Annotated in this window: 54 protein-coding genes (1 of these 54 cut by a window edge); 30 read left to right on the plus strand and 24 right to left on the minus strand. The window is 65.4% G+C overall.

Features of this window, described 5'->3' with window-relative positions; translation table 11 throughout:
- Positions 1–115 precede the first annotated feature (115 nt).
- The 4 genes from QX126_RS18365 to QX126_RS18380 all read right to left on the minus strand — a co-directional run bounded on the left by QX126_RS18365 (position 116) and on the right by QX126_RS18380 (position 3,110).
- The gene (locus tag QX126_RS18365) at positions 116–754 is read right to left on the minus strand and encodes a hypothetical protein (protein ID WP_315782762.1); all 639 of its coding nucleotides are present in this window, start codon (positions 752–754) and stop codon (positions 116–118) included.
- Positions 755–934: 180 nt separating this feature from the next.
- Positions 935–1,864: an aspartyl/asparaginyl beta-hydroxylase domain-containing protein gene (locus QX126_RS18370; protein WP_315782764.1), complete on the minus strand. Its 930-nt coding sequence runs from the start codon at positions 1,862–1,864 to the stop codon at positions 935–937.
- 222 nt (positions 1,865–2,086) lie between these two features.
- Positions 2,087–2,242: a hypothetical protein gene (locus QX126_RS18375; RefSeq protein ID WP_315738952.1), complete on the minus strand. Its 156-nt coding sequence runs from the start codon at positions 2,240–2,242 to the stop codon at positions 2,087–2,089.
- 175 nt (positions 2,243–2,417) lie between these two features.
- Complete coding sequence (locus tag QX126_RS18380; protein WP_315782766.1) at positions 2,418–3,110, minus strand: PilZ domain-containing protein; 693 nt, start codon at positions 3,108–3,110, stop codon at positions 2,418–2,420.
- A gap of 668 nt (positions 3,111–3,778) precedes the next feature.
- On the opposite strand from QX126_RS18380, the gene cpaB reads away from it, so the two are divergent.
- From cpaB to QX126_RS18400, 4 genes are read left to right on the plus strand one after another with little or no spacing between them, the layout of a single operon-like run.
- The gene (gene cpaB / locus QX126_RS18385) at positions 3,779–4,594 is read left to right on the plus strand and encodes a Flp pilus assembly protein CpaB (RefSeq protein ID WP_315771449.1); all 816 of its coding nucleotides are present in this window, start codon (positions 3,779–3,781) and stop codon (positions 4,592–4,594) included.
- Between the two features lie 17 nt (positions 4,595–4,611).
- The gene (locus QX126_RS18390; RefSeq protein ID WP_315738957.1) at positions 4,612–6,081 is read left to right on the plus strand and encodes a type II and III secretion system protein family protein; all 1,470 of its coding nucleotides are present in this window, start codon (positions 4,612–4,614) and stop codon (positions 6,079–6,081) included.
- A 33-nt stretch (positions 6,082–6,114) separates the two neighbouring features.
- Positions 6,115–6,852 carry a CpaD family pilus assembly protein gene (locus QX126_RS18395; protein ID WP_315782768.1) on the plus strand — a complete coding sequence of 246 codons (738 nt, stop codon included), beginning with the start codon at positions 6,115–6,117 and terminating at the stop codon, positions 6,850–6,852.
- On the plus strand, positions 6,849–8,117 hold the full coding sequence (locus tag QX126_RS18400; protein WP_315782769.1) for a CpaE family protein: 1,269 nt from the start codon (positions 6,849–6,851) through the stop codon (positions 8,115–8,117). The genes QX126_RS18395 and QX126_RS18400 overlap by 4 nt, the downstream gene beginning before the upstream one ends.
- 82 nt (positions 8,118–8,199) lie before the next feature.
- Here the strand turns inward: QX126_RS18400 and QX126_RS18405 are convergent, their stop codons facing one another.
- The 3 genes from QX126_RS18405 to QX126_RS18415 all read right to left on the minus strand — a co-directional run bounded on the left by QX126_RS18405 (position 8,200) and on the right by QX126_RS18415 (position 11,459).
- Positions 8,200–9,069: a tetratricopeptide repeat protein gene (locus tag QX126_RS18405; RefSeq protein WP_315738962.1), complete on the minus strand. Its 870-nt coding sequence runs from the start codon at positions 9,067–9,069 to the stop codon at positions 8,200–8,202.
- Positions 9,070–9,154: 85 nt separating this feature from the next.
- Positions 9,155–9,400 (minus strand): PilZ domain-containing protein, encoded by a 246-nt coding sequence (locus QX126_RS18410; protein WP_315712872.1) that lies wholly within the window; start codon positions 9,398–9,400, stop codon positions 9,155–9,157.
- A 136-nt stretch (positions 9,401–9,536) separates the two neighbouring features.
- The gene (locus tag QX126_RS18415) at positions 9,537–11,459 is read right to left on the minus strand and encodes an FAD-binding monooxygenase (protein ID WP_315782771.1); all 1,923 of its coding nucleotides are present in this window, start codon (positions 11,457–11,459) and stop codon (positions 9,537–9,539) included.
- Positions 11,460–11,560: 101 nt separating this feature from the next.
- On the opposite strand from QX126_RS18415, the gene QX126_RS18420 reads away from it, so the two are divergent.
- Positions 11,561–12,013, plus strand: coding sequence for a MarR family winged helix-turn-helix transcriptional regulator (locus QX126_RS18420; RefSeq protein WP_315782890.1), 453 nt, complete (start codon positions 11,561–11,563; stop codon positions 12,011–12,013).
- Between the two features lie 212 nt (positions 12,014–12,225).
- Here QX126_RS18420 and QX126_RS18425 read toward each other — a convergent pair whose 3' ends face one another.
- Positions 12,226–13,776, minus strand: a complete 1,551-nt coding sequence (locus tag QX126_RS18425; protein WP_409999108.1) for a flavin-containing monooxygenase — start codon at positions 13,774–13,776, stop codon at positions 12,226–12,228.
- 60 nt (positions 13,777–13,836) lie between these two features.
- Between QX126_RS18425 and QX126_RS18430 the strand changes: the two genes are divergently transcribed.
- Both QX126_RS18430 and QX126_RS18435 read left to right on the plus strand, forming a co-directional pair.
- Complete coding sequence (locus QX126_RS18430) at positions 13,837–14,562, plus strand: hypothetical protein (RefSeq protein ID WP_315777085.1); 726 nt, start codon at positions 13,837–13,839, stop codon at positions 14,560–14,562.
- 175 nt (positions 14,563–14,737) lie between these two features.
- Positions 14,738–15,469: an alanyl-tRNA editing protein gene (locus QX126_RS18435; RefSeq protein WP_315782773.1), complete on the plus strand. Its 732-nt coding sequence runs from the start codon at positions 14,738–14,740 to the stop codon at positions 15,467–15,469.
- Between the two features lie 147 nt (positions 15,470–15,616).
- Here the strand turns inward: QX126_RS18435 and QX126_RS18440 are convergent, their stop codons facing one another.
- Positions 15,617–16,108 (minus strand): ATP-binding protein, encoded by a 492-nt coding sequence (locus QX126_RS18440; RefSeq protein WP_315771462.1) that lies wholly within the window; start codon positions 16,106–16,108, stop codon positions 15,617–15,619.
- 466 nt (positions 16,109–16,574) lie between these two features.
- On the opposite strand from QX126_RS18440, the gene QX126_RS18445 reads away from it, so the two are divergent.
- The 5 genes from QX126_RS18445 to QX126_RS18465 all read left to right on the plus strand — a co-directional run bounded on the left by QX126_RS18445 (position 16,575) and on the right by QX126_RS18465 (position 22,091).
- On the plus strand, positions 16,575–16,952 hold the full coding sequence (locus QX126_RS18445) for a hypothetical protein (RefSeq protein WP_315782775.1): 378 nt from the start codon (positions 16,575–16,577) through the stop codon (positions 16,950–16,952).
- A 180-nt stretch (positions 16,953–17,132) separates the two neighbouring features.
- Positions 17,133–19,634 (plus strand): TonB-dependent receptor, encoded by a 2,502-nt coding sequence (locus QX126_RS18450; protein ID WP_315782777.1) that lies wholly within the window; start codon positions 17,133–17,135, stop codon positions 19,632–19,634.
- Positions 19,635–19,904: 270 nt separating this feature from the next.
- A complete protein-coding gene (locus QX126_RS18455; protein ID WP_315738971.1) occupies positions 19,905–20,177 on the plus strand; it encodes a PepSY domain-containing protein in 273 nt (90 codons plus the stop codon).
- 47 nt (positions 20,178–20,224) lie between these two features.
- A complete protein-coding gene (locus QX126_RS18460; RefSeq protein WP_315782779.1) occupies positions 20,225–20,806 on the plus strand; it encodes a cytochrome b/b6 domain-containing protein in 582 nt (193 codons plus the stop codon).
- A gap of 262 nt (positions 20,807–21,068) precedes the next feature.
- Positions 21,069–22,091 (plus strand): hypothetical protein, encoded by a 1,023-nt coding sequence (locus QX126_RS18465; protein ID WP_315782781.1) that lies wholly within the window; start codon positions 21,069–21,071, stop codon positions 22,089–22,091.
- 234 nt (positions 22,092–22,325) lie between these two features.
- Here QX126_RS18465 and ahcY read toward each other — a convergent pair whose 3' ends face one another.
- The 3 genes from ahcY to QX126_RS18480 all read right to left on the minus strand — a co-directional run bounded on the left by ahcY (position 22,326) and on the right by QX126_RS18480 (position 26,472).
- Positions 22,326–23,747, minus strand: coding sequence for an adenosylhomocysteinase (ahcY, locus tag QX126_RS18470; protein WP_315759149.1), 1,422 nt, complete (start codon positions 23,745–23,747; stop codon positions 22,326–22,328).
- A 121-nt stretch (positions 23,748–23,868) separates the two neighbouring features.
- Positions 23,869–25,065, minus strand: coding sequence for a methionine adenosyltransferase (gene metK / locus QX126_RS18475; protein ID WP_315738974.1), 1,197 nt, complete (start codon positions 25,063–25,065; stop codon positions 23,869–23,871).
- Between the two features lie 57 nt (positions 25,066–25,122).
- Positions 25,123–26,472 carry a hypothetical protein gene (locus tag QX126_RS18480; protein ID WP_315759151.1) on the minus strand — a complete coding sequence of 450 codons (1,350 nt, stop codon included), beginning with the start codon at positions 26,470–26,472 and terminating at the stop codon, positions 25,123–25,125.
- Between the two features lie 288 nt (positions 26,473–26,760).
- Here QX126_RS18480 and QX126_RS18485 point away from each other — a divergent pair, with 288 nt between their 5' ends.
- The 5 genes from QX126_RS18485 to QX126_RS18505 all read left to right on the plus strand — a co-directional run bounded on the left by QX126_RS18485 (position 26,761) and on the right by QX126_RS18505 (position 29,825).
- Positions 26,761–27,138, plus strand: coding sequence for a DUF2147 domain-containing protein (locus tag QX126_RS18485; protein ID WP_315738976.1), 378 nt, complete (start codon positions 26,761–26,763; stop codon positions 27,136–27,138).
- 57 nt (positions 27,139–27,195) lie between these two features.
- The gene (locus QX126_RS18490) at positions 27,196–27,888 is read left to right on the plus strand and encodes an SGNH/GDSL hydrolase family protein (protein WP_315782783.1); all 693 of its coding nucleotides are present in this window, start codon (positions 27,196–27,198) and stop codon (positions 27,886–27,888) included.
- Positions 27,889–27,974: 86 nt separating this feature from the next.
- Entirely contained in the window at positions 27,975–29,099 is a 1,125-nt protein-coding gene (locus QX126_RS18495; protein ID WP_315782785.1) for an acyltransferase, read from the plus strand.
- 108 nt (positions 29,100–29,207) lie between these two features.
- Entirely contained in the window at positions 29,208–29,492 is a 285-nt protein-coding gene (locus tag QX126_RS18500; protein WP_315782892.1) for a type II toxin-antitoxin system RelE/ParE family toxin, read from the plus strand.
- A gap of 3 nt (positions 29,493–29,495) precedes the next feature.
- Entirely contained in the window at positions 29,496–29,825 is a 330-nt protein-coding gene (locus QX126_RS18505) for an addiction module antidote protein (protein WP_315777077.1), read from the plus strand.
- Positions 29,826–30,125: 300 nt separating this feature from the next.
- Here QX126_RS18505 and QX126_RS18510 read toward each other — a convergent pair whose 3' ends face one another.
- The 6 genes from QX126_RS18510 to QX126_RS18535 form a co-directional block, all read right to left on the minus strand.
- On the minus strand, positions 30,126–31,244 hold the full coding sequence (locus QX126_RS18510) for a cobalamin-independent methionine synthase II family protein (protein ID WP_315782787.1): 1,119 nt from the start codon (positions 31,242–31,244) through the stop codon (positions 30,126–30,128).
- 423 nt (positions 31,245–31,667) lie between these two features.
- Positions 31,668–32,384, minus strand: a complete 717-nt coding sequence (locus QX126_RS18515; RefSeq protein ID WP_315782789.1) for an ABC transporter ATP-binding protein — start codon at positions 32,382–32,384, stop codon at positions 31,668–31,670.
- The gene (locus QX126_RS18520) at positions 32,384–33,130 is read right to left on the minus strand and encodes an ABC transporter ATP-binding protein (protein ID WP_315738986.1); all 747 of its coding nucleotides are present in this window, start codon (positions 33,128–33,130) and stop codon (positions 32,384–32,386) included. Before QX126_RS18520 ends, QX126_RS18515 begins: the two co-directional genes overlap by 1 nt.
- A complete protein-coding gene (locus QX126_RS18525) occupies positions 33,127–34,164 on the minus strand; it encodes a branched-chain amino acid ABC transporter permease (RefSeq protein WP_315738987.1) in 1,038 nt (345 codons plus the stop codon). Before QX126_RS18525 ends, QX126_RS18520 begins: the two co-directional genes overlap by 4 nt.
- Positions 34,165–34,171: 7 nt before the next feature.
- The gene (locus QX126_RS18530) at positions 34,172–35,041 is read right to left on the minus strand and encodes a branched-chain amino acid ABC transporter permease (RefSeq protein WP_315738988.1); all 870 of its coding nucleotides are present in this window, start codon (positions 35,039–35,041) and stop codon (positions 34,172–34,174) included.
- A gap of 239 nt (positions 35,042–35,280) precedes the next feature.
- Positions 35,281–36,459: an ABC transporter substrate-binding protein gene (locus tag QX126_RS18535; RefSeq protein WP_315782791.1), complete on the minus strand. Its 1,179-nt coding sequence runs from the start codon at positions 36,457–36,459 to the stop codon at positions 35,281–35,283.
- Between the two features lie 344 nt (positions 36,460–36,803).
- On the opposite strand from QX126_RS18535, the gene QX126_RS18540 reads away from it, so the two are divergent.
- Complete coding sequence (locus QX126_RS18540; RefSeq protein ID WP_409999109.1) at positions 36,804–37,043, plus strand: hypothetical protein; 240 nt, start codon at positions 36,804–36,806, stop codon at positions 37,041–37,043.
- A gap of 15 nt (positions 37,044–37,058) precedes the next feature.
- Here QX126_RS18540 and purU read toward each other — a convergent pair whose 3' ends face one another.
- Positions 37,059–37,922: a formyltetrahydrofolate deformylase gene (purU, locus tag QX126_RS18545; RefSeq protein ID WP_315738990.1), complete on the minus strand. Its 864-nt coding sequence runs from the start codon at positions 37,920–37,922 to the stop codon at positions 37,059–37,061.
- 156 nt (positions 37,923–38,078) lie between these two features.
- Between purU and QX126_RS18550 the strand changes: the two genes are divergently transcribed.
- A complete protein-coding gene (locus QX126_RS18550) occupies positions 38,079–38,921 on the plus strand; it encodes a uroporphyrinogen-III synthase (protein WP_315782795.1) in 843 nt (280 codons plus the stop codon).
- Positions 38,922–38,933: 12 nt separating this feature from the next.
- Here the strand turns inward: QX126_RS18550 and QX126_RS18555 are convergent, their stop codons facing one another.
- Together QX126_RS18555 and QX126_RS18560 are read right to left on the minus strand one after the other, a co-directional pair.
- Complete coding sequence (locus tag QX126_RS18555; RefSeq protein ID WP_315782797.1) at positions 38,934–39,728, minus strand: N-acyl homoserine lactonase family protein; 795 nt, start codon at positions 39,726–39,728, stop codon at positions 38,934–38,936.
- 25 nt (positions 39,729–39,753) lie between these two features.
- Positions 39,754–40,509 (minus strand): SDR family NAD(P)-dependent oxidoreductase, encoded by a 756-nt coding sequence (locus QX126_RS18560; RefSeq protein ID WP_315782799.1) that lies wholly within the window; start codon positions 40,507–40,509, stop codon positions 39,754–39,756.
- Positions 40,510–40,647: 138 nt separating this feature from the next.
- Here QX126_RS18560 and QX126_RS18565 point away from each other — a divergent pair, with 138 nt between their 5' ends.
- Positions 40,648–41,565, plus strand: a complete 918-nt coding sequence (locus QX126_RS18565; RefSeq protein WP_315782893.1) for an AraC family transcriptional regulator — start codon at positions 40,648–40,650, stop codon at positions 41,563–41,565.
- A gap of 80 nt (positions 41,566–41,645) precedes the next feature.
- Here QX126_RS18565 and QX126_RS18570 read toward each other — a convergent pair whose 3' ends face one another.
- The 3 genes from QX126_RS18570 to QX126_RS18580 all read right to left on the minus strand — a co-directional run bounded on the left by QX126_RS18570 (position 41,646) and on the right by QX126_RS18580 (position 44,472).
- Positions 41,646–42,599, minus strand: a complete 954-nt coding sequence (locus QX126_RS18570) for a GDP-L-fucose synthase (RefSeq protein WP_315782801.1) — start codon at positions 42,597–42,599, stop codon at positions 41,646–41,648.
- Complete coding sequence (gene gmd, locus QX126_RS18575; RefSeq protein ID WP_409997659.1) at positions 42,583–43,638, minus strand: GDP-mannose 4,6-dehydratase; 1,056 nt, start codon at positions 43,636–43,638, stop codon at positions 42,583–42,585. The genes QX126_RS18570 and gmd overlap by 17 nt, the downstream gene beginning before the upstream one ends.
- A 159-nt stretch (positions 43,639–43,797) precedes the next feature.
- Positions 43,798–44,472: a Crp/Fnr family transcriptional regulator gene (locus tag QX126_RS18580; protein ID WP_315782803.1), complete on the minus strand. Its 675-nt coding sequence runs from the start codon at positions 44,470–44,472 to the stop codon at positions 43,798–43,800.
- Positions 44,473–44,802: 330 nt separating this feature from the next.
- Here QX126_RS18580 and QX126_RS18585 point away from each other — a divergent pair, with 330 nt between their 5' ends.
- The 10 genes from QX126_RS18585 to QX126_RS18630 form a co-directional block, all read left to right on the plus strand.
- Complete coding sequence (locus QX126_RS18585; RefSeq protein ID WP_315712912.1) at positions 44,803–45,624, plus strand: ABC transporter ATP-binding protein; 822 nt, start codon at positions 44,803–44,805, stop codon at positions 45,622–45,624.
- Entirely contained in the window at positions 45,621–47,552 is a 1,932-nt protein-coding gene (locus QX126_RS18590) for a long-chain fatty acid--CoA ligase (protein WP_315782805.1), read from the plus strand. The genes QX126_RS18585 and QX126_RS18590 overlap by 4 nt, the downstream gene beginning before the upstream one ends.
- A gap of 121 nt (positions 47,553–47,673) precedes the next feature.
- Complete coding sequence (locus tag QX126_RS18595) at positions 47,674–48,567, plus strand: branched-chain amino acid ABC transporter permease (protein ID WP_315782807.1); 894 nt, start codon at positions 47,674–47,676, stop codon at positions 48,565–48,567.
- 109 nt (positions 48,568–48,676) lie between these two features.
- Entirely contained in the window at positions 48,677–49,750 is a 1,074-nt protein-coding gene (locus tag QX126_RS18600) for a branched-chain amino acid ABC transporter permease (protein ID WP_315782809.1), read from the plus strand.
- 58 nt (positions 49,751–49,808) lie between these two features.
- Positions 49,809–51,095 carry an ABC transporter substrate-binding protein gene (locus QX126_RS18605; RefSeq protein ID WP_315782811.1) on the plus strand — a complete coding sequence of 429 codons (1,287 nt, stop codon included), beginning with the start codon at positions 49,809–49,811 and terminating at the stop codon, positions 51,093–51,095.
- A gap of 135 nt (positions 51,096–51,230) precedes the next feature.
- Positions 51,231–52,070, plus strand: a complete 840-nt coding sequence (locus QX126_RS18610) for an ABC transporter ATP-binding protein (protein ID WP_315739004.1) — start codon at positions 51,231–51,233, stop codon at positions 52,068–52,070.
- 126 nt (positions 52,071–52,196) lie between these two features.
- Positions 52,197–53,417 (plus strand): phenylacetate--CoA ligase family protein, encoded by a 1,221-nt coding sequence (locus QX126_RS18615; protein ID WP_315782813.1) that lies wholly within the window; start codon positions 52,197–52,199, stop codon positions 53,415–53,417.
- 136 nt (positions 53,418–53,553) lie between these two features.
- Positions 53,554–54,744 carry a CoA transferase gene (locus QX126_RS18620; RefSeq protein WP_315759167.1) on the plus strand — a complete coding sequence of 397 codons (1,191 nt, stop codon included), beginning with the start codon at positions 53,554–53,556 and terminating at the stop codon, positions 54,742–54,744.
- 169 nt (positions 54,745–54,913) lie between these two features.
- On the plus strand, positions 54,914–55,075 hold the full coding sequence (locus QX126_RS18625; protein WP_315739007.1) for a hypothetical protein: 162 nt from the start codon (positions 54,914–54,916) through the stop codon (positions 55,073–55,075).
- Positions 55,076–55,961: 886 nt separating this feature from the next.
- A protein-coding gene (locus QX126_RS18630) for an autotransporter domain-containing protein (protein WP_315782815.1) crosses the window boundary here: on the plus strand, positions 55,962–57,059 show its 5' end (the start). 1,962 nt of this gene lie beyond the right edge of the window; 1,098 of the gene's 3,060 nt are visible here — the first part of the coding sequence; it begins with the start codon at positions 55,962–55,964; the stop codon falls past the right edge of the window.

Consider the following 57,059-nt stretch of genomic DNA (forward strand, 5'->3'; position numbering starts at 1 on the left):
TTTATCGGAACGACTTGACTCGATTCTGTAAAGACGAATTGATTTGCCCGTCGGGTCACCCCGCCGAATTCGCCGAGTTGGAAGACCGTAGCAGAGATGCTGATCGCGGCAAAATCTACGAATAGAGGCTTCCCGCAGCGGCCGTGCCTACTAACGCGCTCTGCGGCTCGTTCTCACCTTGAGTATCCGCGTCGCCTCCTTGGCCAAGGGTCGGCACGTGTAGAAACTCTTGCAGGGCATCATCGACGAGCGGCAGACGTGAGCGCGTCAGCGCATCGAGCAAGAGGCCCCTGCAATCGCCGAGGCTCGAATCGCGAACAAACGCGATCAGCTCCGGCATCACTTCATCGTCGGCGCTGTTCGCCAGCGCGACAGCAAGCCCCTGCTCTGTCCGGCTCCCTCGCGCGGCCTTCATGTAGTAATCGGCGAGGATGTGCCAGGCAAAGCGCAGCTCCGGATCGGCAAGCGCGCGGGCAATACCGTCGCGGATCGCATCGGGATAGGGACGGTCCAGATGGGCAAGCAGGATCGGAAAGGACCGCGGCCAACGCCGCCGATCGTTGACGAGGTCCCAGACCGACGAGACCGGGATGCCGGCCGATCTAAGATCGGCCACCAAGGGCGCTTCCGCCAGCGCATTCTGTGCCCGCTTCTCCGCGAACACGTGCTCGCGCTCCCGCTCTGCGGCCAGCCACGCGGGGTCGGCATGCAATCGCTTTAATAGCTCGTCGGCGGTGACTGGTTTGTCCTTCAAGAGACATCCACCTCGATAGGCCCGCCTGCCAGCAAACCTGGGCGCCCCAACGGCGGGGGCGTTTGTCTAGCCTGACTCGGAAGCAAGCGTAGGGCGGATTAGCCGAAGGCGTATCCGCCGTCCCTCCGCGGAGAAGAAGCGGCGGATTACGCTCCGCTAATCCGCCCTACTCTGTCCCCCTCACCGAAACGCCGACACCACGATCGCTCCCACGATCGCCACCGTCAGCGTGTACTTCGCGGCGTAGTACACCGTCCGGTTCCACGCCTTCACCTTGCGCGTCGCCAGATGAAACTCATACAGCTTGCCGAACACCTTGTTGAGCACGCCGACGTGCTCGCCCTCGACGTTCTGCGTCGCCGAGGCCTTGACGATGTGGTGGCTGACCCAGCGGTTGATGGCGGCGATGAAGCCGAGCTTCATCGGGCGCTCGACGTCGCAGAACAGGATGATGCGGTTGATTTCGGTTAAGTTCTCGGCGCTGTGGATGAAGGTCTCGTCGAACATGAAGGCCTCGCCGTCGCGCCAGACGCAGGGCACGCCGTCGACCAGGATACGGCACTTGTCGGAGTTCGGCGTGACGAGCCCTAAGTGATAGCGCAGCGAGCCGGCGAAGGGATCGCGGTGGGCGCCGAGCTTGCCGCCGGGCGGCAGCATCGCGAACATCGCGCCGTGGACGTTCGGAATCGAATTGAGCAGCTCCACCGTCTTCGGGCACAGCGTACGCGCCGACGGCAGGAAGTCGTCGTACCATTTCAGATAGAAGCGCTTCCAGCCACTCTTGAAGAACGAGTAGAAGCCCCAGTCGTTGTTGGCGGCGGCGGCGCGGATGAAGCCCTCGTCGAACAGCCGCACCGCCTCCTCGCGGATCTCCTGCCAATTGTCGGTGAGCGTCTTCAGCTCGGGAAACCGCTCGACCGGGATCACCGGCGTGTTGGGCACGGCCGAGCCCGCATACATCAGCACGTTATAGGGGGCGAGATAGGTCGAGTGGTCGCCGAGCTGGCGGGCGAAGCGCAGCCGCTGCTTGCCGCGGAAGTGGACGTAGAGGGTGGCCCCGATCAGGATGTAGAGGCCGATGAGCTGTGGCGCGAAGAGCTGTCTGAGCATGTCCGGTACCCATGATCCGGCCGCTCAGAGCGTGTTGCGCAGAACCGTGTCGCCTTCTGGGCGAGGATTCAGATGGTGCTCTGATGCCGGCCAAGCGCCTCAATTTAGCCGCAAGCGCGGCCGGCCGCATCCCTTCGCACATGGGTTGTGAACGGGAATCGGGGTTGAAAGTTCTGCGGCGTGACCCGGCTGCAACAGCCGCCGGCCCCGGCTGCAATCATGCTAAGCCCGCGTCAGCTCCTGCAGGCCCTTGAAGGTCAGCCGCTTGGGGTCCCGGACGCCGGCGAGATACATGCGGCGGATGAAGACGGCCACCGCGTCGCGGTCGCAGCCGGTGAGGACGACGATGGCATCCACCGCGGTCTTCTGGGCCTCCATGGGACTGGTCCTCCTGGCAATGCACCCGGCAACGCAAGCTTTCACGATGCCGATTAACATCGCGTTAACCGTGCGGACGGCCGCCAGTTCCCATGCCGCGATTCCCGCCTTCGCTCCATACGCGAAACCGCGCAGGCCGGAGCGGCCGCCGTCGAACGCCGCAGGAGCGCCGCCGTCACACCAGGAAGAAGTCCTCGGGCGCCCCGATCAGGCGGTCATCGCCGTGGGCCACGAGCTTCCGCCGCAACGGGCGCGCCGGCGGCGTGATCACCCGCCGCTCGAGCTCGTTGGCGCCTGGCAACTGGTCGACGAAGCGGACGGCGAAGCCACTGGGGAAATGCCTGATGACGCGGCCGATGCAACTGCCCACCGCCAGCGGCGTGCCGATCTCCGGCTGGATCTCCGCCGAGACCGCGGCGCCCGACATCGAGGCATCGATCACGAAGCACGGGATGCAGCTGCCGTCGGCGAGCGTCAGCGCCGAATGCGGCGAGTTCGGCACGAAGCGCGCATCGCGGCGGGAGTCGCGGATCGACGGATCCTTCTGCTTCTTCTCCAGCCAGACCAGCTTCTCGGCGAGCTTGGCGCGCTCGGCGCGCGTCATCTCTAGCTCGAGCAGAAAGCCGCCATGCACGGTGTCGCTGATCTCGCCTTCGAACTTGCCGAAGTCGCGGAAATACGAGGTCAGACGATCGCCGACCTTGCCGACCACGGGCACCTCGAGCAGCGCGCGAAACGGCGACACCCGCGTGGTGCGGCAGGCGAAGGATCGCAGCCGTCCTTCCGGGGAATACCAGTTCGAAAGCGTGTAGGACCCGACCGTCTGAATCCTGACCGCGCGCTGCTTCAGGAATCGAGCAACCGACATTGCACGTCTCCCCTCGAACCCATGATGTCCCCGATGGCCCGGCCCCCGCCGAGGCACGATATGCCTGTTACAATTTCTGCGTGCATTTTCGGTCGAACTAACTCGAAATAGGCAAAGCCGCCATGCCCCGGACCGTGCGCGCAAATTCTTGAGGAAATCTGAATCCGAAACGGAAATCCCGCTCAACGGAATCGTATGTCCAACCCGTTTCCGCTTTCTGAAAATGCCGGCCCGTCAGATTACGGTGGGGCGCGGCACGTGTTCGTCCCAGGCCGCGGCTGATCGCATCAGCCGCGGCGCGATCGCGTCACGACGCACACCGTCTCACGATGTGCGTGCGTTCGCGTTCAACGTGATTAGTCAATGATTCATCCTAACGCGCGGCCACCGAGGCGCGACTGCAACTCACAATTTCATTCAATCGGGTGAGCAACTATCAGCGCGCGCAACCGCGCTGCCAGCAAACAGCTAACACGTTCGTGTCGTTTCGCTATTTGCTCGCTAACAACCTGTTCACCACTTGCGCAATCGGTCCGCACGGCAGCGGCTGCCGCCTATGCTGTTCAATTTCGCATATACTATTGCCGCTTAGTCGTAAGTGAGGGGGACGGCTGTCAGTCGGCTCGCGCGTCGCCCCAGGCGTATGAGTAAGCAAAGTAGTCACGCGTATGATGACCGCACGCATCGTGGTGTTAACCATCGCTCTCGGCGCGGGCGGCGTTGCGGCCTATCTGGTCAGCAATTCCGACGGCCAGCGGCAGACGCCGGCGGCGCCGGTCGTGCAATTGCCGACGGTCGAGGTGCTGGTCGCCAAGAATGACATCGGGCTCGGTCAGGCGATCAAGCCCGGCGACCTGATCTGGCAGACCTGGCCCGAGGCCGCGAGCAACATCTTCATCCGGCGCGGCGACCGTCCCGAGGCGGCCAATCAGCTGGTCGGCACCATCGCCCGCTCGCCGTTCGTGATCGGCGAGCCGATCCGCGAGCAGAAGCTGGTGAAGGCGGACGGCTCCGGCTTCATGGCGGCGATCCTGCCTGCAGGCATGCGCGCGATCTCCACCGAGATCTCGCCCGAGACCGGCGCCGGCGGCTTCATCCTGCCGAACGACCGCGTCGACGTCATCCTGTCGAAGCGCGACAAGAATCCGGACAAGCCCGGTGCCGCCGACTTCGTCAGCTCCGAGATCATTCTCTCCAACGTCCGCGTGCTCGCGATCGACCAGGCGCCGAAGGAGAAGGAAGGCCAGAACACCGTCGTCGGCAAGACGGTGACGCTCGAGCTCAAGCCCGAGCAGGCCGAGACCCTGGCGCGCGCGCGACAGGCCGGCTCGCTGGCGCTGGCGCTGCGCAGCATCGCCGACGTGAACGCCGCCGACGGCAACAAGACCGAGATGCAGCAACAGCAGCAGCAGATGGCGCGACGGGGCAGCGCCATCGAGATCATTCGCTATGGGATCACGAGCTCGCTCACGGCGCAGAAGTGACCGAAAGGACGAGGAAGATGATGGGTGGGCATCAACGCGCAAAATTCGGGACGTGGGTCGTCCGCGCGCTATCGACATCGGCCGTGATCGGCCTCGCGCTCAATCCGGCACTGACGCCGGTGAAGGCGGCTGACGACAGGCTGGAGACACCTGTGGTGTCGGTCGGGTCATCGAAGGTTCGCTTCCTCTCGCTCGGCATCGGCAAGTCCGTGGTCGTCGACTTCCCGCAGGACGTCAAGGACGTGCTGGTCGCCGATCCCAAGGTCGCCAACGCCGTCGTCCGTTCGGCCCGGCGCGCCTACATCATCGGCGCGGCGGTCGGCCAGACCAACGTCGTGTTCTTCGACGGCGAGGGACAGCAGGTCGCGGCCTATGACATCGCGATCAAGCGCGATCTCAACGGCGTGCGCCAGGCGCTGAGCCAGAGCATTCCCGGCGTCAAGATCGACGGCGTCGGCGAAGGCGTGATCCTGACCGGATCGGTGTCGAGCCCGGTCGAGGCGCAGCAGGCCAGCGAGATCGCCGCTCGCCTCGTCGGCGGTGCCGACAAGGTGGTCAACTCGATCGTCGTGCGCGGCCGCGACCAGGTGATGCTGAAGGTCAACGTGTCGGAGGTCCGGCGCGAGATCGTCAAGCAGCTCGGCATCGATCTCAGCGCCAGCATGACCTACGGCACCGCTGTCGTGAACTTCAACAACACCAACCCGTTCACCGCCTATGGCAGGTCGCTGGTCGGCACCAACGGCCTCTCCGCCACCGGCGGCGGCTTGTCGTCGGTCTCGGCGACGATGCGCGCGATGGAGACGGCGGGCGTGACCAAGACGCTGGCCGAGCCCAATCTGACCGCGATCTCTGGCGAATCCGCGACCTTCATCGCCGGCGGCGAATTCCCGATTCCCGGCGGCTATTCCTGCGATCCCACCACGCGGGTCTGCAGCACCTCGATCACCTACAAGAAGTTCGGCATCTCGCTCAACTTCACGCCCGTCGTGCTCAGCGAAGGACGCATCAGCCTGCGGGTGATGACCGAGGTGTCGGAGCTGTCGAACGACAATGCGATCACGGTGTCGTATGCGCTGACCTCGGCCTCGACCTCGTCGGTGACGATCCCCGCGATCCGCACCCGCCGCGCCGAGACCACGGTCGAGATCCCCTCCGGCGGCTCGATGGCGATGGCCGGCCTGATCCAGAACCAGACCAAGCAGGCGATCAACGGCCTGCCCGGGCTCAATCAGCTGCCGGTGCTCGGCCAGCTGTTCCGCAGCCAGGACTACGTCAACAACGAGACCGAGCTGATGGTGCTGGTGACGCCCTATGTCGTGCGCGCCGTGGCGCAGAAGGAGCTGTCGCGTCCGGACGACGGCTTCGCGCCGGCCACCGACTCGGAGTCGGCGCTGCTCGGCCGCATGAACCGGCTGTACGGCATCGCGGCCAGGGTCGACGCGGCCACGGGGCAGCCGGCCGGCTTCGGCTTCATCATCGACTGAGATTGCGGGACGACGGGGCACGGGGGAACGATCATGTCGGCAACATCCACACCAGGCGGCGGACGCACGCTGCGCCGGATCGGCGCCATCGCGGGGCTGGCGCTCACGCTCGGCGCCTGCAACACCACCACCGGCGAGGTCGTCGCGACGATCCCGGACGACTACAAGATCCGCCATCCGATCGCGATCGAGGAAGGCCGGCAGTCGACCGTCGTCTTCATCGGCAGCGGCCGCGGCGGCCTGACCTACCAGCAGCGCGTGGACGTCGCGGGGCTCGCGCGCTCATGGCTGCGCGAAGGCACCGGCGGGATCATGGCGGAGGTGCCGGCAGGCACGTCGAATGCGCGCGCCGCGGCCGACGCCTATCGCGAGATCCGAGCCGTGCTGACTGCCGGCGGCGTGCCCTCGCACGCGATCTCGATGCGCAACACCATGCCCGACGATCCGCGGCAGCTCGCCGTCATCCGGCTGAGCTATCCGAAGATCGCCGCCGTCGCCGGTCCCTGCGGGCTGTGGCCGGACGATCTCGGGCCGAACATCAACAATCCCGGCTACAGCAGCAACCAGCACTATCAGAATTTCGGCTGCGCCACGCAGCGCAACCTCGCTGCGATGATCGACAACCCGGCCGATCTCGAGCAGCCGCGCTCGGAGATGGCCGCCTACACGCCGCGCCGCTCCGCGCTGTTCGAGAAGTACCGCAAGGGCGAGTCGACCGCGGTGGCGTATCCGGAGTCAGACAAGGCCAAGCTCAGCGATACAGGCAAATGATCAACGCGTCCCGTCAGAGCCAGGATGAGCAGCCCGGCCCCACCGGCCCGGCCCTCGACGATCACATCGCGCCGGTCCCGCGCGTCTCGGTGCAGGCATTCTGCGAAACCGACCAGACCTCGGCCGCGATCCTCGCGGCGAGCCAGGACCGAAGGCTCGGCAAGGCCCACATCACGATCAAGGCGGGCGGCATGCCGCGCGCGATCGAGACCTATCACTCGCAGCCGACGCCGAACGTCATCTTGATCGAGACCAGGCCCGGCGGCGACATTCTCGGCGGCCTCGACGACCTCGCCAGCGTCTGCGATCCCGGCACCCGCGTGGTGCTGATCGGCAGCCCGTCCGACGGCGTCGCCTATCGCGAGCTGGTCCGGCGCGGCGTCAACGACTATGTGATCGGCCCGGTCGAGACCATCGACGTGATCCGCTCGGTCTGCAGCCTGTTCTCGGCCTCGGAGGCCGTCATCACCGGCCGCATCATCGCCGTGGTCGGCGCCAAGGGCGGCGTCGGCGCCTCCACCGTCGCCCACAACGTCGCCTGGAGCATGGCGCGCGACCTGACGCTGGATTCCGTCGTCATCGATCTCGACATGGCGTTCGGCACCGCGGGACTGGACTACAACCAGGATCCGCTGCAGGGCATCGCCAACGCCGTGTTCCAGCCGGACCGGCCGGATACGGCGCTGATGGAGCGCCTGCTCGCCAAATGCACCGAAAATCTCAACCTGCTCGCCGCCCCCGCGACGCTCGACCGCGTCTATGATTTCGGCGCCGATGCGTTCGACGCGATCTTCGACACCCTGCGCATGACCCAGCAATGCATCGTGCTCGACGTGCCGCACCAATGGTCGGCCTGGACGCGGCATGCGCTGATCAATGCCGACGACATCCTGGTGGTCGCCGAGCCCGATCTGGCGAACCTGCGCAACGCCAAGAATCTCCTGAGCGTGCTCAAGGCCTCGCGCCCGAACGACCGGCCGCCGCTGTATTGCCTGAACCAGGTCGGCATGCCCAAGCGGCCGGAGATCGACCTGAAGCGCTTCGCCAAGACCGTCGAGGCCGAGCCGGTCGCGGTCATCCCGTTCGACTGCAAGCTGTTCGGCACCGCCGCCAACAACGGCCAGATGATCGCGGAGATATCGGGGCTGAGCCGCACGCCAAAGCTGTTCCAGGACGTCGCGAACCGGCTCACCGGGCGCATCGACCACAAGCCGCAGCGCGGCTCGCTGCTGGCGCCGATCGCGAAACTTCTCGGCGCCAAATAGCGTCTTAGATCATGATCTCCGCGCAAACGCCTTTGGCGTTTGTCGCGAGGGAAAACCGGTTTCCACTCTTCCGGATCATGCTCTAGTCGTCGGACCGGCTGAGCGCCCGCGCCAGCGCCTTGTCGGGCTCGCCGGCCACCGGACGGTCGCGGCGCGGCGACAGCTCGCGCTGCGCGATCTTGCGGCGCTCCAGGATGCGCTTCACATAGGCGACGCTGGCATTGGCCTGCTCCGGCGGCAGCCCCGACCGCGCGATGCTCTCGGCCTCGCTCATCCGGCCCTGCAGCCCGACGATGACGGCGAGATTGGTCCGGACCCGCGGGCTGGCATCCGGGTGTGCGCTGGCCTTGCGCAACTGCTCCTCGGCCTTGGGCAGTTCGTTGGAGAGCGCGTAGGACAGGCCAAGATTGGACAACACCGAGGGATCGTCAGGGGCGATCTTCAGCGCCGTCATGTAGTATTGCCGGGCCTCCTCGTTGCGCCCCATCTGGTCGAGCGTGGCGCCCTGCGCCGACAGGATGCGCCAGTCGGGATCCTCGGGCGAATGCGCGCGGCTGAGCACGTCGAACGCCTGCTGGAAATTGCCGTTGTCGGCGAGCGCACGGCCGTAGGCCGCCAGCAGCGCCTTGTTGCCGGGGCTGGCGATGCTCGCCTGCTCCAGCACGGCGACGGCCTGCGAGCGCTGGCCGGTGCCGCGCAGGGCGCTGCCATAGCGCAGCGCCACCTCGGGATCGTTGGGATTGGCGCGGAAGCGCTCGCGGAGCTGATCGATCTCGGCGCGCGGGTCGGCGGCGGCCGCGCGGCTCTTTTCGGGATTGCCGCCCAGTGCCCCCGTGACCTCGCTGAGATCGGTGGTCTGGCAGGCGCCGAGACCGAGCAGCACGGCCGTGAACGACAGCGCGAACGCGGCCGGCCGGAGCAGAGGGAGAGAGCGAAGGGGCCGCGTACGCATGCAACTGAACTACTTCGGGACCAGATGATCTGCACGCTGGCAGATTAACCCTAAGGTCCCGTTAAGCGGGCGCGGCCGGCCCGCCTCAATCGATGAATTCGGCGCCGAACTCGCAGCCGATGCGCCAGGCCAGCCGGCACTTGCGCTGGTGGTCGGGCGCGAAGACGATGGTGAACTGCGGGGGAATCTCGACGAATTCGGCGATCACCTTGACGCCGCCGTCGGAAATATCCGTGACCGTGCAGTCCCGCGGCAGGCTGCCGTTGCCATAGTGAATCTTCGCGATCCTCCTGCACAGCCGACGTTCACTCTTGCGACGGTTCGCCAACATCAACATTTCGACGTCTCACCCACTCAATCGTCCATTCCGGAGACCTCGTTTGTAGCAAGGAAACCTTGGGATCTGACTAGCGCAAAGCCTGGAAATCCGAGGGGCGGATTTGGGTTTCGTTTACCATCGGCCTGCCTCAGCGGACCGGCAGCAGCACGCCGTCGAAATACGCCGACAGTCTCCCGACGCCGTCGAGCGGCAGGACGTCGGCGACATACTGATCGGGCCGCACGATCACGATGCAGCCCGCCGCGCGATCGATGCCGCGCATCGCAAAGATGTCCTGGCCGCTCTTCAGATCGGCACAGAACATCTTCTCGTAGTCGATGAGGCCGTAACGCCCCTTCCGCGGCAGCAGCAGCTCCGGCATGTGTTCGATCGCGAGCTCGCGATGCCCCTGCTGGAACACCGCGCGCAGATCGATCACGGAATCGATGTCGGCGCCCGCTTGGGTGTGGCGGCGCACGGGTGATGCCGAATCCTCGCTGAGGAATTTGCACAGGCGGCGGATGGCGGACTCCGGCGCGGCTGGATCCTCCGCCGCCGCGAACGCAAAGATGCGGAAGCGGCCGTCGGCCTGGACGACATGGCCGAGCTGCACCGGCTTGGCATCGCCGAGCCGGATCACCGGCGCCGAGTGAAAGCGCTTGCCGATCACGAAGCCGGCGGCGAGCGGCTGGAAGGTGTCGTCGCCGGTGAGAACGGAGGGTCGATAGTGCGTGGCGGTGCCCGCCGTGTAGCGGCCGTGACGGACGAAATAGTCCTGGGTCTTGGCCGCGTCGGCGCCGCCCTGCTTGGCGGCGGAGGCAAGAATTCCTGCCCATTCGCGATCGAAATCGATCAGCTCCTGGGCGATGGCCCGCCGCTCCGCCGAATAGCTGTGCAAGAGCTGCGGCGCGCAACGCTTGCCCAGGACGGCGGCGAGCTTCCAGCCGAGATTGAACGTGTCCTGCATCGACACGTTCATGCCCTGCCCCGCCTTCGGGCTGTGGGTGTGGCAGGCGTCGCCGGCGATGAAGACGCGCGGCAGCCGCGTTGCGACCTCGGCCTCCGGCACGTCGTCGAACTTGTCGGTGATGCGCTGGCCGATCTCATAGACCGACCACCACGCGACCTCCTTCACCTCGAGCGCATATGGCGCGAGAATGCGCCGTGCCTTGGCGATCACTTCGTCGACGGTGATGTTGCGCCCCGCCACGCGCTCGCCGACCTCGAGCTTGGCAAGCTCGACATACAGCCGGACCAGATAGCCGCCCTCGCGCGGGATCACCAGCAGGCTGCCATCCTTGGCGGACTGGATCAGCGACTTGAAGCGGATGTCGGGAAAATCGGTCACGGCGAGCACGTCCATGACGCCCCAGGCATGATTGGCGGAATCCCCGTGCAGCTCGCGGCCGATCGCCTTGCGCACGACGCTGCGCGCGCCATCACAGCCGACGACGTAGCGCGCGCGCACCGTCTCCACCTGGCCTTCATGCTCCGGGTCGATGCGGTCGAAGCTGACGGTCACGCCGTGCGCATCGACGCCTACGGCCGGATCGATCCGCAGATCACGCAGCCGCCGCGCGTAATGCGGCTCGAGCTTCGCGGCCGACCGGCGCATCACGTCCAGGAAGAAATCGTGGACCCGAGCCTGGTTGAGCACGACATGCGGCATCTCCGACAGGCCGTCCTCGACGTCCTGCACGCGACCGCTGCGCGCGATATGCTTGCTGTCTTGGTCGCTCGGCTTCCAGAACGTGGTCTCGTTGATCCAGCACGCTTCCCTCAGCACTTTCTCGGCAAAACCATAGGCCTGGAACATCTCCATGGTGCGGCAGGCGATGCCGTCGGCCTGGCCGAGCAGCAGCCGGCCCGGCTTCTGCTCGACGATGCAGGTCCTGATGTCCGGAAAAGCGGAAAGCTGGGCAGCGAGGTTCAACCCGGCGGGGCCACAGCCGACGATGAGGACATCGGCCTCGGGCGGCAGCGGGCTGGTCGCGCCGGCGCTCGCGACACGTTCGGCCGCGTCGAAGATCTCGGGATCGCCCGGCTGGAAGCCATTGAGATGAAACTGCACGTGACCACCCTCCCTCGCTGTTCCTTATTGATCAGTATGCTGATCATCAGTATACTTGTCAAGCTGGTGACAGGAGATTCGAATTGACCGAGATGCGGGACATGCCGGGGCACCTGGCACGCCGGTTTCAGCAGATCGCCGTGGCGGTGTTCCTGGCGGAGGTGGAAGCGGCCGGCTTCGACCTCACGCCGGTGCAATACGCGGCGCTGGCCGCGATCGCGGCCAACCCGGCCATCGACCAGATCACGCTCGCTGGCCTGATCGCCTATGACCGCACCACGATCACCGGCGTGATCGACCGGCTCGCACAGAAGGGCCTCGTCGTCCGCCGTGCGAGCGCGCGCGACCGCCGGTCACGCGAGCTGTTGATCACCGATGAGGGGAGAAGGACGCTGGAGGCGATCACGCCGGCGGTCGAGGCAGCGCAGCGGCTGATGGTGCGCGGCCTCAGCGGGGCCGAGGCGAAGGAGTTGATCCGCCTCATGCAGAAGGCGATCGCCGCCGGCAACGATCTCAGCCGCGCGCCGCTGCGGGAGGGGGCGGCGGAGCGGTGATGGAGGGCATTGCATTCGGACGTGGGGGCGCAGGCCGAAAGTGCCTTTCCCCCCGGGCGAACTGCCACCTAGTTGCTCATGGCCGGGCTTGTCCCGGACATCCACGTCGTGCTTGCCGGGATGTCGGCATGGATGGGCGAGACAAGCCCGGCCATGACGCCGTGGAGAGATCTCGACGCAGACTCACACCACGTTGCCGATTCTCCCTGCCCTCACGAATACCGCATCACGCCGTCGTCGACCTTGCCGAAGCGCAGCGAGACGATGTCGAGGGCGTAGTTCTGGTACAGCCGCCACGGCCGCTTCGAGCCCTGCTTCGGCAGGTCGGCAACCGCGCGCTGCACATAGCCGGAGCTGAAGCTCAGCGACGGCAGCGGCGTAACGCTGGCATCGTCATTGTGCGGCACGCATTGGCGGTAGCCGTGCCGGTCCATGTAGTTGAGCAGCCGGCAGACATATTCGCAGGTGAGATCGCATTTCAGCGTCCAGGACGCGTTGGTGTAGCCGAGCGTCGCCGCCAGATTCGGCACGTCGGAATACATCATGCCCTTGTAGTTGAGCGTCTTCGCGAAATCGACGGTGCGGCCATCCACGACAACCTCGATGCCGCCGAGCACCTGCAGCACCAGCCCGGTCGCGGTGACCACGATATCGGCCTCGATTTCGCGGCCGTCGGCGAGGCGCAGGCCGCGCTCGGTGAAGGTCTCGATCCCGGCCGTCACCACCGAGGCGCGCTGCTCGCGAATGGTCTTGAACAGGTCGCCGTCCGGCACCAGGCACAGCCGCTGGTCCCACGGATTGTAGCGCGGCGTGAAATGGGTGGCGACGTCGTAATCGGGACCCAGCGCGGCGCGCACGCCGCCCAGGATCAGCTGCTTGACCCGCTGCGGCTTGCGCCGGCTGAGCTGGAAGAAATACATCCCGAACAGCACGTTGCGCCAGCGGATCAGGTGATAGGCGAGGCCAGCGGGCAGATGCCGGCGCAGCTTGTTGGCGAGCGCGTCCTGCGCCGGGCGCGACACCACATAGGTCGGTGAGCGCTGCAGCATCGTCACATGCGCGGCGGACTTCGCCATCGCCGGCACCAATGTGACCGCGGTCGCGCCGGAGCCGATCACGACGACGCGCTTGCCGGCATAGTCGAGATCCTCAGGCCAGGCCTGCGGATGCACGATGCGGCCCTTGAAATCGGCCATGCCCTTGAAGTCCGGCAGATAGCCCGACTCGTAGCGGTAGTAGCCGGAGCACATGAACAGAAAGCCGCAGGTCATCCGCACGGTCTCGACCGTGCCCTGCTCCGTCCGGCGCTCGGCCTCGACGGTCCAGCGTGCGTCCGCGCTCGACCACGACGCGCGCCGGACCCGATGGTTGAAGCGGATGTGGCGGTCGATGCCGTTATCGGTCGCGGTGTCCTGGACATATTTCAGGATCTGCGCCCCGTCGGCGATCGCCTTCGGATCGGTCCACGGCTTGAACGAATAGCCGAGCGTGTACATGTCGCTGTCGGAGCGGATGCCGGGATAGCGGAACAGGTCCCATGTGCCGCCGATCGCGCCCCGCCCCTCCAGGATCGCGAAGCGCTTGCCCGGGCACTTGTGCTGCAGATGATAGGCGGCGGCGATGCCGGACAGCCCGGCGCCGACGATCAGCACGTCGACATGCTCTGTTGACATGAGGTGTTCCTGGCGTTTCCTGGTGCGGCTTTCTTGCTCTGGCTGCGGACAGTCGCAACCCGGCTCGTCGCTGTCAAATCGCCGGCGCATTCGTCGTCGGTCAACCCTCCTTCGCTATCAGCGGGAAACACCCTCGATACGGATCTGGTGATGAACGCTCCCCACCCGCGCGACGACAGGCCCGGCGACAGCGACAGCCGGGACGGCAGTGGCGCGCCGTCGCAGCGCATCGCCCTGGGCTTTTCGCTGTTCGCAATCGGGCTCGCAGCCTGGTCGCTCTTCCCGAGCTTTCCGGCCGGCCAGCTGATCGCGGTCGTCACCGTCATCCCGCTGCTGGCGCTCGTCCTCACCTTGCGCTTTCCCGGCCGGTTCCGCATCGGCCTCGGCTCCGGCTACGGCGCCAATCTCGGCACCGGTTGCATCGTGGCGGCCGGCACGCTCGCCGCGCGCACGCTGTCGGACATCAACCTCGTCGACTGGCTGCCGCTGACGGCCTTCGCGACCGCGGTCGCGATCATTTTCCTCATCGTCGCCGCGCGGTTCGAAACCCAGTTCCGCCGCCGCGGCTGGCGACTGCTGCTCGCCGCTCTCTTCGTCGCCGCCTATGCGTTCGGGGCGCTTGGCCAGTTCAACACCGCGCTCGACCGCTCGGCGCCGGCGCTGCTGCGCAGCCGTGTGCTCGCCAAGCATCTCGGCCATAGCCGGCTCGCCACGCATCAGGTGACGCTCGAGCCGTGGGGCCCGTTCGCGAGAACCACCGATGCACATGTTGCGCAGGCGCTGTACGAAAGGTTGCAGCCGGGCGACACCGTGTGCCTGCGCCTGGGCGATGGCGCGTTTCGCATGGCGTGGTTCACGGTGGCGGCATGCCGCTGAGACCCGGCGCTGCGGCCGAGACAGGAACGGCCATTTGCGCAGCGCCGCGATGCTGCGTATCGTCGTAGCTTCGTGGCCCGCATGAGCGCAGCCATATGCGGGGCCTCACTCGCCGTCTCGATGAACCCGGATGTCGCTCCGCTCATCCGGGCTATGCGATTGCGAGCCGTTCTGCATGACCGACTTCCTGCCCCGCCCTTTCGCTGTCGATCGTCCCGACGTGCTGGATCTCGACATCACCGCGCTCGACGCGCGCCCCGGCGCGGTGCTGGTGGCGCGCTCGCCGTTCTATCCCGGCGGCGGCGGCCAGTTGCCGGACCGCGGCACGATCGCGTGGAACGGGATCGTCCGCGTCGTCACCGGGTTCGAGCCGACCGCCGACGGCATCTGGCACCTGATCGGTGATGACGCCATCCCGGACGGGGCGATCGAGCTGCGCGTCGATCCGGCGTTCCGGCAGCGCATGAGCGAGCAGCACACGGTGGCGCATCTCGTCAACAGTGCCGTCTACACGCTGTTCGACGGCGCGCTGCTGACCGGCGTCCGTATGACCGAGACCAACGAGTTCAGCGTCGACTTCGACCTGCCCAAGGTCGCACCGGAGCAGTTGCGCGCGGTGGAGGATGCGGTCAACGCCGCGATCGCCGACGACCGCCCGGTCCGCGCCTTCGACATGGGCTACGACGAGGCGCAGGCGACCGCTGGCCTGTTCCGCGCCAAATCCGTCGCCCCGCCACGCCAGGCCGACGGCCTGATCCGCATCGTCGACATCGACGGCCTCGACCGCCAAGCCTGCGGCGGCACGCATCTGGTCTCGACGGCGCAGGCGCGGCCCATCCGCATTCTCAAGGTCGACAACAAGGGCCGGCAGAATCGGCGCTTCAGGATCGGAATGCAGAGCGCTTAGGAGCGACTTGCAGCGGCTCACGACGCGTAGCCCGGATGAGCGAAGCGACATCCGGGGTCTCACGCAGTGTGCCGGTGAACCCGGATGTCGCTTCGCTCATCCGGGCTACGAGCACGTTGACGATCGCTCTGTTTATTGCGAGCGGCATCACGTCCGATGCGCGATCACGTCGAATCCTTCCTCCGGGGTCGGCGCCACGAAGTAGGAGGTGAACAGGTCGAACTCCTCGTCGGTCACGGTGAAGGCGTGGCGGCCTTCTGCGTTGCGCGCGCGCAGCCGCGCCTTGCAGACCTCGTCGGGGACGTCGAGGTGATGCAATTGGTGCGGCACGCCGGCGGCTTCGAACAGACTGCGCATCCAGGCGCGGCTCGCCGGCGTGTTGGCGGGGAAGTCGAGCACGACCGAAACGCCGGCTCGCAACAGCGCGACGACGTGCGGCCCCATCACGCTGCGCAGCCGAGACGAATTGCGCACGTAGTCGGCCAGGGTGCTCTGCTCGCCGGGATAGAGCCGCGCCAGCCACTCATCCTCGGCAATCACGATGGTGCCTGAGCGCCGGCCGAGCGCGGCAGTGAGCGTCGATTTGCCGGCAGCGATCTTGCCGCACACGAGGTGCAGCGTCGGTTGGTTGGGAGACACGGATACAGACCTCGCATACGGCGCCTCTTCGGGCGCCAAGAGCATTCACAGGCAATTCTCACAGGCAGAAGCGCCCGGCCCGACGGATCAGGCCGGGTCGGTAATTCGGCTGCTGACGGCAGCGCCTGCGATGCGAATGCGGAAGGTCATGAGGCTATATTTGACAGATGTCGCTGACGGCGTCCAGGCCCGGCCGTCATCCGTCGCGAGACCGCGCCGCGATTGAGTTCGACTCGCAAGAATGGCCCGCGCGCGTTTCAGTCGCGCCGGCCGCTCGCGAATGAGTTGAAGTCACTTCACTGTGGCCGAATTGATCCACTGCGACGGGAGTCGAGCCGGCCGCGTGTCGTCCATTGCCAACCGGATGTCCGCTCCTGTAGGTAGTTGCGAGGGACGGGGGCGTCAGTCGGTGGCTCGTCAGGGGCGTCAACTACAAGGCATCGCATCAGGACGACGTGAGGCGCGCATGCGCTCGGCGCGGCGCCGTGCAGCGCTGTCGCGGCTCGGCGCCGCTCTCGTCTGGTTCGCGGCATGGGCCCTGATCTTCCAGTCCGTGCTGGCGCTCTCCGCGATGAGCGCTGCGGTTGCGGCTCCCGACACCGCCATCATCTGTCAGAGCTCCACCGATGGTCCGCCGTCGGACGATATCGGCACTGCGGCCAAGCAATGCGCGAGCTGTCCGTTCTGTGCGCTCGGGCGCGGCGTCACCGTCCCGCACGTACCCGCCGTGGCGCGGCCGATGCCGGTGGTCGTGGCGATCCTGATCGAGCGGATCGACGTCGTTGCGGCGCTCCGGCCCGCGCTCGAACTGCCGGTCGCTCGCGGACCACCGGCGGCCGTCTAGGCCGATCACTCCAGACATCTCATCCCGTCACGATGCGGCCGGTCTCGTCCGCGCGCGCTGTGGGCTGCCGTCCGGCGGTCGCCGCAGCCGTGCCCGCAGCCGCCTCGTCGCGACATGTTCACGGGGCCACGGCGCGCTCGCCGCCAGACGCCTCTCCCATTCCTATTCCGAGATCCCATCATGGACCAATGTTCGACACCCGTCCGGCGGCGGTTGCTCCGCTCGACCACCGTGCTGACATCGCCTGCGCTGCTGGCATTCGCCCTTTCGAGCCCCGTGCTTGCGCAGGACCCATCGCGGGCTCGCTCTGCCGCCACGCTGCCGCAGGTGACGGTCACTGTCCCGCAGCCCCGCCCGGCCGCCCGAACGGCCGTCCGCCGCAGGGGCGCACATGCGGCGACGACCAATCCGGCAAGCGCGCCACCGCCGCAGGCGACCTCATCCGACGGCGTCGCCTCGCCTCCCGGCGCCACTTCGGTTGCGCCGGGTGACATCCTGGCGAAGCGCGCCATCACGAACGACACCGCTGCGCTGTTTGCCGATGTACCCGGCGTCAGCCTCTATTCGGCCGGCGGGGTCTCGAGCCTGCCGGCGATCCATGGCCTCGCCGACGACCGCCTGCGCATCAAGGTCGACGGCATGGACACCATCGCCTCATGTCCCAATCACATGAATCCGGCGCTGTCCTACATCGATCCGGCCCAGGTCGCCGCAGCCAAGGTCTGGGCGGGCATCACTCCCGTGAGCGTCGGCGGCGACTCGATCGGCGGCACCGTCGCCGTCAGCTCGCCGGCGGCCCTGTTCGCGGCGCCGGGGCAGAGCCTGCTGACCAAAGGCAGCATCGGCACGTTCTACCGCAGCAACGGCAACGTGCGCGGCGTCAACCTGTCGGCCACCATGGCCACCGAGAACTACAGCGTCAGCTACAGCGGCGCTGCGGTCAAGGCAGACAACTATACGGCCGGCGGCAACTTCAAGAACTTCACCCTGAGGAGTTCGATCACGCCGGTGCTTCCCCTCGATCAGGTCGGCTCATCCGCCTACGAGACCAGGAATCATCTGATGGGCATCGCCTGGAGCAAGGACGGCCAGCTCATCGAGCTGAAGGCGGGAGTGCAGGAGGTCCCCTATCAGCTCTACCCGAACCAGCGCATGGACATGCTGGGCAACGATGCCTACAGCCTCAACCTGCACCATCTCGGCCGGTTCGACTGGGGCGATCTGGACACCCGCCTCTATCACCAGTCCGTCGATCACTACATGAACTTCGGCGGCGATCGGCTGCTCTCGTATGGCACGCTGCGCCCGCCGAACACGACGGGTGCGAGCTATCCGGTCAACGGCATGCCGATGTATACGCGCACCAAGACCAACGGCCTGACCTCCAAGGCCGACATCACGCTGTCGCCCCGCGACGTGGTCCGCGTCGGCGTCGACCTGCAGACCTATCGTCTCGACGACTGGTGGCCGCCGGCCCCCGATTGCGGCGTCGGCAACTGCATCGGCGGCATGGCGCCGCTGACGTTCTGGAACATCAACGGCGGCAAGCGCGACCGGGCCGGCGTGTTCAGCGAGTGGGAGGCGAAGTGGAGCCCGTCCTGGCTGTCGCTGCTGGGCGTGCGGTTCGAACGCGTCGAGACCGACACCGGACCGGTCGTCGGCTACAACACCAGCACCACGCCGCTGACATCGGGGTTCATGTCCGGCATGTACGAGACGAGCTCGGTCGGCTCCCGCGCGGCGTTCAACGCCATGGATCGCTCGCGAAAGGACAACAATGTCGATCTGACGGCGCTGTTCCGGAATACGCCGAGCGCCCATCTCACCTTCGAGTTCGGCGCGATGCAGAAGACCCGGTCGCCAAATCTGTACGAACGCTATTCCTGGTCGCGCAACACCATGGCGCTGGAGATGAACAATTTCGTCGGCGACGGCAACGGTTATCTCGGAAACCCCAATCTGAGACCCGAGGTCGCCCATACCGTGAGCTTCACCGGCGCCTGGCACAGCGCCGACCATGAGGCCGAGATACGGCTCACACCCTATTACACCCATGTGCGCGACTACATCGATGCGGTGCAGTGGAAGGCCGCCACCAACACCGCTGCCGCGCCTGCCGTCGCCAACCAGTTCGTGATCATGAAATACATGAACCAGCAGGCGCGGCTGTACGGCTTCGATCTGTCCGGCAAGGTGCCGCTGGGCAGGACGCCGATCGGCGATTTCGGCCTGAAAGGAGTCCTGAGCTATACCAACGGCAGGAACCTCGACACCGGAGGCGGCCTCTACAACATCATGCCGATCAACGGCAAGCTGACGCTCACGCACCGGCTCGACGGCTGGGACAGCGGCCTCGAGCTGGTGATGGTGGGCCGCAAGTCCGACGTCTCCGTCGCGCGCAACGAGCTCAAGACCCCGGCCTACGGCCTGGTCAACCTGCGCAGCAACTACAGCTGGCAGAAGCTGCGCATCAGCTTCGGCGTCGAGAACCTGTTCAACAAGCTCTACTACCTGCCGCTCGGCGGCGCCTATATCGGCGAGGGCGCATCGATGTCGTTCAACAAGGAGGCCGGCACCGTCGCTGCCACCGGCGGCGGCGTATCGGGCACCGCGACGATGTGGGGCACCGCCGTTCCCGGTCCCGGACGTTCGTTCTATCTGGGTGCGAACCTGGAATTCTGACGCCGGCATTCGCATCTCGCCCTGTCCCGCCAGCGGGACCGGGCGAGAGCGGACGCCAGACGACCACAGTGTCGCGATGAGCAGCGCGAGCGAGACGTAACGTCGCGCATCACACCGTCTGCGATTCTCGGCTGAAAAATCGCGGCCCTGGCGAATTTGGAAAAGCTCTAAGAGCAATTCCAGCCGCCGCTCCGTTGACACATCGGGGCGGTTGCCGTCTCCACTGATCCCACGATGCATCGTATTTGTATTTGCTCATTGGAGGGATTGATGAGACTGACCATTGCGGCCGCGCTCGCTGTCGCGTTTGCCGCCATCTCGCCGGCCTTGGCGGACGGCTACAAGGACTGCACCAAGCTCGACAAGGCGTCGTGGAAGCCGGCGGCCGAGGCGGAAGCCAAGGCGAAGGATGCGGGCTACGAGGTGCGCCGCTCGAAGGTCGAGGGCACCTGCTACGAGGTCTACGGCGTCAAGGGCGGCAAGCTGTATGAGCTGTTCTACAGCCCGGAGGATCTCAGCCTGAAGCACACGATCGCCAAGTAGTTGGCGCAAGCGTCGCCCAGCGTGCTGGATGACCTGACGTGAGAGCCATGCACGGCACAGCCCCCCGCGCCAGCCTGAAACACCGGGACGCCGCCGAGACAGTACGGGTCTGGGACCTGCCGCTGCGGCTGTGGCACTGGATGCTGGCCGTGCTGGTGCTCGTCGCCTGGGTGACGCCGAACGTCCATGACGGCCTGCACCGGATCGCGGGCTACGCGATCCTCGGACTGCTTGCGTTCCGCCTGATCTGGGGCATCATCGGCACCCGCCATTCGCGCTTCCGCAGCATCGGCGCCCGGCTGCGCGCGACGCCCGCTTATCTGTGGAATCTGCGGCGCGGCAGGACCGGACGCTATCTCGGGCTGAACCCTGCGGGCACGGCGATGCAGCTCGCACTGCTGCTTCTGCTCATCGTCTCCGTGGTGACCGGCGCGATGCAGGTGACCGTGCGCTTCTTCGGCATCTGGTGGGTCGAGGACACCCACGAGGTGACGTCATATCTGCTGATCCCGCTGGTGGTGCTGCATGTCGCCGGCGTGGTGCTGGTGAGCCGCCTGCAGCGCGAGAATCTCGCCCGCGCCATGCTGACAGGGCGGAAGCTGCTGCGGCGCAGCTCGCGCACGAGCTGACTGGCCGGCTCAGCCGAGTACGGCGTAGGGCGTCAGCCGGAGGCCCTGCGGTCTCCATCATCTGTCGTCGCCGAACGATCGTTCGCGGCGAATCGCGCCACACCCGGAACTCACGAGCGTTGCACGCAGGCCACAGTTCTCGCAAAAGCTGCGCGGGCGCGGAGATGCGTTATTGCGCCGGGCCGTCTTGCGCCGAACAATCGCAGGTATCGGATGCCTGACCGCCCCTCACCAGCAGGGGCTCGGATTTTGGGGAGGCCGGATGATGAGCTCGCAGCAGCTTTCGACGCGTGCGTTGTGTCGGTCCGTTGTCCTGATAGCTTGTGCGGCGGCATGGCCCGCGGCCGCCGCCGAGATCGAGGCGGCGACGCCGCCCGTCGTCGCGGAGCCGATCGCGACGTCGCCGCAGCCGACCGCAGCCGAGCCCGCGCTGACGACCGCGTCGATCACGCCATCGGCCGTCCTGCCAGCGGACGAACAGGCCGCGCCCAGCGCAGCGACCGAACCGCCTCGGCCCACCGTCGCCAGCGCCGACCGCATCGAGATCCTCGACGAGTGCCCAGCCATCGATGCCTGCATCGATCGCTATCTGTGGGCGCTGTACGAGCGCGCGCCGAAGCTCGACAAGATCCGCGAGACCGAGCGCCGCGTCGTCACGGTCAAGCGCAAGGGGCGCATGGTGAAGGTGACGCGCAGCTTCACCAAGCTGGTCGACAATGACTTCACCTGGAAGGATCCGAAGGCGGCCGAGCGCGTCGGCCGCAGCATGATGGAGTACGTGATCGGCGGCATGGACCGCGGCTTCAAGCTGAAGCTGTTTCACACCTTGCACGCCGCCGAGGCCGCGGGTCTCGCGCCGGGCATCACCAGCGGCTTCCGCGACGATTATCGCCAGGAGATCGCGAGCGGGCTGAAGGCCGCGACCAACCGCTCCTATCACGGCGGCAGCCTGCGCGGCGGCTACGGCCATGGACTCGCAGCCGACATCGTCAGCGTCAACGGCGCGACGCGCGCGCAGCGCTGGGTGGCGACCGAGCAGTTGTGGAAATGGGTCGACGCCAACGGCAAGAGCTTTGGCATCGGCCGGCCCTATCTCGATCGCGACCCGCCACATGTCGGCCCGGTCGACGGCGAGGAATATGCCAAGCATCGCGCGCCTGCGGTGAGGGTGGCGGCGGCGGAGACGAAGAAGGGCAAGCGGATCGCCGCGCGACCGGAGCATCATGCGGCAAAGCGCACGAAGGCGGTGCGCGCGTCGGCGCTGGCCTCGCGGCGGACAGGGTGATTGTCACGTACACTGCAGGTGGCAGTATCTCGTTGATTTCGTAGAGCGCACACTCTCTCCGTCATTGCGAGGAGCGAAGCGACGAAGCAATCCAGAGTCGCACGCGACACCCTGGATTGCTTCGCTTCGCTCGCAATGACGACGTCCCATCTTCGGAGCATCGATGACGACAAAACAAAAGGCCGGGGCAATGCCCCGGCCTTCACCATCTCCGCCGCGCGTCGCGCCGGATTATCAGTAGCGGTAGTGGTCCGACTTGAACGGGCCTTCCGGCTTGACGCCGATGTAGGAGGCCTGGTCGGGGCGCAGCTTGGTGAGATTCACGCCGATCTTGGCGAGGTGCAGCATCGCCACCTTCTCGTCCAGCGACTTCGGCAGCACGTAGACTTCCTTCTTGTACTTGCCGTCCTTGTTGTTGGCGTAGAGCTCGATCTGCGCCAGGGTCTGGTTGGTGAAGGACGCCGACATCACGAAGGACGGGTGGCCCATCGCATTGCCGAGGTTCACCAGGCGGCCTTCGGACAGCAGGATCATGCGCTTGCCGTCGGGGAAGGTGATCTCGTCGACCTGCGGCTTGATGTTGGTCCACTTCAGGTTCTTCAGCGAGGCGACCTGGATCTCGTTGTCGAAGTGGCCGATGTTGCAGACGATGGCGCGATCCTTCATCGCGCGCATGTGCTCGATGGTGATGATGTCCTTGTTGCCGGTGGCGGTGACGAAGATGTCGGCGCGCGGCGCGGCGTCCTCCATCGTCACAACCTCATAGCCCTCCATTGCCGCCTGCAGCGCGCAGATCGGATCGATCTCGGACACCATGACGCGGCAGCCGGCCTGGCGCAGCGAGGCGGCCGAGCCCTTGCCGACGTCGCCGAAGCCCGCAACCATCGCGACCTTGCCCGACATCATCACGTCGGTGCCGCGGCGGATGCCGTCGACCAGCGACTCGCGGCAGCCGTAGAGGTTGTCGAACTTCGACTTGGTGACGCTGTCGTTGACGTTGATCGCGGGCCACAGCAGCGTGCCGGCCTTCTGCATGTCGTAGAGACGGTGCACGCCCGTGGTGGTCTCCTCCGAGACGCCCTTGATCGACTTGGCGATCTCGGCGAAATAGCCCTTCGGCTTCTCCTTGAGCTGCTTCTTCAAGAGCGCGAAGAACACCTCCTCCTCCTCGGAGGCAGGCTTGTCGAGGAACGCCGCGTCGCCGTTCTCGGCGCGCAGGCCGAGATGGACGTACATGGTGGCGTCGCCGCCGTCATCGAGGATCATGTTGGGATGGCCGCCGCCATGCCAGTCGAACAGCTTGGCGGTGTAGTCCCAGTAGTCGACCAGCGTCTCGCCCTTGACGGCGAACACCGGAATGCCGGCGGCAGCGATCGCCGCGGCGGCGTGGTCCTGGGTCGAGTAGATGTTGCACGAGACCCAGCGGATGTCGGCGCCGAGCGCCTTCAGCGTCTCGATCAGCACCGCGGTCTGGATGGTCATGTGCAGCGAGCCCGCAATGCGCGCGCCCTTCAGCGGCTGCTTCGGGCCATACTCCTCACGCGTCGCCATCAGGCCGGGCATCTCGGTCTCGGCGAGCGAGATCTCCTTGCGGCCGAACTCGGCGAGCGAAATGTCCTTGACGATGTAGTCGGTGAAACCTGGCTTGGCGGTCATGTGGGGTTCCTGTTTGTCAAAAAACATCATTCCGGGGCGCGTAAGCGCGAACCCGGAATCCATCACTTCGAGATTCCGGGTTCAGCGCTATTGCGCTGCCCCGGAATGACGGCCCTAACAACTACACCGCGCGCTTGAACGCTTCGGCGAGGTCGGTCTTCTCCCAGGAGAAGCCGCCCTCGTTGTCCGGCGTGCGGCCGAAATGGCCGTAGGCCGCGGTGCGCGCGTAGATCGGGCGGTTGAGGTCGAGATGCGAGCGGATGCCGCGCGGGGTAAGGTTCATGACCTCGGCCGCCGCCTTCTCGAGCTTGTCCTCGGATACCTTCCCGGTGCCGTGGGTGTCGATGTAGATCGACAGCGGCCGCGCCACGCCGATGGCATAAGCGAGCTGCAGGGTGCAGCGGTCGGCGAGACCGGAAGCGACGATGTTCTTGGCGAGGTAGCGGGCGGCGTAGGCCGCGGAGCGGTCGACCTTGGTCGGATCCTTGCCGGAGAAGGCGCCGCCGCCATGCGGAGCCGCGCCGCCATAGGTGTCGACGATGATCTTGCGGCCGGTGAGGCCGGTGTCGCCATCGGGGCCGCCGATGTAGAACTTGCCGGTCGGGTTGATGTGCCAGATCGTGTCCTTGGTGATCCAGTCCTTCGGCAGCGCCTCACGCACATAGGGCTCGACCCGCTCGCGCACCTGCGCCGAGGTCATGTCCTCGACCAGATGCTGATGCGAGACGACGATCTCGCGCACGCCCACCGGCTTGCCATTCTCATAGCGCACGGTGACCTGGCTCTTGGAGTCCGGGCCCAGCACCTTCTCAACTCCCGAATGGCGGGCTTCCGAGATCAGGCGCAGGATCTTGTGGGCGTAGAAAATCGGCGCCGGCATCAAATCGGGCGTCTCGTTGCAAGCGTAACCGAACATGATGCCCTGGTCGCCGGCGCCCTCTTCCTTCACTTCGCCCGGCTGCAGCGCGTCGACGCCCTGCGCAATGTCGGCCGACTGCGGATGCAGCAGGATCTCGATGTCGCAGGTCTTCCAGTGGAAGCCTTCCTGCTCGTAGCCAATGTCCTTGATGGCCTCGCGGACGACGTGCTCGATGTGCTCGTTGGTAACCGAAGCCGGGCCGCGGGTCTCACCGGCGATCACGACCTTGTTGGTGGTGGCGAGCGTCTCGCACGCGGCGCGGATCTGCCAGGGGTCGATGCCGGCCTTCGGCCCTTCGCGGTAGAACAGGTCGACGATCTCATCGGAAATACGGTCGCAAACCTTGTCCGGATGGCCTTCGGACACCGACTCCGAGGTGAACAGATATGACGCGCGCATCAAGCAACCCCTTCTTCGCCGCCCACGGCGGTCGTTTGTATTGATCCCTAAGGAATGTCAGTCGCGACGCCGCGAGATGACGTAGGACTCGTCGTAGAACCACAGCCCGTTGTGCTTTCGCAGAACCTCTCTGGCGGCGTCGAGCGCACGAGACGAGTGTGCGACCTCCGTCAGGCGGTCTTCCTCGATCTGCGCGACATACACCGCCGCGTTCCAGGCTGCAAAGGCCGTCGAGGTTCCGATGGTACCGGTGACCTCGTTGGGCAGAGCCTCCATCTCATACCTGAAAATCGAGCGATTGTCCGCATAGGCGTTAAAATTTAAGTCCCGCCCACTGGACCCCAACTCGTACTTGACGGCGCGCAATAGCTCATGCCGGCTGACCGAGAAAGGATTTTCTCCGGGCCAGACCGCCTGGATGATCTCCAGGCCCGGATCCTCGCCATGGGAGTGGATTCCGATCAGCCGCCCGCCCGGCTTCAGCGCCCTCGCCAGCGGTGCGATGATGCGCTTGGCGCGGAAATTGACCGAGGAACGGGCCCGGTAGGGCTGCGAGGCGATGATCAGGTCGAAATTGGCCTCGACCCGCCCGGCCCGCGGGATGATGCCGTCGAGCAGGAAGCGGTGATCCTCGCGGTAGAGCACCAGCGCGATCGGCCGCTCATAGACCGGCATGCCCGTGCGCTGGGAGACGTTGGCGCGCCAGTTCTGCTCCAGGAACGGCTTCAGCGCCGCGATCTGGGTCTCGAAATCCCCCGACGAATCGCCCTGCAGCACGACCTCGTGCCAGATCATCGATGCCGCCACCGACGGCGAGGCCGGGGTCAGCCAGGGCGCCTCGGCATAGTTCATGTTGGTGAACACGAACACGCTGGCGGGGTGCTCGAACAGCCGGTCCGGCACCTTTTCCAAGGTCAGCCGGACGTCCTCGAGGCTCAGCTCCTTGCCCGCGACATAGAACGGGATGTGGGGAAAGCGGCCATGCATGGTCCGCAGCACCTTCGACAGCACGGTGCCGTCGCCGACGCCGGCATCGAACAGCCGCAGTGCCGGCGGCCGCGGATGGATGCTGGCGAGCTCGAGCCCCACCCGTTCCGCCACCACCCGCTTCTCGCTGCAGGTGTGCACGAACAAGAGATATTTCTGGCGGTTCTCGAAGAAGCGGAAATTGCTCTTGGGATCGCGCTTCTCGGGCACGACATCGAGCCGCGGCGGCGGCAGGGTGCCGGTGGATGCCGCGATATAGGCCTGGATGCGGTCGAGCGTGTCGATGGTGATGCGCTTGCCCTCGCGCAGCCGCTGCACCAGCTTGCCGTCGTTGACGGCGCGCCGGCCGAACGTCGACTCCGCCATGTCCGACTGGCGGCAGAACTCCGTGATCTGGGCGAGCAGCTGGTCGTTCTTCATTCGATCCGGCGGGGTGGGAAACATGAGTGGGCAGCGCGCCCATGGCCCAACCTCCTAGCACCATCTGCCCACCATTGGAAAGAGCCCGAACCCGGAACCTTCCGGACGCAGAAACACCGGATACGCCGCTGTCGCGCCACATCGGCACGCCCGGTCGCGAGGTGCAGCATGTCCGAATCCTGCTATCCTTGTTGAACAATGGAGACGAAGCGTATCGCCGTCGGCCCGCCGCATCGCCGACACGATCCGCCAGCAACAAGCTCGTCTCGAAGGATTAGGGAGGCACGCATGATCGGTCGTTTTGTCCTTGGACTTGGGTTCTCGCTCGCGCTGGCCGCAGGCCCGGCGCTCGCCGACGACGTCACCGGCGTCTGGCTGCGCGAGAGCGGTGCCTCCAAGGTCAAGTTCACCCCCTGCGGCGGCGCCATCTGCGGCACACTGGTCTGGATCAAGGAGGGCACCGACACCCCGGCCAAGGTCGGCCAGCGGCTGTTCTCCGGCATGAAGCCGACCGGACCCAATGCCTGGGCCGGCAGCTACAGCAATCCCGATGACGGCAAGACCTACGATGCCAAGATGACGCTGTCGGGCGGCACCTTGACGACCGCGGGCTGCGCGCTCGGCGGCATCGTCTGCCGGTCCTCGACCTGGACGCGGGCGAATTAGAGCTCCGTTTGCGAATTTGCACTACGGTCTCACCGATCGAGGGCACCAATCGTCCACATGGCAGCGAAGGCACAGGCGCGACTGGGTTTTGTGCTGTTTGCGGTGATTGCCGCGGCAGCCGCGACGTTCGTGCTGGTGCGCCGCTCTGCGGCGCCGTCCGGCAGCGACCACCGGACGGTTCGCCAGCTCATCGTCCACTACAACCTGCTGGCGCGCCCCGATGATCCGATCGTCGTGCTTGGCGACAGCATCGTCGAGGCGGCGACGCTGCCGGCCAGCGCCTGCGGGCATCCGGTCGTCAATGCCGGTCTCGCCGGCGCCGGGACGCGCAGCGACCTCGCCGGCTGGCTCAAGCCCGCACTCGGGCCGAAACGGCCGTTCGCGATCATCGTCTCCCTCGGCGTGAACGATGCACTGACCGCCAAGCCCGACTCCAGCGAGGTCTTCGCTGGACGCTACGAGGCCCTGCTGCGCGAGCTGTCAAAGCTCACCACGCGCATCTTCATCGCTGAGTTTCCCCTCGTCGAGGCGCGCGGGCCATTCACGCCAGCCATGGAGAAGGCCGCCATGGCGAGCATCAGCGGCTATCGCGCCATACTGCCGGACCTCGCGAGGCGCACCGGCGCAACCTTCCTGCCCCTGCCGCCGATGGAGTCGCCGTTCACGCTCGAAGGCATCCATCTGAATGCCACAGGCTATCGATCCTGGGACCAGGCGATCCTGCAGGGAACCGAGCTCGCCTGCCGCTGATCCCCGCAGGCAGCGAAAACAATCCTTCACTTCGCGCCGGCTAGGATTGGGCCGCACATCCCGTCGAGACGGTTAACGATCACCGCATGGCCCTGCCTCACACATCGACATCGCCTGGGACTCACAAGCTGCTCGGGCTCGAGCTGCTGCGTTTCCTCGCCACGATCTCGGTGCTGCTGTGGCACTACCCGCACTTCGCCTACATCGCCGATGCCCCTGTCGATCTCGTCCGCAGCGAGCTGCCGTTCTACAATGTCCTGTTTCCGTTCTATGAGCTCGGCGAATACGGCGTCGTGATCTTCTGGTGCATCTCTGGCTTCATCTTCTTCTGGAAGTACAGCGCGATCATCCCCGACGGCACGGTCGATGGCTGGACCTTCTTCGTCAACCGGCTGTCGCGGCTCTATCCGCTGCATCTCGCAACGCTGCTGCTGGTCGCGGGGTTGCAGGCCCTCTATGTCGCGCAGCACGGCTTCTTCTTCGTCTACCAGAGCAACGATCTCGCTCATTTCGTCGCCCAGCTTTTCATGGCGAGCGACTGGCTGCCGCCGACCGGGGTCAGCTTCAACGGCCCGATCTGGTCGGTCTCGATCGAGGTCCTTGCCTATGCGGTGTTCTTCCTGGCGCTGCGTTTCGTCACCACATCACCGCTGTTGAACCTGGCGATGATCCTGGCCGGCATCGCGAGCGGGACACTGGTCGGCAAGTGTTTCGTGTTCTTCTATGCCGGCGGACTGGCCGCCATGGCGCGGCAGAGCGTCGCCGATGCCTGGTATCGGCCGAAGCTCGAGGCCCTCGCTTTGAGCGCGGCTGTCGGAATTCCCGTCGCTCTCTGGATCTCCGGCATTGAGCTGGCCGAGCGGGCCGCAGCTCTGCTGCTGGTCACCACGCCGATCCTGTTGTTCGCCTGCGCGAGGCCGATCGCCCTGCCGCGGCGCATCGAGAACCTGCTGCAGGCCGCCGGCAACATGACCTATTCCTGCTATCTGCTGCACTTCCCGATCCAGCTTGCGATCGCACTGGTTTTTGGCTTTTTAGGACGAGCAATTCCATACGGCAGCCAGTCGTTCTGGATTGGCTTCATGGCGCTGACCCTGTCGGCGGCGTACGTCACCTATCGCGGGTTCGAGGCGCCAGCGCAGCGGCTGATTCGTCGCGCACTGCTACGCAAAAACGAAACGGGGCGGATTGCTCCGGCCGCCCAACCTTGATCGCAAGACCGCCGAGCCCAGCGCTCGGGCAGGAGGGCATTGCCGGCGCGCCTCGCTCTCGCACCCTTGCGCCTCTGTACCTTTTAAGATACACTCTTTCATGTCCAAATCCGGCAGACCAGCGAATTCAAGGAATGGCTTCTTGGTCTGCGAGATGCGAGAGCAAAGGCACGTATTGCTGCCCGCATTGCCCGTGCTGAAGGTGGCAACCTCGGGGACAGCAAGCCCGTTGGTGGGGGCGTCTCCGAAATGCGGATCGATTACGGCCCCGGCTATCGGGTCGATTTTCGCCAGAAAGGCAACGTCTTGGTGATCCTGCTTTGCGGTGGTGACAAGAGCACCCAGCGTTCCGATATCCGGCGCGCTCAAGAACTGGCCGAGAGAGAGGGGTAGCGAATGGCAACAACGCGCTTCGATGCCGCGGAATATCTTGCAGAGCCGGAGGCCCAAGCCGAGTTTCTGGCCGCGGCGCTTGAGGACGGCACCGCTGATGAAATCCGCGCCGCGATCAACACAATTGCCCGGGCGCGCGGCATGTCGGAAGTCGCAAAGGCAACCGGCATCCGTCGCGAACAGCTCTATCGGGCGCTTGGTGAAGACGGGAACCCGGAGTTCGCCACCATCCTGAAAGTGCTCCGCGCTCTCGGCGTGAAGCTCACCTCGGCTCCGCCTAAGACGGCTCCGAAGCGGAAGACCACCAAGAAGGCGGGCCGCCGGGCCGCGTAGTGAGACCTTCGAGATGCATTGAATGTGCTGGTCGTTACCAGCCATTCAGCAGATCATCGGCCTCTTGCAACAGAGCCAAGACCCGACGGGATTGCTTGGGCGGCTTGATGAGTCCACCTCGGCCAGACCTATTGAAATCGCAATCGTCAAAATCAGGTCACGGACATGGCGGCTCTTGCATCCATCGCCGAGAAGGATCGCCGCGCATTTGCCGCGGCGATCCTGTTCCGAAGCGACCGTCTTAGTCAGCCGCCCCGGGTAAGGTACGGGTCTGACTTCAATGGGCTCCTGTCCGCAGGCTTACTTCCCCCAGATTTCCTCGGCGAGCTCGACGCAGAGGCGCAGCTTGGCCCACTGCTCTTCTTCGGACAGGATGTTGCCTTCCTCGGTCGAGGCGAAGCCGCATTGCGGGGACAGCGCGAGCTGGTCGAGCGAGGCGAACTTCGAGGCCTCCTCCAGGCGGCGCTTGATGTCGTCCTTCTTCTCGAGTTCGCCGACCTTCGAGGTGACGAGACCGACCACGACGACCTTGTTGCCCTTGGGCAGGAAGCGCAACGGCTCGAAGCCGCCGGCGCGCTCGCTGTCATACTCCAGGAAGTAGCCGTCGTAGTTGGTGTTGGCGAGCATGGTCTCGGCCACCGGCTCGTAGCCGCCCGAGGAGATCCAGGTCGAGCGGAAATTGCCGCGGCAGACGTGGGTCGTGATCGTCATGTCGGCGGGCCGCTCGGCGATCGCGTAGTTGATGATGCGCGAATAGATCTGCTGCAGGCCATCGGGATTGTCGCCACGCTCCCTGGCCTTCTGCAATTCGTCCTGCGAGCACAGATAGGCCCACACGGTGTCATCGAACTGCAGATAGCGGCAGCCGGCGTCGTAGAACGCCTTGACGGCCTTGCGATAGGTCTTGCCGAGATCCTCGTAGAAGGCGTCGAGATCGGGATAGACGTCCTTGGAGATCGACTTGCGGCCGCCACGGAAGTGCAGCACGGCCGGTGACGGGATCGTCATCTTCGCCGTCACATGCGCAGTGTCGGCGTGCTTCTTCAGGAAGCGGAAATGGTCGAGCATCGGATGATCGGTCGGGAAGTCGAGCTTGCTGATCACGCGCACCGCGTCATGACGGGTCTGCACGCCCGTGAACTGGATGCCGGTGTCGGGATGGAACAGCTCGCAGCCAGTCAGCTTGGCGAGGAAGTCGAAATGCCACCAGGAGCGGCGGAACTCGCCATCGGTCGCAAGCTTCAGGCCGGTCGAGGCCTGGCGGTGCACGACCTTCTCGATCTCCATGTCCTCGATCTTTCGGAGATCGTCGGCCGAGATCTCGCCCTTCTCGAGTTTGGCGCGGGCTTCCTTGATCTTCTGGGGCCGCAAGAGGCTGCCGACTTCGTCGGCGCGGAATGGGGGCTTGGTGCGTTGCATGTGCTCACTCCTTGGAAGGCGTCGATTCGTTGGATAGACTTGTTGGGCCGATTGCGATCTGCCTTGGCGTGCGATCCGGGCAAAGCGTCATGGACGGGTCCATCCCCTACCCCGTATCCGATCGGTATACAATTCCGTTGGAACGGGGAGCTTGGCCCGGTCCCCAGCCACACCGCTCGCCTGGGCTGCCAGAAATCATCCAGGGGTGATTTTGCGACCGTCTCCGGGTGGGCCGAGGCGGAAGGGCCGGGTTGCCCTTTGTCGGCGCTTCACGATCGTTCCCTGCGATGGCGAATCCTGCATACCAATGTGGCAGAGGCGGCGCGGCACACCGCAATCGACCCCCGCACCGCGTGCGTGAACCATATCACAACTGCAACCGAAGATGACGCTGCCCGGCTGCCGTCGAGCCGGTTGATCGGGTCAATGCGCCGCCGCGCTCGCAACCCCCAGATGCCGCTCAAGCGGCGCCGGATCGGCCTTCAGCGCGCTGGACGGGGCATCATGCACGATAGTGCCGCGCTCCAGGATGACGACACGATCGGCCAGCGCGAGCAGCTTCTGCGCGTGCTGCTCGACGATAACAGAGCACAGCCCGCCGGCCCGGCTGATGGTGCCGATCGCGGCCAGCAGCTCCTCGACGATGATCGGCGCCAGGCCCTCGGTCGGCTCATCCAGCAGCAGCACCTTCGGGTTCAGGGTCAGCGCGCGGCCGATCGCCAGCATCTGCTGCTCGCCGCCCGACAGCTGGTTGCCGAAATTGTTGCGGCGCTCCTTCAGCCGCGGAAACATCTGGTAGACGCGCTCGACCGTCCAGGGGCCGGGCTGCGCCACCGCGGTCATGTTTTCCTCCACCGTGAGCGAGCGGAAGATGTTGCGCTCCTGCGGCACCCAACCGATGCCGGCACGGGCGCGCTGATCGGCGCGCAGGCTCGTGATGTCGGTGCCCGCCAAGGCCAGCTTGCCGGAGAAGCGGCGGGTGACGCCAACGATGGAATTGATCAGCGTGGTCTTGCCAGTGCCGTTGCGGCCGAGCAGCGCCAGCACTTGGCCCTCAGGCAGCTTGAGCGACATGTTCGGCAGCACGACCGCCTGGCCGTAGCCGGCGCGAAGATTTTCAATCGTGAGCAGATCGGTCATCACGCAGCCTCGCCGAGATAGACCGCCTTGACCTGCGGATCGCGCGCGACCTCGTCGGGCGTGCCTTCGACCAGCAGAGCGCCGGAGACCAGGACCGAGATGCGGTCGGCGAAGGAAAAGACGAGATCCATGTCGTGCTCGATCAGCAGCACCGTCACGTCGCGCGGCAGCGCGGCGACGGCGGCGAGAATGTCCTTGCGCTCTCCCTCGGGCACGCCGGCGGCGGGCTCGTCGAGCAGCAGCACGCGGGGCTTGGCGGCGATCGCGACGGCGATCTCGAGCAGGCGCTGCTTGCCATAGGGTAAGGTCGAGGTACGATCATTCATCACGTCGAGCAGGCGGAAGCTCTCCAGCGTCTCGGCGATCTCGGCATTGATGTCGTCGCGCGTGCCCATGCGCCGCCACCAATTGCCGCCGCCGCCGAGGCGCTCGGACACGGCAAGCCCGATGGTCTCCAGCGGCGTCAGGTCCGGATAGAGCTGATTGATCTGGAAGGTGCGCGACAGGCCGCGCAGCACGCGCTTGTGCACCGGCAGGTCGGTGATGTCCTGGCCTTCGAGCAGGATGCGGCCCGCGCTCGGCTCCAGCACGCCGGTCAGTTGATTGATCACGGTGGTCTTGCCGGCGCCATTCGGGCCGATCAGCGCGTGGCGCGCGCCCGGCACGATCTGCAGCGACAGGTCGCGGGTGACGTGAAGGCCGCCGAAATGCTTGTCGAGGCCGCGGGTTTCCAATGCGTAGGTCATGGCGCCTCGTTATCGGTGAGGGCCACCGCGGCCTTGCGGCCAGCGATCTGGCGCAGGATGAGGTTGGGCAACCACAGCGCATAAGCGTGGATGCGGTGACGGCCCACCAGCACGATGACGACGAGCACGAGGCCGATCCAGAACATCCAATATTGCGGCGTGATCCACTGGAACAGCTCCTGCAGCATCCGGAACACGGCGGCGCCGATCAGCCCGCCATAGAGATAGCCGGAGCCGCCGATGACCAGCATCAGCACCAGGTCTGCGGAGCGCTCGAACGAGAACACGTCGAGCGAGGCCAGTGCCGTGGTCTGGGTGAACAGCGCCCCGGCAATGCCAGCATAGAACGCCGCGACCGTGTAGATCGCGATCAGGCGTTTGTTGACGGGAATGCCGACGGCGGCGGCCCGCAGCGGATTGTTCTTGATCGCGCGCAGCGACAGGCCGAACGGCGAGTGCACGATCGTCCGCGCCAGCAGAAACAGCACGAACAGCACCGCAAGCGCATAGAAGAACCCGGTCTTGCCGAACATGTCGAAGGCGAACACGCCGAAGATCGGCTGGATGTCGATGCCCTGGAGACCGTCGGTGCCGCCGGTGATGTTGGAAAAGCGCTCCGCCAGCGCCTCCATCAAGAGCGCGATGCCGAGCGTCACCATCAGTCGCGTCAGGTCGACACCGCGGATGACCAGGAAGCTGGTGGCGAAGCCAAGCACAGTGGCGGCAAGTCCCGCCACGATCAGCGCCAGCACCGGCTCGTTGATGATGCCGTGCACCGAGAGCAGGCCCGCGCAATAGGCCCCGACGCCGAAGAAGGCCGCGTGCCCGAGCGAGACGATGCCGGCGTAGCCGAGGATCAAGTCGAGCGACAGCGCGAACAGCGCCAGCCGCAGGATCTCGGTCATGATCAGGTAGCGCGATGGAAACGCGAGGCCAACCGCCAGCACGACGATCCAGAAGGCGAACTCGCTCCAGTGCCAGCGGCCGTGCTGCCTGGCGTGAAATCCGACCTCGGTTTGTGCATTCGTCGTCATGCGATCCTCACCGCGTCGCCGTGCGACCGAACAGACCGTTCGGGCGCCAGATCAGGATCACGATCATGATGGTGTAGATGACGAAAGGGCCAAGCTTCGGCACGTAATATTTGCCGGCAACGTCGCCGATGCCGAGCAGCAGCGAGGCCAGGAACGGCCCGGTGATCGAGGACGAGCCGCCCACGGTGACCACAATCAGGAAGTAGATCATGAACTTGAGCGGGAAATACGGATCGAGGCCGAGGATCTCGGCGCTGAGCGCGCCGCCGAGGCCGGCCAGTCCGCAGCCGAACGCAAAGGTGAAGGCGAACACCTGCGGCACGTTGATGCCGAGGCCGCTCGCCGCGCGCGGATCATCGACCGCGGCGCGCAGCCGGCTGCCGAACCGCGTCTTGGAGAGCACCAGCTGCAGCCCCACTGTAAGCAGGCCGCATATCACGATGATCATCAGCCGGTAGCGGCCGATGCCGACGCCGAAGACGTCGAACTGGCCCTGCAGCACGTCCGGCAGCTTGATGAAGATTCGCGAGGAGCCCATGATGTAGTCGACAGCGGCCACCGTCATGAAGACGAGTCCGATCGAGAACAGCACCTGGTCGAGATGGCTGCGCGCATAGAGATGCTGATAGAGTGTCCGCTCCAGCAGCGCGCCGATCATGGCGCTCGCGACGAAGGCCAGCGGCAGCGCTGCGAAGAACGGCCATCCCATTCGGTTGACGAGCACGGCGCAGACATAGCCGCCGGCCATAGCGAAGGCGCCGTGGGCGAGGTTGACGAAGTTCATCAGGCCGAGCGTCACGGCGAGCCCGCAGGCCAGCACGAACAGCAGCATGCCGTAAGCGACGCCGTCGAACAGGTTGGTGAGGATGGCGGTCATGGAGTCGAGTTTCAGTCCCCGGTCATCCCTTCATCCGAAGGGCATGCATACAACGCTTGCTCGGTCTGCGCCTCTCCCGCTTGCGGGGGAGGTCGGATCGCATCGGAACGATGTGATCCGGGTGGGGGAAATCTCTCCACACGACGCGTGTGCCGTGGGGGTGCCCCCACCCCAGCCCTCCCCCGCAGGCGGGGGAGGGAGCGCACGGTCCGTGCGCGCTTGAGATGACGCCTATCGCGTCACTTCTTGGCCTTGCCCGGATCCTTGACGGCGTCGAAGGTCTGGAACTCGACGTTGTAGAGCTCGCCGTCGACCTTCTCGACCTTGCGGATATAGACGTTCTGGACGATGTCGCGCGTCTCCGGATCGATCGAGATCGGGCCGCGCGGGCTCTCCCAGGCCATGCCCTTCATCGCCGCCAGCAGGGAATCGCCGTCGGTCTTGCCACCGGTCTTCTTCAGCGCCTCGTAGATCAGATGGATGCCGTCGTAGCCACCGACTGCCATGAAGCCTGGACGGCTGTTGAACGCCTTCTTGTAGGCCGCGACGAACTCCTTGTTCTTCGCCGACGGATGCGCCGCCGAATAGATGTGCGCGGTGACGGCGCCGAGCACGGCGTCGCCCATGTCATTGAGCAGGTCGTCGTCGGTGACGTCACCCGGTCCGATCACCTTGATGCCGCTCTTGTCGAGGCCGCGCTCGGCATATTGCTTCATGAAGTTGCCGCCCTGGCCGGCCGGCACGAACACGAACATGGCGTCCGGCTTGGCGTCCTTCATGCGCTGCAGGAAGGGAGCGAAGTCGGGGTTCGCCAGCGGAACCTTGATTTCCTCGACGATCTCGCCGCCGCCGGCGGTGAAATGCTCCTTGAACGAGGCCAGCGCGTCGTTGCCCGGCGCGTAGTCCGAGGTCAGGGTGGCGACCTTCTTGATGCCGTTCTTGACCGCCCAGTCGCCGATGATGGTGGAGGACTGCGGCAGGGTGAAGCTGGTGCGGACGATGTACGGCGACTTCTCGGTGATGATGGAGGTGCCGGCGGCCATGACGACTTCCGGAATCTTGCCCTGGGTGGCAAGCGGCGCGGCGGCGAAGGCCGCCGGCGTCACGCCGAAGCCGGCGATCACGTTGACCTTGTCGTTGACGATCAGCTCCTGCGCCAGACGCTTGGTGTTGTCGGGCAGCGCGGCGTCGTCCTTGAGGATGACCTGGATCTTCTTGCCGGCGACGGTGTCGCCGTTCTGCTGCATGTAGAGCTTGATGGCATTGTCGATCTGCTTGCCGGTCGACGCCTGGCCGCCGGTCATCGGCACGATCAAGCCGATCTTGAATGCGTCTTCGGCCCGCGCCGCACCGGACGCGAGCGCAGCCGCGGCAAGAGCCGCACTGGCGAGCGTCAGTGTCTTGCTTCGCACGAACATTGAAACTACCTCCCTGGTCGGATCAGGACCGCAGCCCCCGGCCATTGTTGTCTTAACCGTGCGATCTCGTTCACGATATCGCGGGCGCATCGCTGCGGACTCGGGACCCCATTGTCAATGGCGATCATGGGAGGCTTCGTGAACGGTAGGTTTCCGCAACGGACCACCAATCCGTGATTGGTATATTAATACCGATATCATCGAACGGCCAAATTTTACCAATTGATGGCAAATCGTTAGGGTCCGGGCCGCGGGTCGCCCGCAGCACGAAAGGTCACCTGTCAATGCCGGCCAGATGCCGAACCCGGACCAGGCTTTTTCCGGCCGCGATAATGCTTCTGGCCGTGGCCGGGCCGGTCCTTGCCGGCTGCTCGTCGATCAATGAGAAGGTCGGCGCGGGGATGGGCGATCTGATGCCGCAATGGGCCGGCGGCCTGCCGGCCGGTGCTCCGCCCCGTCCAGGAACCCCGGAATACGACCGTTTCATGCAGGAGCGCGAGCGGCAGCGGCAGATGCCGGCCGCCGAACGCGACAAGGAGACGCAGTCGAACGCCAACGCGCAGGCGACCGTCCCCGGCCGCTGACGCGCGGTCGCGACATCAATCCATGAAGACGACGGTCTTGCGGCCGTTGAGGATGACGCGATCCTCGAGGTGATAGCGGATCGCCCGCGCCAGCACGCGCCGCTCGATGTCGCGGCCCTTGCGCACGAGGTCCTCCGGCGTGTCGCGATGGCTGATGCGCTCGACATCCTGGTCGATGATCGGACCCTCATCGAGATCCCGGGTCACGTAGTGAGCTGTGGCGCCGATCAGCTTGACGCCGCGCTCATAGGCCTGGTGATAGGGTTTTGCGCCCTTGAAGCCCGGCAGGAACGAATGATGGATGTTGATGCAGCGGCCCGATAGGCTCGCCGACATCTCGTCCGACAGGATCTGCATGTAGCGCGCCAGCACGACGAGATCGGTCTTTGTCTCATCGACCAGCTTCAGGATCGCCTGCTCCTGGTCGCGCTTGGTGTCCTTGGTCACCGGCATGTGGTGGAACGGGATGTCGCCGAAATCGAGCCCGGCATAGGTCTCGCGCGGATGGTTGGAGACGATGGCGGTCGGAATCATCGCGAGGTCGCGGGTGCGCCAGCGATAGAGGATGTCGACCAGACAATGGTCGAACTTCGACACCAGCAGCATCACCCGGCGCTGCCCGGCGCGGTCGCGCATCTGCCAGTCCATCGCAAAGCGCTCGGCGATCGCGGCGAAGCCGGTCTGCAGCGCCGGCAGGTTGACGGCGAGATCGGCGGCCGTGAACACCACCCGCATGAAGAAGTGACCCGTCTCGAAGTCGCCGAACTGCTGGGCATCGAGAATGTTCTGGCCATTGTGGGCGAGGAAGGTGGAGACGGCCGAGACGATCCCGGGACGATCCGGGCAGGACAGGGTCAGGACATACTGGTGGTCGGACATGGCGATGACGTACCGGGCGGATGATGTGAGGATGAATGATGCGGCAGGCTTGGCGCCCGTTCGGGCCCTGCTCTATCACCCTCCACGCCCTTGCGCCAACGCTCGGCGCGGGGGCAGGATGAACAAAACATCAACTCTCAAACTTCGAGCATCGCCATGGCTGACAGGCTGACCGGCAACCGCATCCTGATCCTGGAAACCCGCGAGGAGGCGCAGTTCTCGCGGCTGCTCGCCGAGCAAGGCGCCGACGTGCTGCAATGTCCGATGTTCACGATCCAGGATGCGCCGGACCCCGTGCCGATCGAAGCCTGGATCCGCCGCTGCATCGAGCGGCCGTTGGATGATCTCGTGCTGATGACCGGCGAAGGTCTGCGGCGGTTGATGACGGTGGTGCGGAGAATCGGGCTCGAGACCGAATTCATCGCGGCGCTTCGCAAGGCCCGCAAGTTCACCCGCGGCCCCAAGCCGGGCCGCGCCTTGCGCGAGCTCGGGCTCGAGCCGCAGGTCACGACCGAGAAGCCGACGTCGGAAGGCGTCGCCGAATTGTTGGCGCGCTTCGACCTCAAAGGCCACCGGCTCGGCCTCCAGCTCTATCCCGACAAGGATCATGCGGCGCTGATCGGCGCCATCGCGGCCGCGGGCGCCGAGGTCGATCCGGTGCTGCCCTATGTCTATGACGCCAAGGCGGCGGATGCGAACATCCTCACCGCGATCGACGAGATGATCGCCGGCCATGTCGATGCGATCGCGCTGACGAGTTCGGGCCAGCCGCGGCGGCTGTTCGACGTCGCCAAGGCACATGGCGTCGAAGACCGCCTGCGCCAGGGACTGGCGCGCACGCCGATCGCCTCCGTGGGGCCTGTGGTCACCGAGGAGCTGCATGCCCATGGCGTTGCGCCGACGATCACGCCCGCGGGCGAGGCCTATTTCATGAAACCGCTGATCTCGGCCATGGCGGTGGCGCTCAGTGGAAAGCCGCCGCGGACGGCGACGAGCTGAACGGCCCGGAACTCAATCGAAGTAGAACGGCGCGTGTGCGATCGTCGCATTCTGCACGATATCGTGGTTGATCCAGAGCTGCGCCCCCTCGGCCCGAACGACGGCATCGACGCGCGCCATCGATCGTTGCGACTGCTCCGCATCGGCGTTCATGGTCGGCACGCAGCGATGCTCCATGTTGTAGCGGTCATGCGCAACGTCGCCTGACAGCAGGATCGGCCCGGTGTTCGCGAGCCGGACCAGCAGCGAACTGTGCCCTGGCGTATGTCCTGAGGTCGCGATCACACGGATCGAACCATCACCGAACATGTCATGGTCTCCGTCCATCAGTTCGACCTTTGCCTGCCTCAGGCATTCGTAAAGCAAAGGCACATAGCCATGCTGTCGATAGTCGGGACCGAACATCGCCCGATGCTCGTCCCGCTGGATGTGCCACGTGGCATGCGCGAACAGCCGCGCATTGCCGACATGGTCGAAATGCGCATGAGACAGAATGACCGTCGCCACATCCTCGGGCACAAGTCCGATATCGGCGAGTTGGCTGACGATCGGGCGCGCAACGACGCCCCTGATGCCGTGGGCGATGATCCGGCCGCCGGCCTCCTCTGCGATCGTATCCTCGATGCCGGTATCCCACATGATCCAGGCGCCGCCACGACGGATCAGGTAGGCATTGCAGCTCAACGTGACCTGTTCGCCCTCCCACTGTCCCGGCGTATAAACCGATCGATCAGGCGCGACCGCGAGCCCGGCATCCAGCACGTAGAGCCGATCGATGGTGCCGGCGGGTCCTGCTGAAACTGACATGGGAGATCTCCCGGATTTGCTCGTCTCAGATGCCTTGTCCACCCGAGACTTCGATCCGCTGCGCGTTGACCCAGCGATTGTCCTCCGACAGCAGACTCGCGATCATCGGCCCGATGTCGTCGGGCAGGCCGGCGCGGCCGAGCGCGGTGATGTCCGCAAACACCCTGTTGATCTCGGGATTGTCGCGAACCACCCCGCCGCCGAAATCGGTCTCGATCGCGCCGGGCGCCACCGTGTTGACCGCGATCCCGCGGCCCCCCAATTCCTTCGCCATGTAACGGGTCAGCACCTCGACCGCGCCTTTGACCGCCGCATAGGCGGCGTAACCGGGAAACGACGTACGGGTCAGGCCGGAGGACAGGTTGACGATGCGGCCGCCATCGGCGAGCAATGGCAGCAATGTCTGCGTCAGGAAATAGACGCCCTTGAAATGGACGTCGACCAGGCGATCGAATTGCGCCTCAGTGGTCTGGCCGATCAAGGCATAGTCGCCATGGCCGGCATTGTTGACGAGATGGTCAAACGTCTCTCGGCCCCAGGTCTCGCGCAACGCGGTCCGCAGCCGCTCGGCAAACGACATGAAACCTGCGACGTCACCGGTGTCCAGTTGCAAGGCGACAGCCTTGCGGCCCAGCGCAGCGATCTCCGCCATGACCGCGTGAGCGTCGTCCACTCTGGACTGGTAGGTGAGGACGACGTCGCCACCGCGGCGGGCGATGTTGAGCGCGGCGTTGCGGCCGAGGCCTCGGCTCGAACCGGTCACGAGAGCAATCTTGGTCATGGTCTGAACTCCTGCGGTCTTGACCACCCCGATATCGACCAGGCGCGCGCGCCTTTGTTGCCGGAAGCTCGCCGCTTCTTGCCTAATCCTCCAAAATGCGGTGCATCGCCGGCGTCGACCGGTTAGGCTCGGACCATGATGAGCACGCTCCTTCACGCCGTGGGCCGCCACGCCGAAGCCCATGCCGACGGTGCCGGTATTGGCCAAACACCAATCCCGGGCCTGATGACCGTACGGGCGACCGCGCCCAGCGGCCTCCTCTACGCGATCTCGCGGCCGCTGGTCTGCCTCGTCGTGCAGGGGAGCAAGCATGTCACGATGGGCGGCCAGGGCTTCGGCTTTTCCGCTGGGGATTCGCTGTTGATCACGGCCGACGTGCCGACCGTCAGCCAGATCACGCGCGCAAGCATCGCGGCGCCCTATCTCTCGCTCGTGCTCGAGCTCGATCCGGCGATTCTCACCGATCTCTCGGCACAGATGGATGACGCCGGAGGAGACGACCAGGCGCCGGTCCGAGTCGACCCGACCGATCGCGAGGTGGCCGACGCTGCACTACGTCTGATGCGCTTGCTCGATCGTCCGGAATCGATACCGGTGCTGCGGGGACAGTTGTTGCGCGAGATGCACTACTGGCTGTTGACCGGCCGGCATGGAACGGCGATCCGTCGTCTCGGCTGGCCGGATGGCCACGCGCAGCGTATCGCACGCGCAGTGGCCGTGCTGCGCACCGAGTTTGCACGGTCCTTGCGGGTCGAGCAATTGGCGGCCGTCGCGGGCATGAGCCCGTCGTCATTCCACCAGCACTTCCGCAGCCTCACCTCACTGTCGCCGCTCCAGTTCCAGAAGCAGCTTCGGTTGATCGAGGCGCGACGGCTTATGCTGGCGGAGGGCATGACCGCAGGCAGCGCGGCCTTTGCCGTCGGCTATGAGAGTGTGCCACAGTTCACGCGCGAATACGGCCGGATGTTCGGCTCGTCGCCGGTGCGCGAGATCAAGGCGGTGCGCAGCAAGATAGGGGCTGTGCAAGGAGCCGCCGAGGGACGCGCGGCCGAATGACAGGGGTTCGCGGAGCAAGTCAGCGTCTCACGTTCGGTCCTGGACGGCTTCGACGCTGCCGCGGCTCGCAAGGACGGACGTTACGCTGCGCCGTGCCCCGTCTCCGTGAGGAACGACTGATACGCGCGCGCGAGGCCGTCCTGAAGCGAGGTCGTGGCGCGCCAGCCGAGCTTCGCGAGCCGCGACACGTCGAGCAACTTGCGCGGCGTGCCGTCGGGCCTCGAGGTATCGAAGCCGATGGCTCCTGTGTAGCCGACGGCCGCTGCAACGACGCGTGCGAAATCGGCGATCGTGATGTCCTCGCCGGTGCCGATGTTGACCAGCTCCGAATCCGAATAGGTCTTCATCAGATGCACGCAGGCATCCGCCATGTCGTCGACATAAAGGAATTCGCGGCGCGGCGTGCCGGTGCCCCAGACCACGACCTCGCCGGCACCCGCAAGCCTGGCCTCGTGGAAGCGGCGGATCAGCGCCGCGACGACGTGGCTGTATTCGGGATGGTAGTTGTCGCCGGGACCATAGAGATTGGTCGGCATCACGTTGATGAAGTCGGCGCCGTACTGGCTGCGATAGGCCTCGACCATCTTGATGCCGGCGATCTTGGCGATCGCATAGGGCTCATTGGTCGGCTCCAGCGGCCCGGTCAGCATGGCGTCCTCGCGCAACGGCTGGGGGGCGAGCTTGGGATAGATGCAGGACGAGCCGAGAAACATCAGCTTCTCGGCGCCGTTCACATGCGCGGCGTGAATGACATTGGCAGCAATCGCGATGTTGTCGTAAATGAACTCGGCGCGCAGCGTGTTGTTGGCGACGATGCCGCCGACCTTCGCCGCAGCGAGGAACACGACCTGCGGCCTGGCGCGGGCAAACCAGGCGAACACGGCCGCCTGATCGCGCAGATCGACCTCGCTGCGCGGCACCGTCAGCAGCTCGACGCCTTCGCTCGCCAGCCGCCGCACCAGCGCGCTGCCGACCATGCCGCGATGGCCCGCGACGAAGACACGCTTGCCGCCGAGATCAAACGGCGTTGCCAATGCTCGCCTCCCGCCGCGCGGCGCACAGATCGCTGGCGACCATTTCCTTGACCAGCTCGGCGAAGCTCGTCCTCGGTTTCCAGCCGAGCTTGTCGCGCGCCTTGCTGCAATCGCCGATCAAGAGGTCGACCTCGGTCGGGCGGAAATAGGTCGGGTCGATCCGCACCACCACCTTGCCGGACTTGGCGTCGATCCCGGTCTCCTCGACCCCCTCGCCGCGCCATTCGATGCGGCGATCGACCTCGGCGAAGGCGAGCTCGACCAGCTCGCGCACCGAATGGGCCTCACCGGTCGCCAGCACGAAATCGTCGGGCGTATCGGCCTGGAGGATGCGGTGCATGCCCTCGACATAGTCGCGGGCATGGCCCCAGTCGCGCTTGGCCTCGAGATTGCCGAGATAGATCGTCTCCTCCAGGCCGATCTCGATGCGGGCGACGCCGCGGGTGATCTTGCGGGTCACGAAGGTCTCGCCACGGATCGGGCTCTCATGGTTGAACAGGATGCCGTTGCAGGCGAACATCCCATAGGCCTCGCGATAGTTCACGGTGATCCAGTAGCCATAGAGCTTGGCGCAGCCGTAGGGCGAGCGCGGATAGAACGGCGTGGTCTCCCGCTGCGGGATCTCCTGCACCAGACCGTACAGCTCCGAGGTCGAGGCCTGGTAGAAGCGCGTCTGCTTCTCCATGCCGAGAATGCGAATGGCTTCCAACAAGCGCAGAACCCCGAGCGCATCGGCATTGGCCGTGTATTCCGGGCTCTCGAAGCTGACGCCGACATGGCTCTGGGCGGCGAGATTGTAGATCTCGTCGGGGCGGATCTGCTGCACCAGCCGGATCAGGTTGGTGGAATCGGTCATGTCGCCGTAATGCAGCAGGAACGGCACGTTGCCTTCGTGCGGATCCTGGTAAAGATGATCGACCCGCGCGGTATTGAAGGATGACGACCGCCGCTTGATGCCGTGCACGGTGTAGCCGAGGCCGAGCAGATATTCGGCCAAATAAGCGCCATCCTGGCCGGTGACGCCCGTAATCAGCGCCACGCGACCGCTGCAATCCTGCCCCGCCATACTCACTCCAACACCGTCTCGGCCCTTCAAGGCCGGAGTTCCCGGTGAGCAGTCCACAGCCGAGGCCGCGGGTCAAGCTCAACGACGAACCAGCGCCGGATAGACCCTGAAGGGGCCTGCGAAAAGCGGAATCTAATCCCCGTAGCAGCGCAGTCGGTCGAGATCGAGCACCGTGACCCCGCCATATTCCACCCGCAGCAGGCCTTCGCGCTCCAGCGTCTTCAGGCATTGATTTGCATTCTGCCGCGACAGGCCCGAGAGCGCGCCGATCTCCTCCTGGGTGATCTCCAGGTGACGGGTCGTATTCGGGTAGAGGATCGGGTTGAACAGCGAAGCGATGCTGCGGGCGAGCCGCGCCGTCGCATCCAGCGTGCGGCCGACTTCGACCAGGCCGATAAACTGGCCGAGCCGCTCGTTGAGCTGGGTGACGAGGAATCGGTTGAAGCCGACGCTGTTCTCGAACAGCCACATGAAGGTCGGCCGCTCCATCAGCGCGACGCGCGTATCGCGCAGCGCCACGACATCATAGCGGCGCGGCTCGTTCTTCAGCACGCTGCCCTCGCCGAACCAGGCGCCCGCCGACATGCCGGCGAAGGTGGTGGCCTTGCCGCCGCGTGACACCGTGCTCATGCGTGCGAGACCGGTGACGATACCGGTCCAGTATTCGAACGGGTCGCCGCGAACGAAGATGTGCTCGTTGGCCGCATAGGAACGCTCGACGATGCCGGACGAGGCGGCGTCGATTTCCTCGGGCTTCAAATGGCAGGACCATGGCGCGATGCGCAGAAGGGTATCGGAAGAGATCAAGCCGTCATCTCGTCTCGTGGAAGCTCGCGGCGACCATATTGCATCGCAACAATCCTGCGGTGAAATTTGCCTGGGAAATGTCAGGCGCAAGACAGTTCCTGATAGCGCTTTCCCCTATCGAGGACCACCGCCTTCGACTCGCGCATCCTGGGACGGGATGACGCGCGCCTGAGATGCGGCAAAATGCACCCGCCCGGGTGGCCCGTCATTCGTCGGATGGCGCGGAACTCATGCCCGGGATAGGATTGCAACCGATGCGACGAGCCTAACGTCGCACGACACGATGCCTGAAGAGCGCGCCAAGCGCCGAAGACAGTTCGGGAGGACGACTTGGACTATACGTTGGAAGCGCGCGGAGTGTCGCTGCGTTTCGGTGGGGTGAGAGCCCTGACCGACGTCAGCTTCGGCGTGCGCGAAGGCGAGCTGTTTTCGATCATCGGCCCCAACGGCGCCGGCAAGACCTCGATCGTCAACTGCATCTCCGGCCGCTACAAGCCGACCGAGGGCCGCCTGTTCCATCGCGGCCGCGACATCACCGGCCTGCCGCCGAGCGCGCGCGCCAACATCGGCATCGGCCGCACCTTCCAGAACCTCGCGCTGTTCCACCACATGAGCGTGCTCGACAACATCATGGTCGGGCGGCATCACCTCTTGAAGAACAACTTCCTCACCGGCTCGCTCTATTGGCTCACCGGCGCACGGCGGGAGGAGCTGAAGCATCGGGAGAAGGTCGAGCAGATCATCGACTTCCTCGACCTGCAGTCGGTGCGCAAGGCGCCGGCCGGCACCCTCTCCTACGGTTTGCGCAAGCGCGTCGAGCTGGCGCGCGCGATGGCGCTCGAGCCGCATCTCATCCTTCTCGACGAGCCGATGGCCGGCATGAACTTCGAGGAGAAGGAGGACATGGCGCGCTACATCGTCGACCTCAACGAGGAATTCGGCATGACGGTCGTGATGATCGAGCACGACATGGGCGTGGTCATGGACATCTCCCATCGCGTCATGGTGCTCGATTTCGGCCGCAAGATCGCCGAAGGCGACCCGGCCGCCGTGCTCGCCGATCCCCACGTCAAGCGCGCCTATCTCGGCGAGGAGGACGAGCTGCTGGTCGATCCCGACGAGGCGCCGTCCATCGCGGAGGACGCGGCATGATGGACTATGCAGGGCGCGTCCGGCAGGCCGACACCTATCCGAAGCTGCTGCGCCTCAATGCAAGCGAGCACGGCAAGGAGATTGCGTTGCGCGAGAAGAATCTCGGGCTGTGGAGGACCTTCACCTGGGTCGACTACCAGGCGCGGGTGCGCGACTTCGCGCTCGGCATGGTCGAGCTCGGGCTCGCCAAGGACGATGTGGTCGGAATCATCGGCGACAACCGGCCGGACTGGGTCGCGGCCGAAATCGCGACCCACGCGATCCGGGCCTTGAGCCTGGGCCTCTATCGCGATGTGCTCGATGACGAGGCGGCCTATCTCTTGAACTATGGCGAGGCGCGGCTGGTCTTCGCCGAGGACGAGGAGCAGGTCGACAAGCTCTTGAACCTCGCCGACCGCGTGCCGGTGCTCAAGCACATCGTCTATTCCGATCCGCGCGGCATGCGCAAATATGACGATCCCCGGCTGCTGCCGGCCGACAAGCTCGCCGAGCTCGGCCGCAACAGAGCGGCGCGCGAGCCCGGCCTCTACGACCACATGGTCGATGCGACCGTCGGCGAAGACGTTGCCATTCTCTGCACCACCTCCGGCACGACCTCGCATCCGAAGCTTGCGATGTTGTCGGCCGGGCGGGTGCTGAAGCATTGCGCCACCTATCTCAGCTTCGATCCCAAGGGCCCCAACGATGAATACGTCTCGGTGCTGCCGCTGCCCTGGATCATGGAACAGGTCTATGTGCTCGGCAAAGGTCTGCTCTGCCGGATGAAGGTCAACTTCGTCGAAGAGCCGGATACGATGATGAACGACTTCCGCGAGATCGCGCCGACCTTCGTGCTGTTCGCACCAAGGGTGTGGGAGCAGATCGCGGCCGACGTTCGTGCCGCCGTCATGGACGCCTCGCCGCTGAAGCAGCGGCTCTATCATCTGGGCATGTCGACCGGCCTCGCCGCGCTGGAGAAGGGTCAGCATTCGAGCTTTGCCGATCTGCTGCTGTTCCGTGCGCTGCGCGACCGGCTCGGCTTCACCCGGCTGCGCTCGGCCGCCACCGGCGGCGCCGCGCTCGGGCCCGACACGTTCAAGTTCTTCCGCGCCATGGGCGTGCCCCTGCGCACGCTCTACGGCCAGACCGAGCTGCTCGGGGCCTACACGCTGCACCCCGACGACAAGGTCGATCCCGACACGACCGGCGTGCCGATGTCCCAGGACATCGAGATCAAGATCGACCAGCCCGACAGCCAGGGCATCGGCGAGATCCTGGTGCGCCACCCGAACATGTTCTTGGGCTACTACAAGAACCCGGAGGCCTCGACCGCCGACGTCAAGGACGGTTGGATGCACTCGGGCGATGCCGGCTATTTCAACCGAGAGAAGCAGCTCGTCGTCATCGACCGCATCAAGGATCTCGCCGAGACCGCACGCGGCGAACGCTTCTCGCCGCAATATATCGAGAACAAGCTGAAATTCTCGCCCTACATTGCGGAAGCCGTCGTGCTCGGCGCCGGCCGCGAGCATCTGGCGGCGATGATCTGCATCCGCTACTCGATCATCTCGAAATGGGCGGAGAAGAACCGCATCGCGTTCACCACCTACTCCGATCTCGCCTCGCGCAACGAGGTCTATGCGCTGCTGCAGCGGGAAGTGGAAACGGTCAACGCGACCTTGCCCCGGGCGCAGCGCATCGCCCGCTTCCTCCTGCTCTACAAGGAGCTCGACGCCGACGACGGCGAGCTGACCCGCACCCGCAAAGTCCGCCGCAGCGTCATCAACGAGAAATACGCCGGCATCATCGACGGGATCTATGGCGGCAAGCCGGACATCCCAGTGGACACCGTCATCCGCTTCCAGGACGGCACCACCCAGCGCATCCGCACCACGCTGAAGGTCGTCGACCTCGGCGGCCATGGACCCATGGCGGAGGCCGCGGAGTGATGAGTCTTCCGTCACATGAGATCGTCATGCGCGGGCTCGACCCGCGCATCCATCCTATTGGGAAGATCTCTGATGCGATGGATCGCCGGGTCAAGCCCGGCGATGACGAGTGAGACCGATCATGAACACCGCCTTCCTCCTCCAACTCCTCGTCAACGGCCTCGTGGTCGGCACGCTCTACGGCGTGGTCGCGATGTCGTTTGTGCTGATCTACAAGGCGACGCAGGTCGTCAATTTCGCGCAAGGCGAGCTGCTCCTGATCGGCGCCTGGGTGTGCTGGGCATTGCTGACGAAATATCAAGTGCCGTTCTGGGTGGGCATGCCGCTCACGCTGGTCTTCATGTTCGCGTTCGGCATCGCGATCCAGGTCGTGATCCTCCGGCCTATGATCGGCGAGCCCATCATCTCCGTCATCATGGTCACGATCGGTCTGTCGACCGTGTTCCAGGCGGCGCTGAAATGGATGTTCGGCGTTAACCCGCAGCCGTTCCCGCCGGTGTTCGCCAGCACGTCCGTCGACCTGTTCGGACTGCAAATCCAAACGGTCTACGTCATGAGCCTCGCGGTGTCGGTCCTGATGATGCTTGGCATGGCGTGGTTCTTCAAGGCTTCCAAATACGGCCTTGCGATGCGGGCCACCGCCTTCAACCAGCAGGTCGCGCAGTCGCTCGGCATCTCCGTCAAGAACGTGTTCGCGATGGCCTGGGCGATCTCGGCGACTGTCTCCGCCGTGGCCGGCGTCGTCGTCGCCGTGGTCAACGGCGTCTCCTCCGGCCTGTCGGCCTACGGCATCAAGGTGTTTCCGGCGGCGATCCTCGGTGGCCTCGACTCCGTCGGCGGCGCCGTGCTCGGCGGCATCATCATCGGCCTCTTGGAGAACATCGCGCAATATGTCGACAGCCAGTATCTGCACTGGGGCAATCTCTACGAGATCGCGCCGTTCTACGTCCTGATCATCATCCTGATGATCAAGCCCTACGGCCTGTTCGGCACCAAAGACATCGAGCGGATATGAGCATGATCGCCGAAAAGTGGAGGCCGGTTTTCGGTAACGATCATGCTCAAACAAAAAAGAAGGGCGAGCCCATGACTCAATTCAAGCCTCAGGCGAGATAGAGCCCGCCATGGTCGCACGTTCCACGATCCCCGCCGGTGACTTCCGCACCTCCTACGCGGCCGACACCACGATCTTCCCGACCAGAACCAGCCGCAATTTCGCGATTGCGGGCGTGATCCTCTTGTGCTTCGCGCCGCTTGTATTCTCCGAATACTGGCTGTCGGTCTCGATCCAGATCGGCATCTTCGCGATCGCGGCGCTTGGCCTCAACATTCTGGTCGGCTTCACCGGCCAGATCTCGATCGGCCAGGCCGGCTTCTTCCTGCTCGGGGCCTTCACGTCCGCCTACATCAACAACACCTATGCGATCCCGGTGTTCTTCGCGATCCCGCTCGCGGGGGTGATCACCGCCCTCGTCGGGCTGATTTTCGGCCTACCGGCGGCGCGGCTGAAGGGGCTCTATCTCGTCATCGCCACCCTCGCCGCGCAATACATCCTGCTCGACTTCTTCTCGCGCGCCGAGTGGTTCTCCGGCGGATCAGTGCCGGCCTCGGCCAATCCGTTCTCGATTCTAGGCTACACGCTGCGCGGCGACCGGCAATATTTCTATGTCGTGCTGGCCTATGTCGTGGTCTGCTACCTCCTGGTCACCAATCTGATGCGCACCCGCGACGGCCGCGCACTGATCGCGATCCGCGACCATTATCTCTCCGCCGAGATCATGGGCATCAACCTGACCAAATATCGCACGCTGTCGTTCGGGCTCGCCGCCTTCTTCGCCGGCATTGCCGGCGCACTCTATGCGCATTACCAGCTCGTGATCTCGCAGGAGGGGTTCGGCATCGAGCGCTCGATCCTCTTCCTGGCCATGATCATCATCGGCGGCACCGGATCGGTCATGGGCACATTGATGGGGACCGCGTTCGTCGTGCTGCTGCCGGAATCGATGGAGTGGCTCAGCCAAAATCTGAAGGGCAGTGCCATCGACAAGGCGCTCGCGCTCAACAACAACATCACTTTTTTGCGCGAGATCGCAATCGGCCTGATCATCATCGCCTTCCTGATGTTCGAGCCGGACGGGCTGGCGCATCGCTGGCGACAGATCAAGACATACTGGAAGCTCTATCCGTTCTCACATTGAACTCAACCAACAGGGACCGGCGACAATCCGGCCCGAACGCACCACAGGAGGAAGCACTATGACGATGAAATCATTGCTGGGCTCGGCGGCTCTCGCGCTGCTCGCAGGCGCCTTCGCTTCAACGGCGCAGGCGCAGCAGATCGCGATCGGCCATCTGCAGGATCTGTCGGGCGGCACGTCCGACGTCGGTACCCCCTATGGCCAGGCCGTCGTCGACACCTTCGCCTGGGTCAACAAGAACGGCGGCATCGGCGGCAAGCAGCTCGCGGTCGACAGCAACGACTATGGCTACCAAGTGCCGCGCGCGATCGCGCTCTACAAGAAGTGGTCGGCGCCGGACAACAAGGTCGCGGCGATCATGGGCTGGGGCACGGCTGACACCGAGGCGCTGACCGGCTTCCTCGCCAACGACAAGATCCCGGACATGTCCGGCTCCTACGCCGCCGCGCTGACCGATCCCGAGGGCACCAGCGGCAAGGCGAAGCCGGCGCCGTACAATTTCTTCTACGGCCCGAGCTACTCGGATGCGCTGCGCGCCGAGCTGACCTGGGCGGCCGAGGACTGGAAGACCAAGGGCAAGCCGGGCAAGCCGAAGTTCGTCCACATGGGCGCCAACCACCCCTATCCCAACGCGCCGAAGGCCGCGGGCGAAGCGCTCGCCACCGAGCTCGGCTTCGAGGTGCTGCCGCCGCTGGTGTTCGCGCTGGCGCCCGGCGACTACAGCGCGCAGTGCCTGAGCCTGAAGAGTTCCGGCGCCAACTACGCCTATCTGGGCAACACCGCGGCGTCCAACATCTCGGTGATGAAGGCCTGCAAGAATGCCGGCGTCGAGGTGCAGTTCCTGTCCAACGTCTGGGGCATGGACGAGAACGCCGCCAAGACCGCGGGCGATGCCGCCAACGGCGTCGTCTTTCCGCTGCGCACCTCGGTGGCCTGGGGCGGCGATGCGCCGGGCATGAAGACGGTGCAGGAAATCTCGAAGATGTCCGACCCGACCGGCAAGGTCTACCGCCCGGTGCACTACGTCGCCGCAGTCTGCTCGTCGCTCTACATGAAGGAGGCGATCGAGTGGGCTGCGAAGAACGGCGGCGCCACCGGCGAGAACGTCGCCAAGGGCTTCTACCAGAAGAAGGACTGGGTGCCCGCAGGGATGGAAGGCGTCTGCAGCCCCTCGACCTGGACCGACAAGGACCACCGCGGCACCATGAAAGTCGACCTCTATCGCGCGCGCGTGACGGGTCCGACGGATGGCGACCTCAACGAGCTCATGGCCAAGGGCGTGATCAAGCTCGAGAAGGTCAAGACCATCGAGCTGCCGCGCAAGGCCGAATGGGCTGGGTGGTAGTTCCTTACACCAGCGTCATGGCCGGGCAGAAGCGCGTCTTTGCACAATCTCCCGGCCATCCACGTCTTGCTTCACACGCTGATGGGCGTGGATGCCCGGGTCAAGCCCGGGCATGACGACGGATAGAGTGTCGCCATGACCGATACACTGGAAAATCTGCGGACGGCCGCAACTGCTGGGGCACCCGCCCCCCTGCTCTCCGTCCGCAACATCGAGGTCGTCTATGACGACGTCATCCTGGTGCTGCGCGGGCTCAGCCTCGATGTGCCCAAGGGCGCGATCGTCGCGCTGCTCGGCGCCAACGGCGCCGGCAAGTCGACGACGTTGAAGGCGATCTCCGGCCTCTTGAAGACCGAGGACGGCGAGGTGACGCGCGGCGAGATCATGTTCGACGGCGCGCGCATCGACGGCATCGATCCGGAGAAGATCGTCCGTCGCGGCATCTTCCAGGTGATGGAAGGACGCCGCATCGTCTCCGACATGACCTCGCTGGAGAACCTCAAGCTCGGCGCCTTCACGCGATCCGATCGCGAGGTCAACAGCGACATCGAGATGGTGTTCAACTATTTCCCGCGGCTGAAGGAGCGCACCGGCCTCGCGGGCTATCTCTCCGGCGGCGAGCAGCAGATGCTGGCGATCGGGCGCGCGCTGATGGCGCGGCCGAAGATGATCCTGATGGACGAGCCGTCGATGGGCCTGTCGCCGCTGCTCGTGAAGGAAGTGTTCGCAATCATCAAGGAGATCAACAGGGATCTCGGCGTCACCATCCTGCTGGTCGAGCAGAATGCGCGCGCGGCGCTGTCGGTGGCCAGCCACGGCTACATCATGGAACAGGGAAAGGTGGTGCTCGACGGCACCGCCGACAGCTTGCGCGACAACGAGGACGTCAAGGAATTCTACCTCGGCGGCGCCGGCGACCAGCGCAAGAGCTTCAAGAACCTGAAGAGCTTCAAGCGGCGGAAGCGGTGGCTGTAGCCGAACTCTCTCCTCGTCATGGCCGGGCTTGACCCGGCCATCCACGCGCGAGCCGCAACGAGGAACGACGTGGATGCCCGGGACAAGCCCGGCCATGACGACCGCAAGATTCAAGGACTGGGTACGATGACCCACTACGACGCCCTCGAAACCCGTGATCCCGCAGCCCGCGAGCAGGATCTGTTCGGCCGCCTGCCCGACGTGCTGCACGCGGCGATGAAGGCGCCGGCCTATGCCGCGCTGCTGCAGGGCATCGATCCCCAGGACATCACGACGCGCGCTGCGCTCGCGCAACTGCCGGTGCTGCGCAAATCCGAGCTGCCTGCCCTGCACAAGGCGGCCCCGCCATTCGGCGGCTTCGTCGCGCAGGCGCCCGGCGCGTTCTCGCGTCTGTTCACGTCGCCCGGGCCGATCTTCGAACCGGAGGCGGCTCACATCGATCCCTGGCGCGGCGCCCGCGCCCTGTTCGCCTCGGGCTTCCGCAGCGGCGATATCGTACTCAATACCTTCAGCTATCACCTCACGCCCGGCGGCTTCATCTTCGACGCCTCGGCGCGCGCGCTCGGCTGCGCGGTGATCCCGGCTGGCCCCGGCAACACCGAGGCGCAGTTCGAGCTGATCGAGGCCTATCGCCCGATCGGCTACAGCGGCACGCCCGACTTCCTGAAGATCCTGCTCGACGGCGCCGCCAGCGCCGGCCGCGACGTGTCCTCGCTCAAGCGCGCGCTGGTGTCGGGCGCGGCGTTCCCGCCGTCGCTGCAGGCCGAGATCAAGGCGCGCGGCATCGATGCCTATCAGGCGTTCGGCACCGCCGATCTCGGCATCGTCGCCTATGAGACCGCAGCGCGCGACGGCATGGTCGTCAACGAGGACCTGATCTTGGAGATCGTCCGCCCCGGCACCGGCGATCCGGTGGCGCCAGGCGATGTCGGCGAGATCGTCATCACCTCGCTCGATCCCCACCATCCCTGGATTCGCCTTGCCCTCGGCGACCTCACCGCCGCCCTGCCCGGCACCAGCGCCTGCGGCCGCACCAACATGCGGATCAAGGGCTGGATGGGCCGCGCCGACCAGACCACCAAGATCAAGGGCATGTTCGTGCGCCCCGAGCAGGTCGCCGAGATCGGCAAGCGCCACCCGGAGCTCAGCCGCCTCCGCCTGGTCGTCACCCGCGCCGGCGAGACCGACGCGATGACCTTGAAGGCCGAGTGCGCGGCGCCCGCAGCCGACCTGCAAGAGGCGCTGGCCGCCAGCCTGCGCAGCGTCACCAAGCTCAGCGGCCAAGTCGAGCTGGTCGCGCCGGGCACGCTGCCCAACGATGGCAAGGTGATCGCCGACGAGCGGTGAGCGCGCGCAAGTTCCGCTCAAGTAGAAGCCCTGCATCAGCGGCATGAGCAGCGCGGCACGCACCGCTGTCCGCGCAATTGTCGCGCTGCGCGCGCTCTCCTATACAGCCATGTCGCCTCTCTCGGAGTTCGTCCGCATGGCCTTCCCGCGCGCGTCCAAAGCCCTGTCCCGCTTCACGGTGCTCGATTTGACGCGGGTGCGCGCCGGCCCGACCTGCGCGCGGCAGTTCGCCGATTGGGGCGCCAACGTCATCAAGATCGACGCCATGATGGAGGATGGCGGCGAAGCGCTTGGCGGCCCGCGCCGCGGCGCCGACTTCCAGAACCTGCATCGCAACAAGCGCGCGATGACGCTCAATCTGAAGGATCCGAAGGGCGTCGACGTGTTCATGCGGCTCGCCGAAAAAGCCGACGTCGTGATCGAGAACTACCGGCCCGACGTCAAGACCAAGCTCGGCATCGACTATGAGGCGGTGCGCAAGATCAATCCGCGCATCGTCTATGGCAGCATCTCCGGCTTCGGCCAGGATGGTCCCTATGCCAAGCGGCCCGGTTTCGACCAGATCGCGCAGGGCATGGGCGGGCTGATGTCGATCACCGGGGCGCCTGGCGAGGGTCCGATGCGCGCGGGCATCCCGATCGCCGATCTCTCGGCAGGGCTCTCTTGCGCGATGGGTATCCTCACGGCGTTGCTCGAGCGCGAGGTCTCCGGCGAGGGCCAGTGGGTCCAGACCTCGCTGCTGCAGGCGCAGATCTTCATGCTCGACTTCCAGGCCGCCCGCTGGCTGATGGAGAAGGAGGTCGCGCCGCAGGCCGGCAACAATCATCCGACCAGCATTCCGACCGGCGTGTTCAAGACCTCCGACGGCTACATCAATATCGCCGCGACCGGCGGCCGAATCTGGGAGCGGCTGTGCCAGACGCTCGGCACGCCCGAATGGATCGACAATCCCGACTATGCGACGGCACCGGCGCGCTCGAAGAACCGGGACGCGCTCAATGCCGAGATCAACGCGCGCACGCTTGCCAAGACAAGCGAGCAATGGGTCGCCGAGCTGAATGCCGCCGGCGTACCCTGCGGCCCGATCTACGCCATCGATCAGATGTTCGAGGACCCGCAGGTCAAGCATCTCGGCATGGCGCAGCCGGTGCCGAACGACGACGGCCGCGACATCACGCTGGTGGCGCAGCCCTTCACCTTGTCGCGCACGCCCAGCCGGATGGCGGCGCGGCCGCCGGAATTCGGCGAGCAGACCGAGGAGATCCTGTCCGAATTCGGCTTCACCGACGGCGAGATCGCCGATCTCCGACTGCATCGCGTCGTGTGAGCAGGTGCAATATGTCCAAGCTGCGGCATCCCGCCGCTGTGGCCCAGATGTCACCACGTTGGAACTTCAGACTTGGCCGGATTGAGGCCAAGGCAAGATCGCGTTAATCTCTTCGCATCAGTTGATCGCGGACCCCCTCGGGGCCCGTGCGTGTGAGGAGTAGCGGGTCATGAGCGCATCCGAGTTGAACGAGTTTCTGACGGCGATGAACATCGTGCGCGACGTCAACGGAGCCGCTCTGAATCACCCCGGCGCTCTGCCGTTCGACGAGACAATGCTCGACAACGAGTCCGACTGGTACCACATGCCGGTGGCCGAGAAGGCCAACTGAGGCTGACCTTCCTCGGGTTCGCGCGCTCTCTTTCCTACATCGCCTTTGCCCAAAGCCTCCTTCCGAGAAGCCGGACGGAGGCTTTTTCATTTCGGGGCGCAACCGGGATGAGCTGCGAACTCTGATCCACCGAACGCAAAAAAAGCCCGACGCAAGCGCCGGGCAAGGGATCGTCTCGGGAGGAAACATCAGGGCGCGATGACCAGAGATCAGGCACCGCGCGTGAGCAGTTCAGAACTGCCCATGAATGAAGCCTACCACTCTCCTGCCTAAAAAGCTGTCATCGCAAAGACACAACCTCTGGAGAAGCGCCGGACGGCTTCGAACATCGGTACGATTGTTTTGGTGTTCCCAGCCAAGCTCTATCCACCACAATCCGCGAACCAATTACGGCATGGTCCCAATCAGAAACTCGCAACTGATGCCGATGGTCGTTGGAGCCTCAGCGTGGCCTGTTCACCCGCCGCGTTTGGTCTGCTGACGCGCAGGGAGAATCTGGGCAATTCAGGTGCTCGTCGCGGTCTATCCGCAGCGTTTGAGGCAGGATCGCTGATGCCACAGCCCATGCTGCACAAGCCCGCCGCATGAGCGCGATTCGGCTGTGGAACGACCACGTACAACCGGGAGCGGAGGCTAGTTCGTATCGAGTGTTGCACGACGGTCACAGGCAGCGACGAACTTAGGCCATCTCGAAATCCACCCAAAAAATCACAGTACCCGCCAAGGCGATCTTGGCTGCTCTTGACGAAATGCCGTCTGGCACGATTGGAGGCGCCTGACGGCGTCTGCATGACATGGATTCAATCGCGAAGATGCAAAGGCCGACGTGCTGATCGCAAACCGATCCGGTCCCCATACGGTCTCGCGGTCGAGGCGGTTGTGCTGGTTGTCAGCGGCCGCGCTGGTCACCCCGGTGCTTGCGGCGGCGCCAGCCATTGCGCAGGCCACCAGAGGCGGCGCCGGCGGCAGCGGCCAGGACACCTTCGCCAATGGCGGTGCCAGCTCGGCCACGGCCGTTGGAAATGTCGGCGCCAATGCACCTATTCCTACCCGAGGCGGCGGCGGTGGCGGCGCCGGCACACTCGGCGGGGCCGGCGGCAGCGATTCGACCGGTACCGCACCGGGTGGCAGCGGCGGGATCGGTCCGGGCGCCAACGGAATAAGCGGTCAAAGCGGCTTCTCGATTCACAGCGGAGGCGGAGGTGGTGGTGGCGCACATGGCGCCGTCGTAACCACGGACACGAGCAACTCTGCAGCGGTGTCGGGCGGCAATGGTGGACGTGGCGGCGCCACCACCGGGGATTTCGGCGGTGGCGGCGGCGGCGCCGGCGGATACGGGGTGGTCGTCGATGGCAACGGGCTCACCTACAGCAATGGCAGCAGCATCACGGGAGGCAAGGGCGGCAATGGCGGCGCGGCTGCCTCGCTAAATGTCGTCGTGAATGGCTGGGGTGGCAATGGCGGCCAGGGCGGTTACGGTATCTTTCTGACGGGAAGCAGCGTCGTGCTGAACAACGCCGGCACCATCAAAGGCGGTGGCGGCGGAAATGGTGGTGACGCGCCATCCAGCACCCAACCGAATGCGAGTGGCGACGGTGGTAGTGGTGCCGCCGGCGTCGCCTTCGCCGCGGACGGCACGCTGATCAACTCCGGCACCATCACCGGCGGCGACGCAGGCGTGGCCGGCGCGACGGATACTAGTCACTCCGGCACGGCTGGAAGGGCCGGTGCGGGCGTCATCGGCGCCAATCTCGCGATCATCAACAGCGGCACGATCTCGCGCGGTAACGGCTTCGGATTCTTCGTGGCCCCCGCCGCCATCAGCTTCACCGGCGGCAGCAACGTGCTGGAGATCTGGGCGAGCTCGATCATCAATGGCAATGTCGTCGGCACCGGCACCGATACGTTCCGGCTCGGTGGCGCCGCGAACGGCAGCTTCGACGTTTCCACGATCGGCGCGACCGCGCAATTCCAGGGCTTCTCG

It is taken from the genome of Bradyrhizobium sp. SZCCHNPS1003 (assembly GCF_032381555.1).
Classification (GTDB): Bacteria; Pseudomonadota; Alphaproteobacteria; order Rhizobiales; family Xanthobacteraceae; genus Bradyrhizobium.

Bases quoted from the DNA above. Each gene is read 5' to 3' on its own strand.
- QX126_RS18370 (WP_315782764.1), bottom strand. From the start codon at position 1,864: ATGCTCAGACAGCTCTTCGCGCCACAGCTCATCGGCCTCTACATCCTG.
- QX126_RS18375 (WP_315738952.1), bottom strand. From the start codon at position 2,242: ATGGAGGCCCAGAAGACCGCGGTGGATGCCATCGTCGTCCTCACCGGC.
- QX126_RS18380 (WP_315782766.1), bottom strand. From the start codon at position 3,110: ATGTCGGTTGCTCGATTCCTGAAGCAGCGCGCGGTCAGGATTCAGACG.
- cpaB (WP_315771449.1), top strand. From the start codon at position 3,779: ATGATGACCGCACGCATCGTGGTGTTAACCATCGCTCTCGGCGCGGGC.
- QX126_RS18390 (WP_315738957.1), top strand. From the start codon at position 4,612: ATGATGGGTGGGCATCAACGCGCAAAATTCGGGACGTGGGTCGTCCGC.
- QX126_RS18395 (WP_315782768.1), top strand. From the start codon at position 6,115: ATGTCGGCAACATCCACACCAGGCGGCGGACGCACGCTGCGCCGGATC.
- QX126_RS18400 (WP_315782769.1), top strand. From the start codon at position 6,849: ATGATCAACGCGTCCCGTCAGAGCCAGGATGAGCAGCCCGGCCCCACC.
- QX126_RS18405 (WP_315738962.1), bottom strand. From the start codon at position 9,069: ATGCGTACGCGGCCCCTTCGCTCTCTCCCTCTGCTCCGGCCGGCCGCG.
- QX126_RS18410 (WP_315712872.1), bottom strand. From the start codon at position 9,400: ATGTTGGCGAACCGTCGCAAGAGTGAACGTCGGCTGTGCAGGAGGATC.
- QX126_RS18420 (WP_315782890.1), top strand. From the start codon at position 11,561: ATGCCGGGGCACCTGGCACGCCGGTTTCAGCAGATCGCCGTGGCGGTG.
- QX126_RS18425 (WP_409999108.1), bottom strand. From the start codon at position 13,776: ATGCGCCGGCGATTTGACAGCGACGAGCCGGGTTGCGACTGTCCGCAG.
- QX126_RS18430 (WP_315777085.1), top strand. From the start codon at position 13,837: ATGAACGCTCCCCACCCGCGCGACGACAGGCCCGGCGACAGCGACAGC.
- QX126_RS18435 (WP_315782773.1), top strand. From the start codon at position 14,738: ATGACCGACTTCCTGCCCCGCCCTTTCGCTGTCGATCGTCCCGACGTG.
- QX126_RS18445 (WP_315782775.1), top strand. From the start codon at position 16,575: ATGCGCTCGGCGCGGCGCCGTGCAGCGCTGTCGCGGCTCGGCGCCGCT.
- QX126_RS18450 (WP_315782777.1), top strand. From the start codon at position 17,133: ATGGACCAATGTTCGACACCCGTCCGGCGGCGGTTGCTCCGCTCGACC.
- QX126_RS18455 (WP_315738971.1), top strand. From the start codon at position 19,905: ATGAGACTGACCATTGCGGCCGCGCTCGCTGTCGCGTTTGCCGCCATC.
- QX126_RS18460 (WP_315782779.1), top strand. From the start codon at position 20,225: ATGCACGGCACAGCCCCCCGCGCCAGCCTGAAACACCGGGACGCCGCC.
- QX126_RS18465 (WP_315782781.1), top strand. From the start codon at position 21,069: ATGATGAGCTCGCAGCAGCTTTCGACGCGTGCGTTGTGTCGGTCCGTT.
- ahcY (WP_315759149.1), bottom strand. From the start codon at position 23,747: ATGACCGCCAAGCCAGGTTTCACCGACTACATCGTCAAGGACATTTCG.
- metK (WP_315738974.1), bottom strand. From the start codon at position 25,065: ATGCGCGCGTCATATCTGTTCACCTCGGAGTCGGTGTCCGAAGGCCAT.
- QX126_RS18480 (WP_315759151.1), bottom strand. From the start codon at position 26,472: ATGAAGAACGACCAGCTGCTCGCCCAGATCACGGAGTTCTGCCGCCAG.
- QX126_RS18485 (WP_315738976.1), top strand. From the start codon at position 26,761: ATGATCGGTCGTTTTGTCCTTGGACTTGGGTTCTCGCTCGCGCTGGCC.
- QX126_RS18490 (WP_315782783.1), top strand. From the start codon at position 27,196: ATGGCAGCGAAGGCACAGGCGCGACTGGGTTTTGTGCTGTTTGCGGTG.
- QX126_RS18495 (WP_315782785.1), top strand. From the start codon at position 27,975: ATGGCCCTGCCTCACACATCGACATCGCCTGGGACTCACAAGCTGCTC.
- QX126_RS18505 (WP_315777077.1), top strand. From the start codon at position 29,496: ATGGCAACAACGCGCTTCGATGCCGCGGAATATCTTGCAGAGCCGGAG.
- QX126_RS18510 (WP_315782787.1), bottom strand. From the start codon at position 31,244: ATGCAACGCACCAAGCCCCCATTCCGCGCCGACGAAGTCGGCAGCCTC.
- QX126_RS18515 (WP_315782789.1), bottom strand. From the start codon at position 32,384: ATGACCGATCTGCTCACGATTGAAAATCTTCGCGCCGGCTACGGCCAG.
- QX126_RS18520 (WP_315738986.1), bottom strand. From the start codon at position 33,130: ATGACCTACGCATTGGAAACCCGCGGCCTCGACAAGCATTTCGGCGGC.
- QX126_RS18525 (WP_315738987.1), bottom strand. From the start codon at position 34,164: ATGACGACGAATGCACAAACCGAGGTCGGATTTCACGCCAGGCAGCAC.
- QX126_RS18530 (WP_315738988.1), bottom strand. From the start codon at position 35,041: ATGACCGCCATCCTCACCAACCTGTTCGACGGCGTCGCTTACGGCATG.
- QX126_RS18535 (WP_315782791.1), bottom strand. From the start codon at position 36,459: ATGTTCGTGCGAAGCAAGACACTGACGCTCGCCAGTGCGGCTCTTGCC.
- purU (WP_315738990.1), bottom strand. From the start codon at position 37,922: ATGTCCGACCACCAGTATGTCCTGACCCTGTCCTGCCCGGATCGTCCC.
- QX126_RS18550 (WP_315782795.1), top strand. From the start codon at position 38,079: ATGGCTGACAGGCTGACCGGCAACCGCATCCTGATCCTGGAAACCCGC.
- QX126_RS18555 (WP_315782797.1), bottom strand. From the start codon at position 39,728: ATGTCAGTTTCAGCAGGACCCGCCGGCACCATCGATCGGCTCTACGTG.
- QX126_RS18560 (WP_315782799.1), bottom strand. From the start codon at position 40,509: ATGACCAAGATTGCTCTCGTGACCGGTTCGAGCCGAGGCCTCGGCCGC.
- QX126_RS18565 (WP_315782893.1), top strand. From the start codon at position 40,648: ATGAGCACGCTCCTTCACGCCGTGGGCCGCCACGCCGAAGCCCATGCC.
- QX126_RS18590 (WP_315782805.1), top strand. From the start codon at position 45,621: ATGATGGACTATGCAGGGCGCGTCCGGCAGGCCGACACCTATCCGAAG.
- QX126_RS18595 (WP_315782807.1), top strand. From the start codon at position 47,674: ATGAACACCGCCTTCCTCCTCCAACTCCTCGTCAACGGCCTCGTGGTC.
- QX126_RS18600 (WP_315782809.1), top strand. From the start codon at position 48,677: ATGGTCGCACGTTCCACGATCCCCGCCGGTGACTTCCGCACCTCCTAC.
- QX126_RS18605 (WP_315782811.1), top strand. From the start codon at position 49,809: ATGACGATGAAATCATTGCTGGGCTCGGCGGCTCTCGCGCTGCTCGCA.
- QX126_RS18610 (WP_315739004.1), top strand. From the start codon at position 51,231: ATGACCGATACACTGGAAAATCTGCGGACGGCCGCAACTGCTGGGGCA.
- QX126_RS18615 (WP_315782813.1), top strand. From the start codon at position 52,197: ATGACCCACTACGACGCCCTCGAAACCCGTGATCCCGCAGCCCGCGAG.
- QX126_RS18620 (WP_315759167.1), top strand. From the start codon at position 53,554: ATGGCCTTCCCGCGCGCGTCCAAAGCCCTGTCCCGCTTCACGGTGCTC.
- QX126_RS18625 (WP_315739007.1), top strand. From the start codon at position 54,914: ATGAGCGCATCCGAGTTGAACGAGTTTCTGACGGCGATGAACATCGTG.